General features: G+C 69.3%; 32 protein-coding genes and 2 tRNA genes (1 of these 34 cut by a window edge). 13 read left to right on the plus strand and 21 right to left on the minus strand.

The window, feature by feature from the left end; genetic code table 11:
* Positions 1-48: the final stretch of a hypothetical protein gene (locus ACIQFU_RS34095; protein WP_402556841.1), read on the plus strand. It extends 228 nt beyond the left edge of the window; only the last 48 of its 276 coding nucleotides appear in the window; the start codon falls outside the window, past its left edge; its stop codon occupies positions 46-48.
* A 373-nt stretch (positions 49-421) separates the two neighbouring features.
* Positions 422-4,615, plus strand: coding sequence for a hypothetical protein (locus ACIQFU_RS34100; RefSeq protein ID WP_402556842.1), 4,194 nt, complete (start codon positions 422-424; stop codon positions 4,613-4,615).
* 188 nt (positions 4,616-4,803) lie between these two features.
* Here ACIQFU_RS34100 and ACIQFU_RS34105 read toward each other — a convergent pair.
* The 10 genes from ACIQFU_RS34105 to dnaA all read right to left on the minus strand — a co-directional run bounded on the left by ACIQFU_RS34105 (position 4,804) and on the right by dnaA (position 17,899).
* Positions 4,804-4,878: transfer RNA gene (locus ACIQFU_RS34105), tRNA-Trp, on the minus strand.
* Positions 4,879-4,979: 101 nt separating this feature from the next.
* Positions 4,980-5,056 (minus strand) — tRNA-Ile (locus ACIQFU_RS34110).
* 111 nt (positions 5,057-5,167) lie between these two features.
* Positions 5,168-5,893: a DUF3566 domain-containing protein gene (locus tag ACIQFU_RS34115; RefSeq protein ID WP_402556844.1), complete on the minus strand. Its 726-nt coding sequence runs from the start codon at positions 5,891-5,893 to the stop codon at positions 5,168-5,170.
* An 18-nt stretch (positions 5,894-5,911) separates the two neighbouring features.
* On the minus strand, positions 5,912-8,506 hold the full coding sequence (gene gyrA, locus ACIQFU_RS34120; protein ID WP_402556845.1) for a DNA gyrase subunit A: 2,595 nt from the start codon (positions 8,504-8,506) through the stop codon (positions 5,912-5,914).
* A 42-nt stretch (positions 8,507-8,548) separates the two neighbouring features.
* Entirely contained in the window at positions 8,549-10,609 is a 2,061-nt protein-coding gene (gene gyrB / locus ACIQFU_RS34125; RefSeq protein WP_402556846.1) for a DNA topoisomerase (ATP-hydrolyzing) subunit B, read from the minus strand.
* A gap of 434 nt (positions 10,610-11,043) precedes the next feature.
* Positions 11,044-11,622, minus strand: coding sequence for a DUF721 domain-containing protein (locus tag ACIQFU_RS34130; RefSeq protein WP_402556848.1), 579 nt, complete (start codon positions 11,620-11,622; stop codon positions 11,044-11,046).
* Positions 11,619-12,740: a DNA replication/repair protein RecF gene (recF, locus tag ACIQFU_RS34135; protein WP_402556850.1), complete on the minus strand. Its 1,122-nt coding sequence runs from the start codon at positions 12,738-12,740 to the stop codon at positions 11,619-11,621. The genes ACIQFU_RS34130 and recF overlap by 4 nt, the downstream gene beginning before the upstream one ends.
* A 36-nt stretch (positions 12,741-12,776) precedes the next feature.
* A complete protein-coding gene (gene gnd / locus ACIQFU_RS34140) occupies positions 12,777-13,652 on the minus strand; it encodes a phosphogluconate dehydrogenase (NAD(+)-dependent, decarboxylating) (RefSeq protein ID WP_402556851.1) in 876 nt (291 codons plus the stop codon).
* Between the two features lie 201 nt (positions 13,653-13,853).
* Positions 13,854-14,984: a DNA polymerase III subunit beta gene (gene dnaN, locus ACIQFU_RS34145; protein ID WP_393672004.1), complete on the minus strand. Its 1,131-nt coding sequence runs from the start codon at positions 14,982-14,984 to the stop codon at positions 13,854-13,856.
* Between the two features lie 932 nt (positions 14,985-15,916).
* Entirely contained in the window at positions 15,917-17,899 is a 1,983-nt protein-coding gene (dnaA, locus tag ACIQFU_RS34150; RefSeq protein WP_402556853.1) for a chromosomal replication initiator protein DnaA, read from the minus strand.
* 377 nt (positions 17,900-18,276) lie between these two features.
* On the opposite strand from dnaA, the gene rpmH reads away from it, so the two are divergent.
* From rpmH to ACIQFU_RS34195, 9 genes are all read left to right on the plus strand, one after another.
* Positions 18,277-18,414 (plus strand): 50S ribosomal protein L34, encoded by a 138-nt coding sequence (rpmH, locus tag ACIQFU_RS34155; RefSeq protein ID WP_003975051.1) that lies wholly within the window; start codon positions 18,277-18,279, stop codon positions 18,412-18,414.
* Between the two features lie 21 nt (positions 18,415-18,435).
* A complete protein-coding gene (gene rnpA, locus ACIQFU_RS34160; protein WP_037922188.1) occupies positions 18,436-18,807 on the plus strand; it encodes a ribonuclease P protein component in 372 nt (123 codons plus the stop codon).
* A complete protein-coding gene (yidD, locus tag ACIQFU_RS34165; RefSeq protein WP_402556855.1) occupies positions 18,804-19,178 on the plus strand; it encodes a membrane protein insertion efficiency factor YidD in 375 nt (124 codons plus the stop codon). The genes rnpA and yidD overlap by 4 nt, the downstream gene beginning before the upstream one ends.
* A gap of 3 nt (positions 19,179-19,181) precedes the next feature.
* A complete protein-coding gene (gene yidC, locus ACIQFU_RS34170; protein WP_402556857.1) occupies positions 19,182-20,477 on the plus strand; it encodes a membrane protein insertase YidC in 1,296 nt (431 codons plus the stop codon).
* A gap of 15 nt (positions 20,478-20,492) precedes the next feature.
* Positions 20,493-21,005: a protein jag gene (locus ACIQFU_RS34175; RefSeq protein ID WP_402556858.1), complete on the plus strand. Its 513-nt coding sequence runs from the start codon at positions 20,493-20,495 to the stop codon at positions 21,003-21,005.
* Positions 21,006-21,132: 127 nt separating this feature from the next.
* Positions 21,133-21,852, plus strand: a complete 720-nt coding sequence (rsmG, locus tag ACIQFU_RS34180; protein ID WP_402556860.1) for a 16S rRNA (guanine(527)-N(7))-methyltransferase RsmG — start codon at positions 21,133-21,135, stop codon at positions 21,850-21,852.
* A 316-nt stretch (positions 21,853-22,168) separates the two neighbouring features.
* Positions 22,169-23,242: a ParA family protein gene (locus tag ACIQFU_RS34185; protein WP_373905146.1), complete on the plus strand. Its 1,074-nt coding sequence runs from the start codon at positions 22,169-22,171 to the stop codon at positions 23,240-23,242.
* Positions 23,239-24,342 (plus strand): ParB/RepB/Spo0J family partition protein, encoded by a 1,104-nt coding sequence (locus ACIQFU_RS34190; protein WP_402556862.1) that lies wholly within the window; start codon positions 23,239-23,241, stop codon positions 24,340-24,342. Before ACIQFU_RS34185 ends, ACIQFU_RS34190 begins: the two co-directional genes overlap by 4 nt.
* 327 nt (positions 24,343-24,669) lie before the next feature.
* Positions 24,670-25,287, plus strand: a complete 618-nt coding sequence (locus ACIQFU_RS34195; RefSeq protein WP_402556863.1) for a GNAT family N-acetyltransferase — start codon at positions 24,670-24,672, stop codon at positions 25,285-25,287.
* An 89-nt stretch (positions 25,288-25,376) separates the two neighbouring features.
* Here ACIQFU_RS34195 and trxA read toward each other — a convergent pair whose 3' ends face one another.
* From trxA to ACIQFU_RS34230, 7 genes are all read right to left on the minus strand, one after another.
* Positions 25,377-25,709 (minus strand): thioredoxin, encoded by a 333-nt coding sequence (trxA, locus tag ACIQFU_RS34200; protein ID WP_328561523.1) that lies wholly within the window; start codon positions 25,707-25,709, stop codon positions 25,377-25,379.
* Between the two features lie 39 nt (positions 25,710-25,748).
* On the minus strand, positions 25,749-26,717 hold the full coding sequence (gene trxB / locus ACIQFU_RS34205) for a thioredoxin-disulfide reductase (RefSeq protein ID WP_402556864.1): 969 nt from the start codon (positions 26,715-26,717) through the stop codon (positions 25,749-25,751).
* A gap of 159 nt (positions 26,718-26,876) precedes the next feature.
* A complete protein-coding gene (locus ACIQFU_RS34210; protein WP_402556884.1) occupies positions 26,877-27,725 on the minus strand; it encodes an anti-sigma factor family protein in 849 nt (282 codons plus the stop codon).
* Positions 27,726-27,742: 17 nt separating this feature from the next.
* Positions 27,743-28,468: an RNA polymerase sigma factor SigM gene (gene sigM / locus ACIQFU_RS34215; protein WP_402556866.1), complete on the minus strand. Its 726-nt coding sequence runs from the start codon at positions 28,466-28,468 to the stop codon at positions 27,743-27,745.
* Between the two features lie 30 nt (positions 28,469-28,498).
* Positions 28,499-30,217 carry a protein kinase family protein gene (locus ACIQFU_RS34220; RefSeq protein ID WP_402556868.1) on the minus strand — a complete coding sequence of 573 codons (1,719 nt, stop codon included), beginning with the start codon at positions 30,215-30,217 and terminating at the stop codon, positions 28,499-28,501.
* Positions 30,218-30,356: 139 nt separating this feature from the next.
* A complete protein-coding gene (murJ, locus tag ACIQFU_RS34225; RefSeq protein WP_402556870.1) occupies positions 30,357-32,768 on the minus strand; it encodes a murein biosynthesis integral membrane protein MurJ in 2,412 nt (803 codons plus the stop codon).
* 44 nt (positions 32,769-32,812) lie between these two features.
* Positions 32,813-35,230: a DUF6049 family protein gene (locus tag ACIQFU_RS34230; protein WP_402556872.1), complete on the minus strand. Its 2,418-nt coding sequence runs from the start codon at positions 35,228-35,230 to the stop codon at positions 32,813-32,815.
* A 225-nt stretch (positions 35,231-35,455) separates the two neighbouring features.
* Here ACIQFU_RS34230 and ACIQFU_RS34235 point away from each other — a divergent pair, with 225 nt between their 5' ends.
* Positions 35,456-36,901, plus strand: a complete 1,446-nt coding sequence (locus tag ACIQFU_RS34235; RefSeq protein ID WP_402556873.1) for a CCA tRNA nucleotidyltransferase — start codon at positions 35,456-35,458, stop codon at positions 36,899-36,901.
* 72 nt (positions 36,902-36,973) lie between these two features.
* On the opposite strand, the gene ACIQFU_RS34240 is transcribed toward ACIQFU_RS34235, so the two are convergent.
* From ACIQFU_RS34240 to ACIQFU_RS34255, 4 genes are all read right to left on the minus strand, one after another.
* Positions 36,974-37,510 (minus strand): hypothetical protein, encoded by a 537-nt coding sequence (locus tag ACIQFU_RS34240; protein ID WP_402556874.1) that lies wholly within the window; start codon positions 37,508-37,510, stop codon positions 36,974-36,976.
* A gap of 121 nt (positions 37,511-37,631) precedes the next feature.
* Entirely contained in the window at positions 37,632-38,894 is a 1,263-nt protein-coding gene (locus tag ACIQFU_RS34245; protein ID WP_402556875.1) for an MFS transporter, read from the minus strand.
* Positions 38,895-38,973: 79 nt separating this feature from the next.
* The gene (locus ACIQFU_RS34250) at positions 38,974-40,056 is read right to left on the minus strand and encodes an inositol-3-phosphate synthase (protein WP_393227327.1); all 1,083 of its coding nucleotides are present in this window, start codon (positions 40,054-40,056) and stop codon (positions 38,974-38,976) included.
* Between the two features lie 44 nt (positions 40,057-40,100).
* Complete coding sequence (locus tag ACIQFU_RS34255) at positions 40,101-40,778, minus strand: PadR family transcriptional regulator (RefSeq protein ID WP_402556877.1); 678 nt, start codon at positions 40,776-40,778, stop codon at positions 40,101-40,103.
* Positions 40,779-41,442: 664 nt separating this feature from the next.
* Here ACIQFU_RS34255 and ACIQFU_RS34260 point away from each other — a divergent pair.
* Positions 41,443-43,830: a transglycosylase domain-containing protein gene (locus tag ACIQFU_RS34260; protein WP_402556879.1), complete on the plus strand. Its 2,388-nt coding sequence runs from the start codon at positions 41,443-41,445 to the stop codon at positions 43,828-43,830.
* Positions 43,831-43,921 lie beyond the last annotated feature (91 nt).

Genomic DNA, 43,921 nt, shown 5'->3' on the forward strand with positions numbered 1-43,921 from the left:
GTCCCGGCCGCCCGCCGTACCGGCCGTCGGCCCGCCGCCCGGGACTGACCGGCGGCGGGTGCAGCTGCCCGTGCGCACACGTGCGCGTCGGCATGGTTTGGCTCCGGTCCCTCCCCTCGTGGGGACCGGTGCCAAGCCATGCCGGCGCCGTTTTCGCGTGCGGTGGCGGAACCGGGACGGGTCGGGGAGGGCCGGGTCACCGAAAGCTGACCGAGAACATGCGGCCCCATGGGGTGGCTCTCCGAGTGCTGAGCCGCTGACCTGTCCGGGTGCCGCGGGACCGCCTCGCCACTGCGACGCGATCCTGCCACCCGGGGTCGCCGCCGGGGAGGTTCCGGAGCCATGACCCCCCTGTAGCCGCAGGTCAGCCGTATAGAGTGAGTTTTCCGGTCCGGACGTCCAGGTGCGGGGGAAGTAAGGAGTGGAGACCTTGAGTTTCGACTCAGGGGCACGCACGGCCTTCGCAGAACGCCTCGCACTGCTGTACAGGGAGGCCGGCAACCCTCCCCTCAAACGCGTGTCCGAGGCCGTCGTCCGGCTCCAGCGGGTCGACGAACGAGGGCGGCCCGTACGGGTCTCCGCCCAGCGGATCAGCGACTGGCGGCGGGCCAAGAACGTGCCCGCCCAGTTCCCCGCCCTCGCGGCCGTCCTGCACGTCCTCATACCCCAGGCCCGGCGCGCACGGCCGGTACCGGTATCCGCCGGTCTGTACGACCTGGTCCAGTGGCAGCGCCTGTGGGAGCGGGCGTTGGCCGACCCGACAGGTGAACGTCCCGCACCGCCCGCGGCCGAGGAGCAACCCCCCGCGGAGGCTCCGGACGCGCCCGGCGGGGTCTGCCCCTACCGGGGACTGGCCGCCTACCGCCGGCAGGACGCCGGCTGGTTCTTCGGGCGGGACCGGAGCACGCGGGCCCTCGTGGCCCAGCTGGACGCCACGCGGGATGCGGGCGGCCTGGTGATGCTCGTGGGCGCCTCGGGTGCGGGGAAGTCCTCCCTGCTGAACGCCGGCCTGGTTCCCGCGCTGCGCGCCGGCGCGCCGGACGCCGGAGACGGCCCGCCCCGGCGGGTGCTCCAGCTCGTACCGGGGGCCGACCCGCTCGGGGAACTGACCCGGCTGGTACCGCAGCTCGCGCCCGTCGTCGGTGCCGTGCGGGAAGCGGCGGCGCCCGGGCCGGGGGCCGCGGAGCCGGGCGCCTCCGAAGCCGGGGACGAGGGCCGGAACACCGTGGGCCCGCGGGCCGACGACGCCGTACGGGCGGCCTTCGGGGCGTGGGCGGCGACCCCCGATGACGCGAACGCACCGGACGGCTCGAAGAACCCGGACGGCTCGAAAAGCCCGGACGGGCGCCGGGACGGCGGCCCGGAGGTCCGTGGCGGCCCGGAGGACGGCCGCAGCGGCCGAGCAGCCCCCGCGTCCCCGCCCGCCGCACGCCCGGTCGTCATCGTGGACCAGTTCGAGGAACTCTTCACGCTCTGCGCCGACGAGGCGGACCGGCGCGCGTTCGTCCGGCTGCTCCAGGCGGCCTGCGTCCCCGGCGCCGACGGGGATCCGCCGCCGGTGCAGGTGGCCCTGGGCGTACGCGCCGACTTCTACGACCGGTGCCTGCGCTACCCGGAGCTGGCCGACGCGCTGCAGCACCGGCACATGGTGCTCGGGCCGCTGACGACCGCGGAGCTGCGCGAGGCGGTGACCGCCCCCGCCAGGGCCGTCGGCATGGAGCTCGAACCGGGACTCGCCGAGCTGATCATCCGCGAGGTGAGCACCGACGGCCCGCAGGGAGCACACGACGCGGGCGTGCTGCCGCTCCTCTCGCACGCCCTGCTCGCCACCTGGCAGCGGCGCAAGGCGGGCCGCCTGACCCTGGCCGGATACCGCGCGGCCGGCGGCATCCAGGGCGCGGTCGCCGCGACCGCCGAGCGGGCCTGGTCCGGTCTGGACCCGGCGGCGCGCACGGCCGCGCGGCTGCTGCTGCTGAGGCTGGTCCGGCTGAGCGAGGACACCCAGGCCACCCGCAGACGCAGTACCCGACGCCGGCTGGCCGAGGAGTCGGGCGACCCCGGCAAGACCGAGGAGTCCCTCGAAGCGCTGGTGCGGGCCCGGCTGGTGACGCTCGACGCGGAGACCGTGGAGATCACCCACGAGGCGCTGCTGCACGCCTGGCCCCGGCTGCGCGACTGGATCGACGAGGACCGCGCCGGGAACCTGCTGCGCCAGCGGCTGGAGGAGGACGGCCTGGCCTGGGAGGAGTCGGACCGCGATCCCGCACTGCTCTACCGGGGTTCCCGGCTGGCGCAGGCCGGCGGCTGGGCCAAGTCGGCCGGCGACACCTTGCTGACCCGCAGCGCGGTGGAGTTCCTGGCCGCCGCGGTCAGGCTGCGCAGGCGCACCGTCATGATCAGCCGTGCCGCGGTGTCGGTGGTGGTCGTCCTGGCCCTGGTGGCCGCAGGCGCCGCGGTGCTCGCCTGGCAGCAGCGCAACGACGCCGTGTTCGAGCAGGTGGTCGCCGAGGCGGACCGCGTCCAGGACACCGACCCGTCGCTGTCCGCCCAGCTCGACCTGGCGGCGCACCGCCTGCGGCCGGACGACGAGGACGTCAGGAACCGGCTGATCTCGATCGTGAACGCGCCCCTGGCCACCCCGCTCCTCGGACACACCGGCGCCGTCTACCTCACCTCCTTCTCCCCCGACGGACGCATCCTGGCGACGGCCAGCTACGACCGCACCGTCCGGCTCTGGGACGTCTCGGACCCCGCCCGCCCCAAACAGCTCGGCAAGCCCCTGACCGGGCACACCAGCTGGGTGAGCACCGCGGTCTTCAGCCCCGACGGCCGCACTCTCGCCAGCGCCTCGGACGACGGCACGATCCGGCTGTGGGACGTACGGGACCCCAGCCGTCCGCGCCCGCTCGGCGCCCCGCTGGCCGGCCACGGCGGCACCGTCTACCTGCTCGCCTTCAGCCCGGACGGCCACACCCTGGCCTCCGCCCACGACGACCACGCCGTGCGCCTGTGGAACGTGGCCGACCCTCGCGCCCCCGAGGAGCTCGGCGCCCTGACCGGCCCCACCGCGGCGGTGCGCTCGGTGGCCTTCAGCCCCGACGGACACACCCTCGCGGCCGGTGGCGACGACGACGAGGTCCGGCTCTGGGACGTCACCGACCCCGCCCGCGCCGAGCCCGTGGGGAAGCCGCTCGCCGGCCACGGCGGCCTGGTGCACTCCGTGGCCTTCAGCCCCGACGGCCACACCCTCGCCAGCGGCAGCGCGGACGACACCGTACGCCTCTGGGACGTCACCGACCCCGCCCGGGCCAAGCCCTCCGGCGCACCGCTCACCGGCCACAGCGGCCCCGTCTGGGCGGTGGCCTTCAGCCCCGACGGCGCCATGCTCGCCGCGAGCAGCGCGGACAGTACGGCGAGCCTGTGGAACGTCAGCGACCCGGACTACCCCTCGCAGGTCGGCGTGCCCCTCGCCGGGGGCAGCGGTGAGATGTACGCCCTCGGCTTCAGCCCCGACGGCCACACCCTCGCCACCGGCAACGGCGACAGCAAGGTCCGCCTGTGGTCGCTGCCGACGTCGGACATGATCGGCCGCATCGGAGCCTTCCGGCCGGACGGACACGTCCTGGCCACGGCCGCCCGCGACGGCAGGGTCCGGCTGTGGAACGTCACCGACCCCGCCCGGCCCGTGTCGCTGAGCGCCCCCTTCAGACCGGGGGAGGGCGACATCCGGTCGCTGGTCTTCTCCCCGGACGGCGACACGCTCGCGGTGCTCTCCGGAGGCCGCGCGCTGCAGCTGTGGAACGTCAAGGACCCGGCCCGCCCCAAGGCCCACGGGCCGCCGGTGGCGCTGCGCACCCGCTACGCGGGCCCTGACACCCTGGCCTTCAGCCCCGACGGCCACACCCTCGCCACGGCCCACGACGACCGCACCGTCCAGGTGTGGGACACCGCGGACCCGTCCCGACCCCGCCGGCTGGGCAAGCCGCTCGCCGGACACTCGGGGTACGTCAACACCCTGGCGTTCAGCCCGGACGGCCGCACCCTCGCCAGCGGCGGCGCGGACGACGCCGTACGCCTGTGGGACGTCACCGACCCCGCGCACGCCACCCGTGTCGGCGCGCCCCTCACCGGGCACCTCGGGCCCGTCAACGTCCTCGCCTACAGCCCCGACGGCCACACCCTCGCCAGCGGCAGCGACGACGGCACGGTCCGGCTGTGGGACGTCACCGGGCCGGGCGGGGCGTCCCGGGCCGAGGCCACGCTCGCCGGGCACACCGACTCCGTGGTGTCGCTGACGTTCAGTCAGGACGGCGCCACCCTGGCCAGCGGTGCCAACGACAACACGGTCCGGCTCTGGAGCGTCGCCGACCCCGCCCGGGCCACTTCCATCGGCCAGGCGATGAGCCCCAACGCCAAGAGCGGCAACTTCCTGTCCTTCAGCCCCGTGCACCACATGCTCGGGGTCTCCAGCGGCACGGACACCGTCCGGCTGTGGAGCCTGGGGGTGGACGACGCCATCGACCGCATCTGCTCCGCCACCCGGGGTGTGATGACCGAGGAGAAGTGGCACGAGTACCTGCCGCGCCTGGACTACGAGCCGCCGTGCGACCACTGATCAATCCCGGCGGGCGAGTGATACCTGTCACATCACCGCCACCCGACCGACCAGTCGGCACCCACCGGCCACCCCGCCTTGTTAGCCTTGGCCACAGCCCGACCGCTGGCGCATCCCCCGTCGCCAGCGGTCGGGTCTTTTGCCGCCCGTGCGGCCGCGCCGCCACCGGCGCGGTGAACACTTGGGGGGCGGGACGACCGGATTCGAACCGGCGTCCTCGCGGTTCTGGAGACCGCTCGCGTCGACCACTGCGCTACGTCCCGCCCTTGGCCGCGATCGTAGCGGCCGACGACGCACCGGCAACAGCACAAGGGAAGCGAACACCAAGAGACCCCCAGCCGCTACCGACTGGGGGTCTTCTCGCTGGTGGGGCTAACAGGATTTGAACCTGTGGCCTCATCCTTATCAGGGATGCGCTCTAACCAACTGAGCTATAGCCCCGCCGCGCTCTGCGGTGTATGTCCCGCGTGCTGACTCCTGAAGATTAGCGCACGAGGCGGGCAGTCCCAAAATCGGTTGTCGCGCGGCCGGAGGGCGCGGACGGCTCGCGGATCACTCGTCCTCGGCGAGCGTCAGCTCCACGCCGCCGACGAAGCCGGCGGACAGGTTGTAGATGAACGCGCCGAGGGTGGCCAGGGCCGTCGCAAGGACGACGTCGATGACCGCGATGATCGTCGTGAACATCAGCACGTTGGGCAGCGACAGGAAGGACTGCAGGTCGAAGCCGTTGGACTCGTTGGAGCCCGTGGCCTCGGCGATCGTGCCGCCGACCGTGGAGAAGACACCCATGGCGTCCATGACCATCCACAGCACGGCGGACGCGACGACGGTGCAGATGCCGAGCGCGATGGAGAGCAGGAAGCTGACCTTCATCACCGACCACGGGTCGGCCTTCGACACGCGCAGGCGTGCCTTGCGGACCCGGGGCGTGGTGCGCGCGCCGGTGCGCGGGCGGCGCACGGCGGAGGCGTTGCCGCCCTGGGTCTGGTACGCCTGCGGCGGGTGGTAGGTCCCGCCGGGCTGCTGTGGCTGCCGTTCCCCCGGCAGCGGCGAGGCCGCCTGCTGAGTCCGCTGGCCTCGGGTGTCCGTCACAGTTCCCCCCTGGGATCCATGCGTTGAGGACGAGCTCCCCGAGTGCGAGTCGGTCGCTCCGTCGTCGATCTTGCGCAGTTGAGTCGTGTGCGAATCCGTCGCACGCGCGGCGGAGCCACGGCCGCCGCCGCCCGTTTCCGTACCCGTGGGGGTACCGGCCGATCCGGCGCCCGTGGCTCCGCTCACGATGACTCTCTCCTCGTGCTACTCGGCCGGGGGCGCCTCGCCCTCGTCCGTGCCGGTGGTCGCGGCACCCTCGGCGGTCTCGTCGACGGCCACATCGCCGTCGACCTCCTCCGCCTCGCGTCCCGCCTCGGCGTTGCGTGCGATGCCGACGACGGCATCGCGCTTGCCCAGATTGATCAGTTGAACGCCCATGGTGTCACGGCCGGTCTCCCTGACCCCGTTGACTCGCGTGCGAATCACACCGCCCGAGAGTGTGATGGCGAGGATCTCGTCGCTTTCCTCGACCACCAGCGCGCCCACGAGCGATCCACGGTCCTCGACGATCTTGGCGGCCTTGATGCCGAGGCCGCCGCGACCCTGGACGCGGTACTCGTCGACGGAGGTGCGCTTCGCGTAACCGCCGTCGGTGGCAGTGAACACGAACGTACCGGCTCGAACAACATTCATCGAGAGCAGCTCGTCCCCTTCGCGGAAACTCATGCCCTTGACACCCGAGGTGGCACGCCCCATCGGACGCAGCGTGTCGTCCGACGCGGTGAACCTGATCGACTGCGCCTTCTTGCTGATCAGCAGCAGATCGTCCTCGGCCGAGACGAGTTCGGCTCCGATCAGTTCGTCGTCGCTGCCGTCCGCCTGCTCCCGCAGGTTGATGGCGATGACACCACCCGAACGCGGCGAGTCGTAGTCCTTGAGCGGCGTCTTCTTCACCAGGCCGGCCTTGGTGGCCAGGACCAGGTACGGCACCGCCTCGTAGTCGCGGATCGCGCGGATCTGGGCGATCGTCTCGTCCGGCTGGAAGGCCAGCAGGTTCGCCACGTGCTGGCCGCGCGCGTCCCGGCCGGCGTCCGGCAGCTCGTAGGCCTTGGCCCGGTAGACCCGGCCCTTGTTGGTGAAGAACAGCAGCCAGTGGTGCGTGGTGGACACGAAGAAGTGGTTGACGATGTCGTCTTCCTTGAGCTTCGTGCCGCGCACGCCCTTGCCGCCGCGCTTCTGCGCCCGGTAGTCGTCGGTCTTGGTGCGCTTGATGTAACCGCCACGCGTGACCGTGACGACGATGTCCTCCTCGGCGATCAGGTCCTCGATGGACATGTCGCCCTCGTACGGGATCAGCTTCGTCTTGCGGTCGTCGCCGTACTTCTCGACGAGCGCGGTCAGCTCCTCGCTGACGATCCCGCGCTGACGGACCGGGGAGGCGAGGATCTCGTTGTACTCGTTGATCTTCATCTGGAGCTCGTCGTGCTCCCGGACGATCTTCTGGCGCTCCAGGGCCGCCAGGCGGCGCAGCTGCATCTCCAGGATCGCGTTGGCCTGGATCTCGTCGATCTCCAGGAGGTCCATCAGGCCCCCGCGCGCGATCTCGACGGTGTCGCTGCGCCGGATGAGCGCGATGACCTCGTCGATGGCGTCCAGGGCCTTGAGCAGGCCGCGCAGGATGTGCGCCCGCTCCTCCGCCTTGCGCAGCCTGAAGCGCGTACGGCGGACGATGACCTCGATCTGGTGGTTCACCCAGTGGCGGATGAACGCGTCCAGGGACAGGGTGCGCGGCACGCCGTCGACCAGGGCCAGCATGTTGGCGCCAAAGTTGGTCTGGAGGTCGGTGTGCTTGTACAGGTTGTTCAGGACGACCTTGGCGACCGCGTCCCGCTTGAGGACGATCACCAGGCGCTGGCCGGTGCGGGACGACGTCTCGTCGCGGACGTCGGCGATGCCGCCGACCTTGCCGTCCTTCACCAGGTCGGCGATCTTCTGCGCGAGGTTGTCCGGGTTGACCTGGTACGGCAGCTCCGTGACCACCAGGCACTGGCGGTTCTGGATCTCCTCGACCTCGACGACCGCGCGCATGGTGATCGAGCCGCGTCCGGTGCGGTACGCCTCCTCGATGCCCTTGCGGCCCACCACCAGGGCGCCGGTGGGGAAGTCGGGGCCCTTGATGCGCTCGATCAGCGCGTCCAGCAGCTCCTCGTGCGAGGCCTCGTAGTTCTCCAGGTACCACTGGGCGCCGGCCGCGACCTCGCGCAGGTTGTGCGGCGGGATGTTGGTCGCCATGCCGACCGCGATGCCCGCCGAGCCGTTGATCAGCAGGTTCGGGAAGCGGGCCGGCAGGACGGTCGGTTCCTGGGAGCGGCCGTCGTAGTTGTCCGTGAAGTCGACGGTCTCCTCGTCGATGTCGCGGACCATCTCCATCGACAGCGGCGCCATCTTGCACTCGGTGTACCGCATGGCCGCCGCCGGGTCGTTGCCCGGCGAGCCGAAGTTGCCGTTGGAGTCGACGAGCGGCATCCGCATCGACCAGGGCTGCGCGAGGCGGACCAGGGCGTCGTAGATGGAGGAGTCGCCGTGGGGGTGGTAGTTGCCCATGACGTCGCCGACGACGCGGGCGCACTTGTAGAAGCCGCGCTCGGGGCGGTAGCCGCCGTCGTACATGGCGTAGAGCACGCGCCGGTGGACGGGCTTGAGGCCGTCGCGGACGTCGGGCAGCGCGCGCGACACGATGACGGACATCGCGTAGTCGAGGTAGGAGCGCTGCATCTCCGTCTCGAGCCCGACGGGCTCGACACGCATCGCCAGGGCGTCACCCTCGGGCGTGGTCACAGGGGTGTTCTCGTCGGTCATTGCTGGTGAAGGTCCTTCCTGGTGCGGTCAGCTGAGACCGACTCAGATGTCGAGGAAGCGGACGTCCTTGGCGTTGCGCTGGATGAACGCGCGCCGGGCCTCGACGTCCTCGCCCATCAGCACCGAGAACAGGTCGTCGGCCTGCGCGGCGTCGTCGAGCGTGACCTGGCCGAGCACGCGGTGCTCCTGGTCCATGGTCGTGATGCGCAGTTCCTCGGCGTTCATCTCGCCGAGGCCCTTGAAGCGCTGCACGGAGTCCTCGCGGATGCGCTTGCCGGCGTTGCGGCCCATCTCGATCAGCGCGTCGCGCTCGCGGTCGGAGTACGCGTACTCGAAGTCGTCCCGGCCCCACTTGATCTTGTACAGCGGGGGGCGGGACAGGTACACGTGCCCGGACTCGACCAGCGGCCGCATGAAGCGGAACAGGAAGGTCAGCAGCAGGGTGTTGATGTGCTGGCCGTCGACGTCGGCGTCCGCCATCAGAATGATCTTGTGATAGCGGAGCTTCTCGATGTCGAAGTCCTCGTGCACCCCGGTGCCGAACGCGGAGATCATCGCCTGGATCTCCTGGTTCTGCAGGATCCGGTCGATGCGCGCCTTCTCGACGTTGAGGATCTTGCCGCGGATCGGGAGGATCGCCTGGTACTGCGGGTTCCGGCCGGACTTGGCCGAGCCGCCGGCGGAGTCGCCCTCGACGATGAAGATCTCGCACTTGGTCGGGTCGTTGGACTGGCAGTCGGACAGCTTGCCCGGCAGCGACGCCGACTCCAGCAGACCCTTGCGGCGCGTCAGGTCACGCGCCTTGCGAGCCGCCACGCGCGCGTGGGCCGCCTGGATGCCCTTGCGGATGATGTCCGCGGCCTCGTTGGGATTGCGGTCGAGCCAGTCCGTCAGGTGCTCGTAGACGACCTTCTGCACGAAGGTCTTCACCTCGGTGTTGCCCAGCTTCGTCTTGGTCTGGCCCTCGAACTGCGGCTCCGCCAGCTTGACCGAGATGATCGCCGTCAGACCCTCGCGGATGTCGTCACCCGTGAGGTTGTCGTCCTTCTCGCGGAGCAGCTTCTTGTCGCGCGCGTACTTGTTGATCAGCGAGGTGAGCGCCGCGCGGAAGCCCTCCTCGTGCGTGCCGCCCTCGTGCGTGTGGATGATGTTGGCGAAGGAGTACACGCCCTCGGTGTAGCCGCCGTTCCACTGCATGGCGACCTCGAGGGACAGGCTCTTGTCCTTGTCCTCGGCCTCAAGGTCGATCACGGTGGGATGCACCAGCTCTCCCTTGCGGGAGTTGAGGTACGTGACGAAGTCGACGATGCCGCCCTCGTAGTGGTACGAGACGCTCTTGTCCTCGTGCTTCTCGTCCTCGCCCGCCTCGTCCGCGCCGGCGGTGGCCTTCGCCGACTCGCGCTCGTCGGTGAGGTTGATCTTCAGGCCCTTGTTGAGGAAGGCCATCTCCTGGAAGCGCCGGGAGAGCGTCTCGAAGGAGTAGTCGGTGGAGTCGAAGATGTCGCCGTCGGCCCAGAAGGTGACCGACGTGCCGGTCTCCTCGGTGGCCTCGTGCCGGGCGAGCGACGCCGTGGGGACGCCCAGCTTGTACTCCTGCGTCCAGCGGTAGCCGTCGGTCTTGACCTCCACCGCGACCCGCGTGGAAAGGGCGTTGACGACGGAGACACCCACGCCGTGCAGACCACCGGAGACCGCGTAGCCGCCGCCGCCGAACTTGCCGCCCGCGTGCAGCACGGTCAGCACGACCTCGACGGCGGGCTTCCCCTCGGACGGGACGATGCCCACCGGGATGCCGCGGCCGTTGTCGACGACCCGGACACCGCCGTCGGCGAGGATCGTGACGTCGATCGTGTCCGCGTGACCGGCGAGCGCCTCGTCGACGGAGTTGTCCACGACCTCCTGCACCAGGTGGTGCAGGCCGCGTTCACCGGTCGAGCCGATGTACATGCCGGGTCGCTTGCGGACCGCGTCCAGACCCTCGAGGACGGTGATGGCACTGGCGTCGTACGAGGTGTGGGCCTCGCCGTGCGCGATGCTCACCGCGTCGTTCACGCCGGTGTCGGTGGACGGGTTGTTCTCGTTGGGGTTGCCGGAATCGGCCACGAAGCGCCCTTTCTGGCACAGCACGAGCCGGGCTCGTCGGCAGGTTGCCGGAGCGGCTGCGGCATGTTGCGTTGGTAAGCCTTGATCAGCGTTGCTCAGCTAGTCCCGGACGGTCCCCAGGTTCGGGGCGGGATTCTCTCTCATTCTACCGGTACCACTGACACTGATGGGGGTTTGCCGGTACCTGAGTCCGCATGTGCCGCCCTGAACGAGCCTTGTCCGACTCCCGATATGCGGATGGGGGCCTCAGGAGGCTCACAACGGCACTCAGCGCTTCGAGGCGTCAACCCTTGGCTACTTGGGAGTCAGATCGTGGTGGGCGGGCCCGCGCGGTGGTACGACACGGGGGGCGCCGGCGCTTCAGAGGGCCCACCGGCACCGATTTTTGTGAGGTACATCACGCAGCCCTGACGAGGTGCCAGATCGCCTGTTCGTCACCCGTAGGTGTCTCCGGGACCCTGGCTGCCGGGCGCCCGCAACGGCCCGTAGCGCCGGCCCGGACCACCCGGACCGCCGGGCCCCAGCACCTTGATCATCCGCACCGACCCGTGGCCCAGGTCCTCGTTGATCCGGGCCACCAGCGTCGGCGCGAGCAGCCGCAGGTTCGTCGCCCAGGCCGTCGAGTCGCAGCGCACCACCAGCACCCGCTCGTCCTCGTCGTACCGCTCCGGCACACAGTGCTTCGCGACGTCCTCACCGACGATCTGCGGCCAGCGGCCCATCACCCCGCCCACGGCCGCGGGTGTCTCCCAGCCGCGCTCGGTGATCAGCCGGTTGATCGCGGAACCCAGCGCCATGGGGTCACGGCCGTCGGCCCTCGCCCCGGAGCGCAGACCGCCACGACGCGCCTGCTTCTTCTGCTGGGCCGCGTCACCACGCGCGCGTGCCGCCTCCCGCGCGGCCCTGAGCGCCACGCGCGCGAGGTCGACGCCGGACGGCTCCGGGCCGCCGCTCCCGAGGTCCTTCTCGTGGTCCTTCCTGCGGCCCCCGGGGGCCGGCCCGTCGGCGCTCATACGCGCTCCACCGTGCCCTGCGCCACCGTGAACCTCGCCCCCGCCAGCACGTCCGGTACGTCGTCGTCGACCGCGGCCGTCACCAGGACCTGCTCCCCGGGCGCCACCAGCTCGGCCAGCCGCTCCCGGCGCCGCGCGTCCAGCTCGGCGAAGACGTCGTCCAGGACCAGCACCGGCTCGTTGCCCTCGGCCCGCAGCAGGTCGAACGACGCCAGCCTGAGCGCCAGCGCGTACGACCACGACTCGCCGTGGGAGGCGTAGCCCTTGGCGGACAGCGAGCCGAGCTTGAGCAGCAGGTCGTCCCGGTGCGGACCGACCAGCGTGACGCCCCGCTCGATCTCCTGCTTGCGCGCCTCGGCGAGCGCGGCCGTCAGCTGCTCGTACAGGTCCTCACGGGTGTGCGCCTCGCCGGGCGCCGACGGCTTGTACTCCAGGGCAAGGGGGCCGCCGCCCGGGGCCAGCTGCTCGTAGGCCTTGTCGGCCAGCGGCTGCACCGCCGCGATCAGGTCCAGGCGCTGCGCGAGCAGTTCCGCGCCCGCGCGCGCGAGGTGCTGGTCCCAGACGTCGAGCGTGGAGAGGTCCATCGTGCGGCCGCCGTGCCGGCGGGCGAGCGCGGCCGACTTCAGCAGGGTGTTGCGCTGCTTGAGGACCCGGTCGTAGTCCGAGCGCACGCCGGCCATCCGCGGGGAGCGTGCGGTGATCAGCTCGTCCAGGAAACGGCGCCGCTCGCCGGGATCGCCCTTCACCAGCGCCAGGTCCTCGGGGGCGAACAGGACGGTGCGCACGATGCCCACTACGTCACGCGGTCTGACCTGCGAGGACCTGTTGATACGGGCCCGGTTGGCCTTGCCCGGGTTCAGCTCCAGCTCGATCAGCTGCTGCCGCTCGCCCTGCCGGACCTGGGCGCGGATCACGGCCCGCTCGGCGCCCATGCGCACCAGGGGGGCGTCGGAGGAGACCCGGTGGCTGCCGAGGGTGGCCAGGTAGCCGACCGCCTCGACGAGGTTCGTCTTGCCCTGCCCGTTGGGTCCCACGAAGGCGGTGACGCCCGGGTCCAGGGGCACCTCGACCCGGGCGTACGAACGGAAGTCGGCCAGCGACAGATGCGTGACGTGCATGGTCGTGCGCCGACCTCCCCAACCTTCGGGTGTTGCTTACTTCTTCTCGACCGCGTGGCCGCCGAACTGGTTGCGCAGCGCCGCGATCATCTTCATCTGCGGCGAATCGTCCTGCCGGGACGCGAACCGCGCGAAGAGGGAGGCCGTGATCGCGGGCAGCGGCACCGCGTTGTCGATCGCCGCCTCCACAGTCCAGCGTCCCTCACCGGAGTCCTGTGCATAACCCCGGAGCCCGTCCAGGTGCTCGTCGTCGTCGAGCGCGTTGACGGCCAGGTCGAGGAGCCAGGAGCGGATCACCGTGCCCTCCTGCCAGGAGCGGAAGACCTCGCGGACGTTCTCCACGGAGTCGACCTTCTCCAGCAGCTCCCAGCCCTCGGCGTAGGCCTGCATCATCGCGTACTCGATGCCGTTGTGAACCATCTTCGCGAAGTGGCCGGCGCCCACCTTGCCGGCGTGCACGGCCCCGAAGTCGCCCTCCGGCTTGAGCGCGTCGAAGACCGGCTGCACCTTGGCGACGTTCTCCGCGTCGCCGCCGTACATCAGTGCGTAGCCGTTCTCCAGGCCCCACACGCCGCCGGAGACGCCGCAGTCGACGAAGCCTATGCCCTTGGCCGCCAGCTCCTCGGCGTGCCTCTCGTCGTCCGTCCAGCGGGAGTTGCCGCCGTCCACGACGACGTCGCCGGGTTCCAGCAACTCGCCGAGCCGGTCGACGGTGGCCTGGGTGGCCTCGCCGGCCGGGACCATCACCCACACCACGCGCGGTGCGCCGAGCTTGCCCACAAGCTCTTCCAGGCTGTGGACGTCGGCGAGGTCCGGGTTGCGGTCGTATCCGACGACGGTGTGGCCCGCGCGGCGGATCCGCTCGCGCATGTTGCCGCCCATCTTGCCGAGGCCGACGAGACCGAGCTCCATCAGTTGCGTTCCTTAGGTGTGCGAGGTGGCAAGGCGGCACCTCCGTACCCTCCGGATGCGTGCCGCGGCACTTTCGTACCCGCGTCGAGCCTAAACCCGGACGCCCGTGCACAGCTGTGGGCATACGCGCTCAGACGTATGCCCCCACCTGCGGGTTCGTCCCCACCCTGTGGACAGCCACCGACGGTGCGGCGGCCTGGCTCAGCCGCTCAGCCGCACCGGCATGATCAGGTACTTGTAGGCCTCGTCCGCCTCGGCGTCCACCGCGGGCTTGCCGCTGAGCAGTGCCGGCTTCGTGGACGTCGTGAAGGACAGCTGGGCGACCGGGGAGTCGATGGCACTCAGGCCGTCCAGCAGGAAGGTCGGGTTGAAGGCGATCGAGATGTCGTCGCCCTCCAGCTGGGCGTCGACCCTTTCCACAGCCTGTGCGTCGTCGCTGGAACCGGCCTCCAGGATGAGCACGCCCTGCTCGAAGCTGAGCCGCACCGGGGTGTTGCGCTCGGCGACGAGGGCCACACGCTTGACGGCCTCCACGAAGGGGGCGGTCTCGATCACCGCGATGCTGTTGAACTCCGTCGGGAACAGCGTCTTGTACTTCGGGAGGTCGCCCTCCAGCAGACGCGTCGTCGTCCGGCGGCCCGCGCCCTCGAAACCGATCAGGCCCTCGCCCGCGCCCGAGCCCGACAGCGCCAGGATCACCTGGTCACCGCTGGTCAGCGCCTTGGCGGTGTCCTGGAGCGTCTTGGCGGGCACCAGGGCGACCGCGGAGATGTCCGGGTTCTCCGGCTTCCACAGGAACTCGCGGACCGCGAAGCGGTAGCGGTCGGTGGAGGCCAGGGTCACCGAGTCGCCCTCGATCTCGATGCGCACACCGGTCAGGACGGGCAGCGTGTCGTCGCGGCCCGCGGCGATCGCCACCTGCTGCACGGCCGAGGCGAAGACCTCGCCGGGGACCGTGCCCGTCGCCTCCGGCATCTGCGGCAGCGCCGGGTACTCCTCCACCGGCAGGGTGTGGAGGGTGAACCGCGAGGAGCCGCAGACCACCGTCGCCCGTACACCGTCTGTGGAAATCTCCACCGGCCGGTTGGGCAGGGCGCGGGAGATGTCCGCGAGCAGGCGCCCGGAGACGAGGACCGTGCCCTCTTCCTCGATCTCCGCCTCCACGGACACCCGCGCCGAGACCTCGTAGTCGAAGCCGGACAGGCTCAGCTGTCCCTCCTCGGCCTTCAGCAGCAGGCCCGCGAGGACCGGCGCCGGCGGACGGGCCGGGAGGCTGCGAGCCGCCCAGGCCACTGCCTCCGCGAGTACGTCGCGTTCCACCCGGATCTTCACTGTTGCCGCCTCCTGCTGTTGCCGGCGCTGCTCGCCCTGCTTCGCCTTCGTCGTCTGACCGGTGTCGTCCGCCGCTGTGAGGGGCAGAACACCGGGGACCAGTCTGACGCACCCCACTGACAGTAGGTGCCGTTCGGGGTCAAGTCGTGACGAGGGGCGGTCGGGCTCGAGAGAGCGAGTTGTGCACAGGACCCGCTTCGAAACGAATTCCGCACTCTCTCTAGTCGTCAGTAGTAGTAGGGCCTGTGGATACCGTGGATAACCTCGTTTGCCCAGGTCAGAGCGGCTTTTTTGTCCACTGGCCCTGTGGGCGGAGCCGGTGGAAAACCGGGCCCGTCTGTGGAGAACAGAAAGTTCTGCACACAGCGTGCACAGGGAGGGGCGAGTTCTCCCCAGAGCCGTCCCCAGGTTTACCCACGTTTCCCACAGCCCAACCAGGCAGCCTGGTGTGACGCCTTTCACTCGACGCGGTGACGGGGCGCGTCACGTTGCCGAACAGTGGACAGGCATGTGGAGAAGCTGGGGATTGCTGGGGACAACCCCCTCCAGCCTGTGGGTTGCCCGTGGACAACTCAATGCACAGCCTGTGGATCATTTTTTCGTCCACAGCCTGTGGAGATCGTTCGTCCACGAATCCACAGGCAGCTGACCTGCCCTGATGATCCCTCACCAGCCTGGCCTGTGGACAGGATCGGGACAACTTCCCAGTCCCCAAGGTGTGGAAGGAAAAAAGTGCCCGAATCTGTGGAGGACGGCCGTAACCCCGCACATATTCGAACAGCGGACAGGACGGCCGTGCGACCGCTGCGGGTGGAGGAGCGCCGACGGGACCGGCGGAGGGGGGCAGGACTGCAGGGGGCGCTTGCCTCATGGGCACGAAAAAGGCGCCCCCGGGGAGTCCAGGGGCGCCGTGCGGCCGGTTCCGGCGGCCGTCAGCCGTTCTTGATGCGGTTGGTCAGCTCGGTCACCTGGTTGTAGATCGAGCGCCGCTCGGCCATCAGATTGCGGATCTTGCGGTCGGCGTGCATCACCGTGGTGTGGTCCCGGCCGCCGAACAGCGCCCCGATCTTCGGCAGTGAGAGATCCGTCAGCTCCCGGCACAGGTACATGGCGATCTGCCGGGCCGTCACCAGCGCGCGCCCGCGCGAGGTGCCGCACAGGTCCTCGACGGTGAGACCGAAGTAGTCGGCGGTCGCGCCCATGATGGCCGTCGAGGTGATCTCGGGGGCCGAGTCCTCGCCGCCCGGGATCAGGTCCTTGAGGACGATCTCGGTGAGTCCAAGATCCACCGGCTGCCGGTTGAGCGACGCGAACGCGGTCACCCGGATCAGGGCGCCCTCTAGCTCGCGGATGTTGCGCGAGATGCGGGAGGCGATGAACTCCAGTACCTCCGGTGGGGCGTTGAGCTGCTCCTGCACCGCCTTCTTGCGCAGGATCGCGATGCGGGTCTCCAGCTCCGGCGGCTGGACGTCGGTGATCAGCCCCCACTCGAAGCGGTTGCGGAGCCGGTCCTCCAGCGTCACCAGCTGCTTGGGCGGCCGGTCGCTGGAGAGCACGATCTGCTTGTTCGCGTTGTGCAGGGTGTTGAAGGTGTGGAAGAACTCCTCCTGCGTCGACTCCTTGTCCGCGAGGAACTGGATGTCGTCGACGAGCAGGATGTCCATCTCGCGGTAGCGCTTGCGGAAGCTGTCGCCCTTGCCGTCGCGGATGGAGTTGATGAACTCGTTGGTGAACTCCTCCGAGCTGACGTAGCGCACCCGGGTGCCCGGGTAGAGGCTGCGCGCGTAGTGCCCGATGGCGTGCAGGAGGTGGGTCTTGCCGAGTCCCGACTCCCCGTAGATGAAGAGGGGGTTGTAGGCCTTGGCGGGTGCCTCGGCGACGGCCACTGCCGCCGCGTGGGCGAAGCGGTTGGAGGCGCCGATGACGAAGGTGTCGAAGAGGTACTTCGGGTTCAGGCGCGCGGTCGGCTCGCCCGGACCGGTCGCCGGCGCGGGCTGTGCGGCCAGCGGGCCGGGCGCCCCGGTGGCGGGTCCGGGGCCGACGGGACCGCCGCGGTGGACGTGTCCGGAACCGGCCGGGGGCTCGGGCAGGTCCCGGCGGGGACCGCGCTGGTCGTAGTCACTCCGCTGCTGGTCGTAGTCGCCGCGCGGGCCGTCGTACTCGCCCCGGGACTGCTCGTAGTCCCCGCGGGGCTTGTCGTAGTCGCTCCGGGGCGGCTCGTACTCATCGCGCGGGGAGTCGTACGGCGGGCGTTCCGGCGGCTTCGGCCGGTAGTCCCGCGGGTACGGGTTGTGGGACTCGTGGGGGTACGGCGGCGGCTCCTGGCCGTAGGGCTCCTGGGACGGGGACGCGTAGGGGTCCCGTTCCGGGAAGCCGAGGCGCTGCTGCTGCCAGCCGTAGTCGTCCTGCTGTGCGGGGCGGGGCCAGGAGCCGGGCTCGGGGCGCTGGTACTCCTGCGGGTAGGCGGGCCGGGCGGTGGGCAGCTGGTCGCCGCGGTTGCGGCCGTACCCCTCGTACTCGTCGCGGTACTCCTCGCGGCCGCCCTGGCCGGGGGCGGGGAGCTCGGGCTCCTCGTACCGGGGCTGGGGGCGGGAGGGCGGCGCTTGGGGTGCCTGCGGAGCCGGGCCGGCCGGTTCGCCCGCGGTGTCGTCCACGGTGATCGCGATGCGGATCGGGCGGCCGCACTCGCGGCTCAGGGTCTCGCTGACGATCGGGGCGAGACGGCCTTCCAGTACGCCCTTCGCAAATTCGTTCGGTACGGCGAGCAGGGCGGTGTCCGCGACCAGCGCGAGCGGCTGGCAGCGGCGGATCCAGTGCTCGTCCTTCGACTCGACGCCCTGCCCGCGGCCCTCTCCGAGGAGTTGCTCCAATACGCGTGGCCACACTGCGGCAAGATCGGCAGGTACGTCAGCCACAGGGCACGCTCTCTCACGAGTCCCTCGAAGGTGTGATTCGGGGACGGGTCGGGATGAAACTCGGTTGGGGCAGGGATAAGGGAACGAATCGGAGTCCAGTCACGGTAGTCAGCGCGGCGGGTAGGGTTCAAGTTGTTGTCCCCAGCCTGTGGACAAGTGTCTCCCGGTCACCGCTGGTTTGACCGAATGGCGCAGTCGCACGTACCGTAACCAGGTCGAGTTGTCGATGGCTGCTGCCGCCTGCCTCCGATGGGCACAGGTCACGTACAAGGTGATCGAAAAGCGGTGCACTCGGGCGTAACGCGAGCTACTCGTGGGCGCACGGTGACAGCCAGGACGGCACCCCGCCAACACCCGAATCTTTCTGGAGCCCCCGAGTGAGCAAGCGCACCTTCCAGCCGAACAACCGTCGCCGCGCGAAGACCCACGGCTTCCGGCTGCGTATGCGTACCCGTGCCGGCCGCGCGATTCTCGCGACCCGCCGCAGCAAGGGTCGCGCCCGTCTGTCCGCCTGATCCCGGTCAGGTCATGACGTCGTGCTGCCCACCGAGAACCGGCTGAGGCGGCGCGAGGACTTCGCGACCGCGGTACGACGGGGCCGCCGGGCCGGCCGCCCGGCCCTCGTTGTTCACCTTCGAAGCGGTGCCACGGACCCGCACGCGCCTGGGGAGAGCGCTCCCCGGACACGTGCGGGTTTCGTCGTGAGCAAAGCCGTGGGTGGCGCGGTCGTGCGCAACAAGGTGAAGCGCAGGCTTCGCCATCTGATGCGCGACCGGATCGACCTGTTGCCCCCCGGTAGCCTGGTAGTCGTACGAGCGCTGCCCGGTGCGGGTGACGCCGACCATGCACAGCTGGCCCGAGACCTGGACGCCGCCCTGGCGCGGCTACTGGGAGGGGGCGCGCGATGAAGTACCCGCTGCTGGCTCTGATCAAGCTCTACCAGTGGACGATCAGTCCGCTGCTCGGACCGGTGTGCAAGTACTACCCGTCGTGTTCCCACTACGGCTACACGGCCATCGACCGGCACGGAGCCGTCAAGGGCACGGCGCTCACCGCCTGGCGCATCCTGCGGTGCAATCCGTGGTCGCTGGGCGGCGTGGACCATGTTCCGCCGCGCAAGCGTCCGCGGTGGCACGAAATGCTGCGTGCCGCCTGGCGGGCACGCAAGGGCGGGACCTCCGCCGCCGAACCGGCCACCGAAGGACGGCCTGCTCACCCGAGCCAGTCCGATCCTCCGAGCCCGGCCGCAGAGACCTCGCCCCATGCCCAAGGAGCATGATTAGTGGACACGATTGCCAGCCTCTTCAGCTTTATCACCTGGCCCGTCTCCTGGGTCATCGTCCAGTTCCACACGGTGTACGGGGCGATCTTCGGACCTGACACCGGATGGGCCTGGGGCCTGTCCATCGTGTCCCTGGTGATCCTCATCCGTATCTGCCTGATCCCGCTGTTCGTGAAGCAGATCAAGGCGACGCGCGGGATGCAGACGCTCCAGCCGGAGATGAAGAAGATCCAGGAGCGCTACAAGAACGACAAGCAGCGTCAGTCCGAAGAGATGATGAAGCTGTACAAGGAGACGGGTACCAACCCGCTCTCCTCGTGCCTTCCCATCCTGGCGCAGTCTCCGTTCTTCTTTGCCCTGTACCACGTGCTCAACGGCATCGCCTCCGGCGACACCATCGGCGCGGTCAACCAGAGCCTGCTGGAGAGCGCGCAGAAGGCGCACATCTTCGGTGCCCCGCTGGCCTCCAAGTTCTTCAGCAGCGAGAGCGACGTCTCCGCGCTCGACGCCTCGCTGACCAACGTCCGGATCGTCACCGCGATCATGATCGTGATGATGTCGGCCTCGCAGTTCTTCACCCAGCGCCAGCTGATGACGAAGAACGTCGACACCACGGTGAAGACGCCGTTCATGCAGCAGCAGAAGATGCTGATGTACGTCTTCCCCGTCATGTTCGCCGTCTTCGGCGTCAACTTCCCCGTCGGTGTCCTCGTCTACTGGCTGACCACCAACGTGTGGACCATGGGCCAGCAGATGTACGTCATCCGCAACAACCCGACGCCGGGCTCCAAGGCGCAGGCGTCCTACCTGGAGCGGCTGCACAAGAGCGTCACCGAGCACGGCAAGACCCGTAGCCGAGGCGAGAAGGCCATCGTGAAGGCCATTGTCGCCAAGGGCCGGGACCGCAACGAGGCCGAGCGGAAGTTCATCAACGGTCTGAACAAGGCGGGTCTGGCGGCTCAGGCCGACGGCAACGTGGTGAAGAGCGAGGCCGATGTGGCCGCCCAGAGCGCGGACGGCTCGACCGTGACGACCACGGGCCAGCCCAAGCGCCAGCAGCCCAAGCGGCAGAGCAAGTCCCAGCGCCAGGCCAAGCCCGCCGGTGAGGCCGAGCCGAAGACGTCGCTGACCAAGCCGGACGAGCCGCAGGACGGCAAACCGGCCGGCAAGCAGGACACCAAGTCCGCCGCCGGTGCCAAGAAGCCGGCTCAGAAGTCCGGCGGCGGTGGCCGCAGCAAGGCCCAGTCCGGACAGCGCAAGGGCCCGCAGCGGCCCAAGTCCCCGTCGAAGAAGTAAGAAGGAGTCCATCCCGTGACGGAAGGCACCACCTCCGCCGCTGCCGAGGGCGCGGACACCCTGACCCGCCTTGAGCAGGAGGGCGAGATCGCCGCGGACTACCTGGAGGGTCTGCTCGACATCGCCGACCTCGACGGCGACATCGACATGGACGTCGAGGCCGACCGTGCCTCCGTCTCGATCATCAGCGACAGCAAGAGCCGGGACCTGGAGAAGCTGGTCGGCCGGGACGGCGAGGTGCTGGAGGCTCTGCAGGAGCTGACGCGCCTGGCCGTGCACCGGGAGACCGGTGACCGCAGCCGGCTGATGCTCGACATCGCGGAGTACCGGGCGGGCAAGCGCGCCGAGCTGTCCGAGCTGGGCGCCAAGGCCGCAGCCGAGGTCAGGAGCAGCGGCGAGTCCGTGCGGCTCGAGCCGATGACGCCCTTCGAGCGCAAGGTCGTGCATGACGCGGTCAAGGCCGCAGGACTGCGCAGTGAGTCCGAGGGCGAGGAGCCGGAGCGCTTCGTCGTCGTGCTCCCTGCCTGATCGGTTCCCTCTCGTTCTCCGGCCCCGTCTGTTGCGCAGGCGGGGCCGAATTTTGTCAGCCTGATAGTTCTGGTGGTTCTGGCACCTGCGCCTCGTGCGACGGTGCCGTACGGAAGGACGGTCCCCCGTGTCGGAGGCAGCGGAGCTCCCCCCTGTACCCGAGCAGGCACGTGACGTGTTCGGTGATCGCTACGCGGACGCGGTCCGTTACGCGGAACTGCTCGCCGAGGCGGGGGTGAAGCGCGGTCTGATCGGTCCGCGTGAAGTGCCCCGGCTCTGGGAGCGTCACCTGCTGAACTGCGCGGTGCTCTCCGAGGTCGTACCCGAGGGCGTGACGGTGTGCGACGTCGGCTCCGGCGCCGGCCTGCCGGGCATCCCGTTGGCGTTGGTACGGGAGGACCTGAAGATCACTCTCCTGGAGCCGCTGCTGCGGCGCACGAACTTCCTCACCGAGGTCGTGGAACTGCTGGGCCTGGACCATGTCACTGTCGTACGAGGCCGGGCCGAGGAGGTCATGGGCAAGCTGCCGCCGGTGCATGTGGTGACTGCCCGTGCCGTCGCTCCGCTGGACCGGCTCGCCACCTGGGGCATCCCGCTGCTGCGTCCGTACGGCGAGATGCTCGCCCTCAAGGGCGACACGGCTGAGGAGGAGCTGAAGGCGGCGACCGCGGCGCTGAGCAAACTCGGGGCCGAGGTGACGTCCATCCTGCACGTCGGCGAGGGCGTCGTGGAACCCATGTCCACCGTGGTACGGGTCGAGGTCGGCGAGAGCCCCGGCGGGGTGCGTTTCGCGGCCAAGCGGGCCAAGGCCGCCCGGACCGGACGGACAAGGCGGCGTCGCGGATAGCGTCCGCGTCGGTGGCTGCTGGGTGACGTGGCGGCGCGGGCCTGCTCCGGGCTTACTCTGACGGTCTGCCGTACTCCACACAAGCTGCCCTGCTCACGCGCGCCGGAGTGTCGCGGCAGTTCGGCATCGGCCGCGCTGCATCGTGTTTCACGTGAAACGTCGCTCACTGCTGCACGGCATTATCAGTCGCGGCCGCGCCGCGGCCGATCCACGCGACCGAAAGCCTCTCGGGTCGCTCGGAGAGGGCACGGAGTTGTCCACAGAGGTGGATTTCTCCACAGAAGACCAGGCCTCACTGGTTCATGACCCCGAAGGCATGGGAGGCTCTGTTCATTGCGAGCCTGAAGTCGAGGAGAGTGAATCCTTGCGGTCCGACGCCAATATCGCGGGACCGATGACCGATCCGGTCCCCGGTCCCCGTACCGAGTCGATGGGGGCGGATGTTTCACGTGAAACACCGCCTCCGATGGACGACACTCCGATCGGTCGTGCTGCCCAACTGGCGGTGGAGGCTCTGGGCCGCGCCGGCGAGGGGCTGCCACGGCCCGAGCAGACCCGGGTCATGGTCGTAGCAAACCAGAAGGGCGGTGTGGGCAAGACGACGACGACCGTCAACCTTGCCGCGTCACTCGCCCTGCACGGTGCGAGAGTACTGGTCGTCGACCTCGACCCACAGGGCAACGCGTCCACCGCGCTGGGTATCGACCATCACGCCGATGTGCCCTCCATCTACGACGTGCTGGTCGAGAGCCGTCCGCTCTCGGAAGTGGTCCAGCCGGTCCCCGATGTCGAGGGCCTGTTCTGTGCGCCAGCGACCATCGATCTCGCCGGTGCGGAGATCGAACTGGTCTCTCTGGTGGCCCGCGAGAGCCGGCTCCAGCGGGCCATCACGGCGTATGAGCAGCCGCTGGACTACATCCTCATCGACTGCCCGCCCTCTCTCGGCCTGCTGACGGTCAATGCGCTCGTCGCGGGCCAGGAGGTGCTGATCCCCATTCAATGCGAGTACTACGCGTTGGAAGGGCTGGGACAGCTGCTGCGCAACGTCGACCTGGTACGGGGGCACCTCAACCCCACGCTGCATGTGTCGACGATCCTCCTCACCATGTACGACGGCCGGACGCGGCTTGCGTCCCAGGTCGCGGACGAGGTGCGCAGCCACTTCGGTGAGGAGGTGCTACGGACGAGCATTCCCCGCTCGGTCCGTATCTCCGAGGCCCCGAGCTATGGGCAGACGGTACTGACCTACGATCCAGGATCAAGTGGAGCCCTCTCCTACCTGGAGGCGGCCCGTGAGATCGCGCTGAAGGGCGTGGGCGTCAACTATGACGCGACCCACGCTCATGTCGGCGCTCAGAATGATCCGAACATGGTGGAGGGGATCCAGTGAGTGAGCGACGGAGGGGGCTGGGCCGTGGTCTGGGCGCACTGATCCCCAACGCCCCGACCGAGAAGTCGGTCGCCTCGGCAGCGTTGGGTACCGCGGCTTCCGCGTCCCCGGGGGCGGCGATGCCTCTGCTGCCGAACGAACGTGGAGTGGCCGCGGCGAAGGTGGCCACGCTGCCGCACGTTTCACGTGAAACGGAGGAGCCGACGGCACCTCACGGTGTGGAAGGGCTCCGTCCTCCCATGGGGGCGCACTTCGCCGAGGTGCCTCTCGACGCCATCACGCCGAACCCGAAGCAGCCGCGCAAGGACTTCGACGACGACGCGCTGGCCGAGCTTGTCACCTCCATCAAAGAGGTCGGCCTGCTCCAGCCGGTCGTTGTGCGGCCGACGGAGCCCGGGCGCTATGAGCTCATCATGGGTGAGCGCCGCTTCCGGGCCTGCCGAGAGCTGGAACTGGATGCCATCCCGGCGATCGTGCGGGCGACGGAGGACGAGAAGCTCCTCCTGGACGCACTCCTGGAGAACCTGCACCGCGCCCAGCTGAACCCGCTGGAGGAGGCGTTCGCCTACGACCAGCTGCTGAAGGACTTCAACTGCACGCACGACCAGTTGGCGGACCGCATCGGTCGTTCCCGTCCGCAGGTCTCCAACACGCTGCGTCTGCTGAAGCTCTCCCCGAAGGTGCAGAACCGGGTGGCCGCAGGTGTGCTTTCCGCAGGACACGCGCGAGCCCTGCTGTCCGTCGACGACCCGGAGGAGCAGGACCGGCTGGCTCACCGCATCGTGGCCGAAGGGCTCTCGGTGCGTTCGGTCGAGGAGATCGTGACCCTGATGGGTTCCCGGCCGCAGAAGCCGCAGCGGGCCAAGGGTCCGCGAGCCGGCTCCCTGGTCTCTCCGGCGCTTTCGGACCTGGCGACACGGCTCTCGGACCGCTTCGAGACGCGGGTGAAGGTCGACCTGGGACAGAAGAAGGGCAAGATCACTGTGGAGTTCGCCTCCATGGACGATCTGGAGCGGATCCTCGGCAGCCTGGCCCCTGGCGAGGGCCCCGTACTGCAGAAGGGCCTTCTGGAGGACCAGGACGACGACGTCGAATCCTGATGCCGGGGTAGTGGAGCACCCGATGGTGCTTCGACAGCCTCAGGGCGGGCCGTGTCCGGTGCATACCGGAACACGGTCCGCCCTTTGCTTTGCGTCGGTGTCGAGGCCACCGCATCGTGGATACGATGCGACAGGGATGGCGTTGTCACCTGGCAGTACCTCTGAGAGGAAGGCAGGGGCCATGCGAACGATGAGCCGCACCGAACTGGTGAGCGCGGGCTTGGGGCTGGGCGCGGTCGGTGGGTTCGTTGGGAGCCTGCTCAGGGAACGGAGCGCTCTGACAGCCGCCCGCGACGCGGCAGGCGAAGGAAGCGAGGAACAGCCTTCATGGGGCGCCGGCTCGTACCGCTCACGCTCGACAACCTTCAGGACCTTCCCCAACGCTGTCGCTCGTGCGTCTTCTGGGAACTGGACCCCGTCAGTGGCGAGGCCGCGGTAAAGGCGGGCAGACCCGCTCTGGAGAAGGAGTCCTGGATCTCAGCGGTCCTACTGGACTGGGGGTCGTGCGGCCGGGTGGTCTACGTCGACGACGTGTCGGTGGGCTTCGTTCTCTACGCGCCGCCGGCCTATGTACCGCGCTCGGCGGCCTTCCCCACCAGCCCGGTCTCCTCGGACGCAGTCCAGCTGATGACCGCGTTCGTGATGCCGGGGTATCAGGGTCAGGGACTGGGCCGAGTGATGGTCCAGACGGTCGCCAAAGATCTTCTGCGGCGGGGCTTCAAGGCGATCGAAGCGTTCGGGGACGCCCGCTGGAAGGAGCCTGCCTGCGTCCTGCCGGCGGAGCATCTGCTGGCGGTGGGCTTCAAGACGGTCCGGCCACACCCCCGGCATCCGCGCCTGCGACTGGACCTCCGGTCCACGCTCTCCTGGAAGGAAGACGTGGAGATGGCACTCGATCGCCTGCTGGGAGCCGTCCAGAAGGAACCGGCGCTGCGTCCGCTGTGACGGTGCACAGGAGGCCGCTGTACGCCGAATGGGCCGACCCGTTCGGGTCGGCCCATTCGTGTTTCACGTGAAACGTCAGTCGGCGATCATCAGTCGGCGATGAAGTCCTCGAGGTCGCGGACGATCGCGGCCTTCGGCTTGGCACCGACGATGGTCTTGGCGACCTCGCCCCCCTGGTAGACGTTCAGGGTCGGGATGGACATGACGCCGTACTTGGCAGCGGTACCCGGGTTCTCGTCGATGTTCAGCTTGACGATCTCGATCTTGTCGCCGTACTCGGCGGCGATGGCCTCGAGGGACGGCGCGATCTGGCGGCAGGGACCGCACCAGGCGGCCCAGAAGTCCACCAGGACGGGCTTGTCGTTCTTGAGGACGTCCTGCTCGAAGGAGGCGTCGGTCACATGCTTCAGGGTGCCGGCCACGGCGGGCTCCTTAACTGGGTGGTGCGGGGGATGGGGTGGTCAGACGGCGGTCTTCTCGGGCTCCGCCTTGTCCTCGTCACTGAGGGCGGCAAGGAACCGCTCGGCGTCGAGAGCGGCGGAGCAGCCGGTGCCCGCGGCGGTGATCGCCTGGCGGTAGGTGTGGTCGACTACGTCACCGGCGCCGAAGACGCCCGTCAGGTTGGTGTGGGTCGAAGGCGCTTCGACCTTCAGGTAGCCCTCCGGGTCCAGGTCGAGCTGGCCCTTGAAGAGCTCGGTGCGCGGATCGTGGCCGATCGCGATGAACAGACCGGTCACCGGCAGATCCGAGAGTTCGCCGGTCTTCACGTTGCGCAGCTTCAGGCCCGCGAGCTTCTGGTCACCCTGGACCTCGGCGACCTCGCTGTCCCAGACGAACGTGATCTTGGGGTCGGCGAAGGCACGCTCCTGCATCGCCTTGGAGGCGCGCAGGGTGTCGCGACGGTGGACGATGGTCACGGACTTCGCGAAGCGGGAGAGGAACGTGGCCTCCTCCATCGCGGTGTCACCGCCGCCGATCACGGCGATGTCCTGGTCCTTGAAGAAGAAGCCGTCACAGGTGGCGCACCAGGAGACACCGCGGCCGGACAGGGCGTCCTCGTTCGGCAGTCCGAGCTTGCGGTGCTGAGAGCCGGTGGTGACGATGACGGCCTTGGCCCGGTGGACGGTTCCCGCGGTGTCGGTGACGGTCTTGATCTCACCGCTGAGGTCGACGGCCACGACGTCGTCCGGGATCAGCTCGGCACCGAAGCGCTCCGCCTGGGCCCGCATGTTGTCCATGAGCTCGGGGCCCATGATGCCGTCCTGGAAGCCGGGGAAGTTCTCCACCTCGGTGGTGTTCATCAGGGCTCCGCCCGCAGTGACGGCACCCTCGAACACCAGCGGCTTCAGCGACGCTCGCGCGGTGTAGAGCGCCGCCGTGTAGCCGGCGGGCCCGGAGCCGATGATGATCACGTTTCGGACGTCGCTCACGGCTTCATTCCTCGTCTCTGGACTGCGTCTTCAGGGCCGGGTGGAGCTGCACTCGGAACTCTCACCCCACCTAACGGATCCTACGGGGCGCGCATTCCCGCTGTGTCCGCGCACACGGCGACAGCGCCGGACTGCGTGGCGGAGGGGAAAGCCCGATCGCTACGGACGCGCGTAGGAGTCCTTCAGAAGGATCTTGGCCTTGCCCACCGCGGGCTGATCCACACACGCCGACTCGACGATGTAGGCGGTGACGCGGGTGTCGTTGGTGGCATCGGGCAGGACCACCAGCAGTGCTTCCTTGCCCTTGTAGACGCCCGGCTCCGTGGCGATCGCCGCGTCGTCGCGGCCGATGCCCTGACGAACGCAGTCGGGAACGGTCGGCTGCTTGAAGACGTGGTTCTCGGCGGTCTCGCCACCGTTCTCGGACTCCATGCCGAAGCTGCGAGGTGTGCGGGACCCGTTCTCGGCGCCCCCCTCCGCGACGAGATCGGTGACCTTGTCCTTGAGGTGACCCTCGGAGAAGGTGTCCGCGAGCGCTGTCTGCTGCCCGTGGGCGGTCTCCTCGGACGAGCTTCCCCCGTTGAGGGATGACACGACGACCGCCCCGAGTCCGATGGCGGCAGCGGCGGCCACGGCGCCGAGGGCAGCGATCCGTCGCCGTCCGACTCGGCGGCGGTCCTTGCGGCCGGGGCCGGTCGAAGAGGGGCGGGCGTGCCCAGCGGGTCGGTCGATCGGTGTCGATGTTTCACGTGAAACACGCGTGCCATCGGCGTCACCCGGCAGTGGCTCGGCTGCCAGGGCGGCGTCGATGCGTGCGGCCACGTCGTCCGGCATGGGCGCCGGGGCCGGCAGGGTGCCGAGCAGTCCCCGGATCTCCTCCAGTGACGCGTAGACGTCCGCGCAGAGCTCACAGCTCTCCAGGTGCTGCCGCACGTCGGTGGTCCGCGCGGTCGGGAGGATGCCTTCGGCGAGGTCGGAGATCTCCGCGACGTCCGGGTGTCCGGTCATGTCTGTCGTCGACGACGTCACGCTCGTCCACCTCCGCCCTTCACTGCGGCTGAATCGCTTGGCCCTGCCTCCGACGGTCCCGCACGCTGCGGACCCGCTGCGGGTGGGACGGATGCCCCCTGCGTCCGGTTCCGCTCCACATCCGGTTTCGCCTTCTCCTCGCTGCCGTCGGGCCGGAGGTGGGTGAGCAGCGGCAGGAGCCTGGCTCTGCCCCGGGCGCACCGGCTCTTGATCGTCCCGTTCGGTACGTCGAGGACACGGGCGGCCTCCGCGACGGGGTAGCCCTGCATGTCCACCAGGACGAGAGCGGCCCGCTGATCGGCCGGAAGAGTGTTCAGGGCCTCCAGCAGCTGGCGGTGCAGATCGTTGCGCTCGGCGGGTGCGGCAGCCGACTCGTGGGGCTCCAGAAGCTGATCCAGGCGCTCGGTGTCGTCGACGGGCGCGGTCTTCCGTGACGCGGCCTTGCGGGCCCGGTCCAGACAGGCGTTCACCGTGATCCGGTGCAGCCAGGTGGTGACGGCGGCCTGACCTCGGAAGGTGTGGGCGGCCCGGTAGGCGGAGACAAGCGCGTCCTGGACGGCGTCGGCGGCCTCCTCGCGATCTCCCAGCGTCCGCAGGGCCACCGCCCAGAGACGGTCGCGGTGACGGCGCACGAGCTCACCGAAGGCCTCGGGGTCGCCCTGGACGTGGTGGGCGAGGAGGTCCTGATCGCTGATGCCGCCGTACGCGGTGTCATCTGCCATCGGCCTCCTCCCCCTTTCCTCGAAGGGCCCTCAGCCCTTGAAGGTCACGTCGGTGATCGCCTGCTTGTAACCGGCGCCGCTGTAGCCGTCGGACGGAGCGTTCGGCACGTCGGTCATCCACAGGAGGACGTACCGCGTCTTGACGGGCTTGGACGCCTTGGCCGTGAGCGAGGTTCCGGTCGTGGTCGCGCTCGCGATTTCCTTCATGCCGTCGACTCCGGTCGAGGGCGACAGGGAGTCGGTGGCGTAGAAGTGCACGGTCGTGTGATCACCGGTGTACCGGAGTCCTATCGACGCCGTCGAGACATCCTGCGCCGAACCGAGGTCGTAGACGATGCCGACTCCGGGCTTGTACGGCGCGAGCTGCGGGCCTTCGTTGTACTTCTTCGTGCGCCAGAAGGTGGAGGCGTCGCCGTCGTAGGTCTGGGCCACGTCCTGCGGCGCCTGGGCACTGCCACTGGCGACGTACTCCTGGGCAGCCTGCACAGTGATCGGCTTGGACGGCTTGGTCCCCTCGTCGTTCTTGTCGTTGCCGTCCGTCGTCTGGGTCTGGTTCTGGTTGTCGGCCTTGCCGCCCCGTTCCATGAGGGCGTCCGCGAGCTGCCAGCTGCCGAGGCCGAGTGCGGCGATCAGCAGGGCCGAGACGCTCCACTTCAGCGCCTTGCCGGTACGGCTCTGCAGCGGGGGCGGTGGCGTCGGCACGGGCTGGGTGGCACCGGGGTGCGGCGCCGGACGGCCGTACGCGCCCTGCTGGTAGGCCGTGCGCTGGTACTGGGGCGGGGCGGTGTAGGCCGGCTCCGGCGGGCGGATGCGCGGCATCTCGCCGATCGCCTTCACCAGTTCCTCCGGCGTGGTGCAGGGGGACTCATGGCGGGAGGCGGTGGCGCCGTCGTTGGCGAGCGCCCGCATCGCCAGCTCGGACAGGCCGCGGTGGACACCGGCCCGCACCTGGTCCGGCGGGATCAGTCCGATGTCCTTGGGCAGTCCCGCCAGACCGTGGGCGTCGCTCTCGTACGGCCAGCGCTGGGTGAGCGTGGCGTACAGAAGGGCCCCGACGGCCTCGGTGTCGGTGCGTTGCGGAGTGTCGGAACTGATGCCGCGCAGCGCGGCGTTGACGGCGAGTCCGCGAATCCGCCACTGGCCCGTCGACGTACGCAGCACCGCGTTGGGGCTCAGGCGCAGATGCGCGAGGCCCTCACGGTGGGCTGCAGCCATGGCCGACGCGACCTGACTGACCATCTGGTAGGCGTCGTAGACCTCCAGCGGTCCGGAGGCGAGGAGCGCGGTCAGCTCGGTGGCATCGGGGAGCCACTCGTGTACGACGTAGACGAGGTCGTTGTCCTCGACGGCGTCCAGTACCTGGACGAAGCGGGGGTCGCCGAGCAGGGCGGAGGAGCGTGCCGCGGCCAGCACGGACCGGGCCCGCGCGTGGTCGGCCGGGAGGAGGTGGACTCCGACGGCGCGGCGCAGCTTCTCGTCGACGGCCCGCCAGCTGCTGAAGCCGTCCAGACGGGTGACGCATTCCTCGAGGCGGTAGCGTCTGGCGAGCTTGTGCCCGCTGTGCAGTTCGGGAGGCGAGGCCTTGCCGGATTCCTCGCTCGTGGGGGTCCCCTGTGCCTCGTCGCTGTCCGTGTCCCGCTCCCGGTTGTTGGCCACCCCGTCGGCCGTGGACTGGTCCGCCTGTGCGGTCAGCGGCTCATCACCGCTGTTGTCTGCCACGTCGACGGCAGCTGTGCTCCGTTCCGCCACCGTCGTTCCTGCCTCCCCAATCCGTGCGCGTCGGCCGACTCCCGATCCGCGCGTCCGACGCCGAACCCAATTGTGCCCACAGTCCGCCGCTATGCACGACACACAGCGGCGGACGATGGTTGTGCGCCTACCCCGGGTCTCAGCGTCCCAGGCGTCCGCGCACCATGCCGACCAGAGAGTTGACTTCCTCGATGCGCATGCGGCGGGCGGCGACGAAGAAGACGCCGAACAGCAGCAGCCCGCCGGCCAGCAGCGCGGCGAACGACCCCACGGTGCCCTGGCCGAGCGCACGGCTGATCGCGTAGCAGGCGGCACCACCGATCAGGGCGGCCGGTACGGACGCGATGCACAGCCGCGCGTACGTGCGCAGTACCCGGGCGCCGTCCAGGTCCCCGCCCAGCCGCTTGCGCAGCCTGCGCCAGGCGACGCCCACGCCGATCACATAGGCCAGGCCGTAGGAGGCGGCCATGCCGACGACGGCCCAGCGGGAGGGCAGCAGCAGGTAACACAGTCCCGCGGCGGCGGCGTTGACCACGGCCACGATGACGGTGTTGTAGAAGGGCGTCCGGGTGTCCTCGTAGGCGTAGAAGGCGCGCAGGACGACGTACTGCACGGAGTACGGGATGAGACCGAGGCCGAAGGCCATCAGCATGTAGCCCATGTTGGTGGCTTCACTGGTGCCCGAGGAGCCGAACATGAGCGTGCACATCGGGATGCCCAGCGCGACGAAACCGAAGGACACGGGCACGATGGCGACGGCCGTGGTGCGCAGGCCCTGGGAGATGTCGTCTCGGACCGCTCCCCCGTCCTCCTCGGATGCCGAACGGGAGATGCGGGGCAGCAGGGCGGCCATGAGGGAGACGGTGATGATGGCCTGCGGCAGCCCCCAGATCAGCTGCGCGTTGGCGTAGGCGGCGAAACCCGTGCCGTCCACGGGGGACGCCTTGCCCGCCGCGGTGGAGAGCTGGATGACGATCATGGCGCCCGCCTGGTTGGCCAGCACGAAGAGGACCGTCCACTTGGCGAGGGTGATGGCCTTGCCGAGCCCGTGGCCCTTCCAGTCGAACCGCAGACGAAGCCGGAAGCCGGTCTCCCGCAGGTACGGGATCATGGCCAAGGACTGCACGATGAGGCCCAGCAGTACACCGATGCCGAGCAGACGCTCGCCTTCCGGTGGGATGCTCGTGACCTTCATGCCCGAGCTCTCGGCAGTGCCGTAGACCCAGATGAACAGGCCCAGGGTCACGATGATGACGATGTTGTTCAGGACCGGGGTCCACATCATCGCGCCGAACCTGCCACGGGCGTTGAGCACCTGCCCCATCACCACGTGCAGACCCATGAAGAAGATGGACGGCAGGAAGTAGCGGACGAAGGTGATGCCGACCTCGTTCGCGGCCGGGTCACTGGCCACCGGGTTGGACAGGAGCCGGATCAGCAGGGGCGCGGCCAGGACCGTGAGCACTGTCAGCGTGCCCAGCGCCACCATGACGAGGGTCAGCAGGCGGTTGGCGTACGCCTCGCCACCGTCCTCGTCGTCCTTCATGGCGCGCACGAGCTGCGGTACGAAGACCGAGTTGAGGCCGCCGCCGACGGTGAGGATGTAGATCATCGTGGGCAGCTGGTAGGCGACCTGGAAGGTGTCGCCGAGCAGGCCGACACCCAGCGCTGAAACGATCAGGGCCGACCGGACGAACCCGGTCAGCCGCGACACCATCGTGCCCGCCGCCATCACAGCGCTCGACTTCAGCAGGCCGCCCGCACGCCCGCCCTTCTTGGGCGTGGCGGCCGGCGTCGCCGCGGGGGCGGGCTCGGGCTCCTGGAGGGGTGCCTCGGCCGCCTCGGGGGTGGGGGCTACCGCGTACTGGCCGGGTGCGGGCGCCGCGTGCTGCCCGGGTGTCGGGGCGGGGCCGCCGTACTGGCCGTGCGTCGGCACGTTCCCGTACGGGCCGGCCCCCTGGTGCCCTCCGTACTGCCCCGGAGCGGGTGGCGTGCCGTACTGTCCCGGCTCCGCCGTCCCGCCGCCGTACGGCCCCGGCGCGGGGGCGGGAACGGGCGCCTGGTCGTCGTACGAGGGGTGGCCGCCGCCCTGCTCCTGGTCGCGGAAGAGGTGTGCGAAGGCGTCCGGCTCGTGACGCTGGTCACCGGACTGGCCGACCAGGTCGTCCACGCCCACGAACTGGGTGGTCCGAGGGTCGTCGCCGTACGGCAGGTACTGCGTCGGACCCTCAGGTTCGGGAGCCGGGGTCTGGGCCCACAGGCGGGGGTCCGGGGCGTGGGACGACTGGGCGGGCTGGGAGTACAGCGGCTGCTGCGGCGGGTAAGTGCCCGGTGGCGGAGGCGGGTGCGCGGCGCGGTCGTAGAGCGCCTCGGACACCGGGTCCTGGGCGGAGAGGTCCTGCGCCCGGTAGGGGTCCTGGTCGTAGGCGTCCTGGAGGTACATGTCCGCGGGCGGCTGCTGCGGTGTCCGGCCGGGGTCCGGCGGCGGGCCCTGGGGGTGACCCGAGCCGTCCGCGGCCCGACCGCGGTCACCGTCGTACGGCGCGTTCATGGTTACCCCACCTCATCGTCCCGGGCCGACCGGCCACGACATCCTCAACGGTCCACTCTCTCACCCGTGCCGGACGGGTCGGCGCTTTCCGCTGCGGTGTCCGGTGTCGGGTCACTCGGCTGCTCCGGGTCGCCTGCCCGGGCCGGTGCCTCGGACTTCTGTGTGAGACGTGCCTCGGGGTCCTCCGGGTTCTCCGGGGCGTCCTCGGAGTTCTTCTCCGACGCCTCCGGGTCCCCGGGCTCGGTCTCCTCGGTCTCGTCGGCCTTCTCGGCGGCGCGGGCCGCGGCGCGCTTGCGCTGCGTGTACATCCGGAAGCCGGCGAGGACGAGCAGCAGGACACCGCCGCCGATGACGAGCATCACGGTGGCCGTGATCTCGGTGACCTTCACGTCGAAGGTGACGGGCTCGCCGTACGGCCGTCCGTCCGTCGTGTACAGCTGGGCGATCACCGTCGCCCGGCCGTTGGCGTTGGCCGACGTGGTGAACTTCACCGACTGGCTGTGGCCGCCGGAGACCGAGATCGGCTGCTCCTTGTACCGGGCGCCGCCGATCTCGAGACGCGTCGGGTTCGTGGAGGTGAGCCGCAGCACCAGGGGGCCGACGTCCTGTACCAGGTTGTTCTGCACCGTCACCGGGATCGTGGCGCTGCGGCCGGAGAGCTTCGTCTCCGACTTGTCGATCAGTCTGACCCGGCCGGACAGACCGTCGAGGTACTCCTTCACTCCGGCGCGGAACGACTCCGCCTCGGCGGGCCGACCGCGCCAAGACACGGACATCTCCCGGTTCAGGGCGCGCCCGAAGGGGGTCACCACCCGGGACGGGTCCGAGAGCACGACCTTGAAGCTGTCCAGGGAGTCCTGCGTCCGCGCGCTCTCCACGAAGGCCGCCCGGGGCAGCTCCTTCTTGCGCAGCGCCGAAGGGTAGGAGGAGGTTCCCGGGACCTTCGTGGTGGCGTCCGGGTCCGGCTTGGCCGTGGAGGCCGCAGTCAGCTTCTGGGCCTGGGACCAGGTGCTGCTCTGGAGGGCCCGCAGCGCCTCGGCCATCGCTCGGGCCTGGCTGCCGGAGGGCGTGCGCTGGGGGGCGATGACGACGCTGCGCTGCTTGCCGGTCTGGAGACCCAGGCCGAGGCTCTGGGCGAGGAAGCGCTGCACGGCGAGCGTGGAGGCGGAGGCCGTCGTCAGGTCGCCCTCGAAGGCCGTGGACAGCCGGGCGTCCGCCACGACCGCGGTGGTGCCGCCGCCGATGGGCCGGGCGGCCGAGGGCGTGTAGGGCAGGCCGTTGGTCTCCTGGAGGCTGTCGCTGCGCGCGATCACCTTGTCGGCGCCCGCGGAGGTGGCGACCTTCACGATCGACCGGTCGACGGCACCGTCCACGGGCCACGCGAAATCGGTGTTCGGCCTCACGTGGAGGATCGGCTCGACAGTGTTGCCGACGACGTCCGTCGCCTCCTTGAGCTGGCTCAGTGAGCCGGTGACGTCCGTGCCGTTGTGGGCCAGGGACGCCAGGTCGGGGTCGGCGAAGGGGAGGGCGACGACCTCTTCACCGGCCACCGCGTCCTGCAGGTCTGCCAGCCACTGCTTGGCGATCGTCTGGTGGGTGCCGGCGACGGTCTTGTCCCCGTCCCGGATGCGGTAGCTGCCCGTCATCGCGTCCACGGAGGCCAGCAGGTCCGGGTCGACCACCCAAGTGACGTCGAGGTCCTTGCCCAGGGTCACCATCTGGTTCAGGCGGCCGCCCGGGGAGATCTCCTTCGCCAGGTCGTCGTTGAGGAAGACCGGTGTCTGTTCCTCGTTCGGCCCCGTCTCGGCGGCCATGTGCGTCGTCGAGACGAGTGGCCACAGCGCCGTGGTCTTCGTCCTGGCGTCGGCCCCGTCGGGCTGCCACGGCAGGAAGGTCCGCTGAATGCCGAGGATCTGCTGCCACGGCTGTGCGGAGGTCTCACCGGACAGTGAGACGGCGAATTCGTAGACGCCGTCGCCGCCGAGGTTCAGGTCGTCGACCGGGACGGAGATGTTGAAGTGCTCGGCGACGCCGGGGGTGAGCTTGGAGAACTTCTCGGTGTACTTGTTGTCGATCTCCGGGGAGATGGAGCCTCGAAGATCGTCGCTGTCCTTGGCGATCGAGTCGACGGACGAGCGGGTGTCGACCTCCGGGCCCACGCGCAGTCCCACATGGGCGTCGGTGACGGTCTGCTTGCCCTTGTTGGTCACGGTGCCCGACACGGTCACCGTGTCCCCGTCCGTGGGCGCGGAGGGGGTGAGCGAATCGACGGCGACCGACACGGATCCCGAGTCGGAGTCGGCCAGGGCGGCGGTTGCTTCCTGCGCCTGGGCCGGGCCGGCGGCGGGCAGCTGGACGAGACCGGCCAGCAGCGGCGCCCCGGCGATCAGTGCCGTGGTGCGCCGGAGCCACCGGCGGGCAGGTGAGGCACTGGTCCCCTGGAAGTCTGCCGCCTCGGCCACGCGCTCGCCCGTCCCTCGTCGTGATCAGTGGTCGTCGGAATGTGCGTCCACGCATGGTAACGATGTGCGCCGAGGGGAAGTGCCGCGGAGTACGCCACAAGATCCGCTGCCGGGCCGGGGTTCACCGTATGTGCGCCTATAGAGGGAGCAGTGCGGATGTGGGGGATTCGATGCGCGCTCCATGGCGGCGACCGTCTCCGCCCGGGCCACGTACCCTGTTCTGTTGTGCCGAACGCCAACGAAGTCACCCCCAGTGTCCTGAGCCAGGAGCAGCAGCACGCGGTGAACGAGCCGCTGCGGATCGCCCCTGTCGCCGACGATCTCGCCCGCCGTTTCCAGGAGGCCGGGTTCTCGCTCGCCCTGGTCGGCGGCTCGGTCCGGGACGCCTTGCTCGGGCGGCTCGGCAACGACCTGGACTTCACGACCGACGCCCGTCCTCAGGACGTACTGAAGATCATGCGTCCCTGGGCGGACGCGGTCTGGGAGGTCGGGATCGCCTTCGGCACGGTCGGGGGGCAGAAGGACGGCTGGCAGATCGAGGTGACCACCTACCGGTCGGAGGCGTACGACCGGACTTCACGCAAGCCCGAGGTGTCCTACGGCGACTCCATCGAGGAGGACCTCGTCCGGCGTGACTTCACGGTGAACGCGATGGCCGTCGCGCTTCCGGCGAAGGTGTTCATCGACCCGCACGGCGGACTCGACGACCTCGCGGCCGGCCTGCTGCGTACACCCGGTACCCCCGAGGACTCCTTCTCGGACGACCCGCTCCGGATGATGCGGGCCGCGCGCTTTGCCGCGCAGCTCGACTTCGAGGTGGCCCCGGAGGTCGTGAAGGCCATGCAGGACATGGCTGGGCGCATCGACATCGTCTCGGCCGAGCGGGTCAGGGACGAGCTGAACAAGCTCATCCTCTCCGCGCACCCGCGGAAGGGGCTGACCCTGCTGGTGGAGACCGGCCTCGCCGAGCGGGTCCTGCCCGAACTGCCGGCCCTGCGGCTGGAGCGTGACGAGCACCACCGGCACAAGGACGTCTACGACCACACGCTCATCGTCCTGGAGCAGGCGATGGCCCTGGAGAGCGAGGGTCCGGACCTGACCCTCCGCCTGGCCGCCGTGCTGCACGACATCGGCAAGCCGCGCACCCGTCGCTTCGAGAAGGACGGCAGGGTCTCGTTCCACCACCACGAAGTGGTCGGCGCCAAGATGACGAAGAAGCGCATGGTCGCGCTCAAGTACTCCAATGACCTGGTGAAGGATGTCTCCCGCCTGGTCGAGCTGCATCTGCGCTTCCACGGTTACGGCACGGGCGAGTGGACGGACTCCGCGGTCCGCCGCTACGTCCGGGACGCCGGGCCGCTGCTCGACCGTCTGCACAAGCTGACACGGTCGGACTGCACGACGCGCAACAAGCGCAAGGCGTCGGCCCTCTCGCGTGCCTACGACGGCCTGGAGGAACGGATCGCGCAGCTTCAGGAGCAGGAGGAGCTGGACGCGATCCGCCCGGATCTGGACGGCAACCAGATCATGGAGATCCTCGGCATCCGACCCGGCCCGGCCGTCGGGCAGGCCTACAAGCACCTGCTGGAGCTTCGCCTGGAGAACGGTCCGATGGAGCAGGACGCGGCGGCGGCGGCCCTGAAGGACTGGTGGGCCGATCAGGAGTCGTGACCCGGGGGTGACGGACAGGCGAAGGGGCGATGTTTCACGTGAAACATCGCCCCTCGCCTGTGAGGTTGTGCCTTACTTGTCCTTCAGGCAGAGCAGGAAGTCGCTGCCGCTGCCGCTCTCGGTGTACGAGTACTGGAAGTCCTTGGCCTCTTCCGAGCACTTGTTTTCGGCGGTGAGGGCGGAGTAGGAGCCCTTGATCTTGGCCAGCACCACGTACTGGGCCTTCGCGTCACCGCAGTCGACGACCTCGAGGTCCGGGTCGGTGTCGCTGCTGCTGCCCCGATGCATGCAGTCACCGACCGCAGCCGTGTCGGCGTCGTCCCGGCTGGCGATGTATCCGCCGACCGCGACACCCACGACGACCACCGCGATGACGATGTTCTTGATCGTCTTGAAGCTCAGCTTGCGACGGGCCGGCTGCGGCGGCACCGGGGCGTACGGCGCACCCTGCTGCGGAAAACCGGGCTGACCCGGCTGGCCCGGCTGGCCGGCCTGCTGCGGGAAGCCCTGCTGCCCCTGGGCGTAGGGGTTCTGCCCCTGAGGCTGCTGCGGAGCCTGCGGCTGGTTCTGTGCGAACGGGTTGCCCTGAGGCGGCGGCTGGGTGGTCACTGGGGGTCCCCCTGGAATAGGTGCGTGTCGCGAACATGCCGCGAGATAAGACGCACGTAAGCTACCGGGTCCCACTGACAACTCTGTAGTCCAGTGAGGCTCTGTGTCACTGATGTGACACTTACCGGCTCTCAAACCGGGCCATAGCCGCCGCAACCACTCCGTAGACCACGGAGACCGTCACGATCAGCGGCACCGAGCGGCCGTCCGGCGGCAGCATGAGCGCGGCCACCCCGGCCGCGCCGACGAAGGCCACGTTGAACAGCACGTCGTAGACGGAGAAGATCCGGCCACGGAAGGTGTCGTCGACCGAGAACTGCACGACCGTGTCGGTCGCGATCTTCGCCCCCTGTGTGATCAGGCCCAGCACGAACGCGGCGGCCAGCAGTGGCGCCGTGGCGAACGGCAGGCCCAGCGCCGGCACCAGAACGGTGGCGACCGCGGCGCAGACGACCATCCAGCGACCGGGGCCCAGTCGTCCCGCAGCCCAGGGGGTGACCACCGCGGCCGCGAAGAAGCCCGCTCCGGACACCCCGAGCGCCAGCCCCAGCAGGGCAAGCCCTTCATCGGTGCCCGAGGTCAGGGAGTACCGGCACAGCATCAGCAGCATGACCAGCAGGGCGCCGTAGCAGAACCTCATCAGCGTCATGCCCGCCAGCGCCCAGGCGGCCTCCCGGCGGGCCGGCGCGGCGAGATGACGTACGCCGGCCATCAGGTCGCGGGCGGTGCCGGTGAGAGCCGAGGTCAGCCTCGGCGGCACGCGTGCCGGGTCCGGACCCAGCAGCTCCACGGCGATCCGCAGCGACGCCAGCGCGCCGCACAGGTAGAGACCGGCACCGAGCAGCACCACGGCGGCGTCGGAGTCCGAGATCACGAGGCGCACGACGAACGCGAGGCCGCCGCCCGCCGTCGCGGCCAGGGTGCCGGCCGTCGGGGAGAGCGAGTTGGCGATCACCAGACGCTCGGCGTCGACCACCCGGGGCAGTGCGGCGGACAGACCCGCGAGCACGAAACGGTTGACGGCCGTGACGCAGAGGGCCGAGACGTAGAAGAGCCACTCGGGTACCGAGGCGATCATCAGCACCGCCGTCACCGAGGCCAGCACGGCGCGCAGCAGATTGCCGTACAGGAAGACCTGGCGGCGGCGCCAGCGGTCCAGCAGGACACCGGCGAAGGGGCCCACCAGGGAGTAGGGGAGCAGCAGGACCGCCATCGCGGAGGCGATCGCGGCGGCCGAGGTCTGTTTCTCCGGGGAGAAGACGACATAAGTGGCAAGCGCGACCTGGTAGACGCCGTCGGCGCCCTGGGAGAGCAGGCGAACGGCGAGCAGGTGCCGAAACCCCTTCAGACGCAGCAGGATGCGCAGGTCACGGACGACGGCCATGGGGCACAGCCTCACATACGGGAAAGGTCCCCGGGTCATGCGACCCGGGGACCCTCGGCAGACCGGGGTCAGCGGCTTCTCAGCGCTCGACCTCGCCCGCGATGAACTTCTCGACGTTGGCACGGGCCTCGTCGTCGAAGTACTGGACCGGCGGGGACTTCATGAAGTAGCTCGACGCCGACAGGATCGGGCCGCCGATGCCGCGGTCCTTGGCGATCTTCGCGGCGCGCAGGGCGTCGATGATGACACCGGCCGAGTTCGGGGAGTCCCAGACCTCGAGCTTGTACTCCAGGTTCAGCGGGACGTCACCGAAGGCGCGGCCCTCGAGGCGGACGTAGGCCCACTTGCGGTCGTCCAGCCAGGCCACGTAGTCGGACGGGCCGATGTGGACGTTGTCCGCACCCAGGTCGCGGTCGGGGATCTGCGAGGTGACGGCCTGCGTCTTGGAGATCTTCTTGGACTCCAGGCGCTCGCGCTCGAGCATGTTCTTGAAGTCCATGTTGCCGCCGACGTTCAGCTGCATCGTGCGGTCCAGGACGACGCCCCGGTCCTCGAACAGCTTCGCCATGACGCGGTGCGTGATGGTGGCGCCGACCTGCGACTTGATGTCGTCGCCGACGATCGGGACGCCCGCCTCGGTGAACTTGTCCGCCCACTCCTTGGTGCCGGCGATGAAGACCGGGAGGGCGTTGACGAAGGCGACCTTGGCGTCGATGGCGCACTGGGCGTAGTACTTCGCCGCGGCCTCGGAACCGACGGGCAGGTAGCAGACGAGAACGTCGACCTGCTTGTCCTTGAGGACCTGGACGATGTCGACCGGCGCCTCGGCGGACTCCTCGATGGTCTGGCGGTAGTACTTGCCGAGACCGTCGTGGGTGTGGCCGCGCTGGACCTGGACGCCGCTGTTCGGCACGTCGCAGATCTTGATGGTGTTGTTCTCTGAGGCGCCGATGGCGTCCGCGAGGTCCAGGCCGACCTTCTTGGCGTCCACGTCGAAGGCGGCGACGAACTCGATGTCACGGACGTGGTAGTCGCCGAACTGGACGTGCATCAGGCCGGGGACCTTGGCCGCCGGGTCGGCGTCCTTGTAGTACTCGACGCCCTGCACCAGCGATGCGGCGCAGTTGCCCACACCGACGATGGCTACGCGAACCGAACCCATTCCGGTTGCTCCCTGTGTGTACGAGTGAGGCCCTGACTGGGCGCTCACGTGGCGGTGTCGCCGGGCGCATCCGGCCGGGGGTCGTCCCCCGGCCGGGGCAGGACGCCCGTCGCTCCAGATGTCGTGTCCTGTTGAGCGGTCCCCTCGGCGGCGGAACCCCTGAGGTCCCGCCCCGCCCGCTCGCTCTCGATGAGCTCGTTCAGCCAGCGCACTTCGCGCTCCACGGACTCCATTCCGTGGCGCTGCAGCTCAAGCGTGTAGTCGTCGAGTCGCTCCCGGGTGCGGGCCAGGGAGGCCCGCATCTTCTCCAGACGCTCCTCCAGCCGGCTGCGCCGTCCCTCGAGCACGCGCATGCGTACGTCTCGCGACGTCTGGCCGAAGAACGCGAAGCGAGCGGCGAAGGTCTCGTCCTCGTACGCGTCCGGGCCCGTCTGGGAGAGGAGCTCCTCGAAATGTTCCTTACCGTCGGCCGTCAACCGGTAGACGATCTTGGCGCGGCGTCCCGTGAGGGAAGCGGCGGCCTCGCCGACGTTCCCCGGTTCCTCGATCAACCAGCCGTTGGCGACCAGCGTCTTGAGGCAGGGATAGAGCGTCCCGTAGCTGAACGCCCGGAACACACCCAGTGACGTGTTGAGCCGTTTACGCAGCTCATAGCCGTGCATCGGGGACTCGCGGAGCAGGCCGAGTACGGCGAACTCGAGGATGCCGGATCTCCGGCTCATCGTCGCCTCCTCTCGCCCTTATGCCGCGCTGATGTATCGACTCGATACATCAGCACGATAGAACGAGCTTCCGCGTGCGACAAGAGGAGAACTGGTGAACGGGATCACATCAGGGTTTCATCGCGAGCAAGTTGCCTGATTTGAGGTGAACTTCGGGCCGCGGGGGTTTTGACGGTGCGTAGTGTGTGCGCCATGCGAACCACCGGGAACCGAGTGACGTCTGGGGGCGTCCCTGTCCCCGGTGCAGTACGGGTGAATGCGGAAGGGGCCGCATCCGTACTTCGGGGGGACCGGAAACCAGCCGCCTTTACCAGGCGCGCAAAGGTGCGCCTGCCCGAGGAGTAGTCGTTCGATGAGCGAGCACCGTCGCAAACCGCCGCAGCCGCAGGGAGGCGGACGTGCCGCGGCCCGACGTGGCCAGTCCGGCTCGTCCTCCGGCCGCCGTGCGGCACCGCGAGGCGCCACAGGGTCTCCGTCCGGCTCGTACGGTCCGGATGACGAGCAGCCGGCGTACGGGAGTCGCGCCGAAGCCCGGCGCGCGGCACAGCGGAACGGGGGTGGCCGTCGCAGAGCGGCCGAGCCCGGCCGCGGCGGCCGGCGCGGGGCGCCCGGCGGACCGGCAGGGCCGGGCCGGGGACGCGCCGCCGCGCCCGGCAAGAAGCGGATGATCGACTACCCGCGCCACGACAAGGACGGGTGGCACCGCTGGGTGCCCTCCTGGAGGCTCGTCTCCGGGCTGTGCATCGCGTTCTTCGGCTGCCTGGTCGGCGCCGCCGGTCTCGCGTACGCCATGGTGAGCGTCCCCGTCGTCGACGATTCCGCCACGGCGCAGAACAACGTCTACTACTGGGCGGACAACACCCAGATGGTGGCCACGGGTGGAGACCGCAACCGGCAGAACGTCGATCTCTCCCAGATCCCCAAGGCCATGCGCAACGCCGTCATCTCGCAGGAGAACAAGACGTTCTACTCCGACAGCGGCATCGACCCCAAGGGCATCGCCCGCGCCGTGTTCAACATGGCCAAGGGCGGTGATACCCAGGGTGGCTCCACCATCACCCAGCAGTACGTGAAGAACGCGATGCTGAACGACCAGTCGCAGACGGTCTCCCGCAAGGTCAAGGAGATCTTCGTCTCGATCAAGGTCGGTACCGACGTCTCCAAGGACGACATCCTCGAGGGCTACCTGAACTCGGCCTACTACGGCCGCGGCGCCTATGGCATCCAGGCGGCGGCTCGGGCGTACTTCAACGTCGACGCCGTCGACCTCAACCCGGGGCAGTGTGCCTTCCTGTCGGCGATGCTCAAGGGCGCCACGTACTACGACCCGGCGGGCTCGGTCTCCATCGACCCGTCGGCCACTCCGGATGCCAACAAGAAGCGCGCCCACCGCCAGATGCAGGACACCCTCGACAAGATGGTCGAGTACGGGCATCTGAACCAGGCGGACCGGGCCAAGTACACCGAACTGCCCACCACGCAGAACCCGCAGTCGAACGCGAAACTGGGCGGCCAGATCGGCTACCTCGTCAGGCTCGCCAAGTCCTCCGTGCTCAAGAGCGGCAAGGTGACGGAGCAGCAGCTGGAGAAGGGCGGCTACTCGATCTACACGACCTTCGACAAGAAGAAGGTCGACGAGATGGAGAAGGCGGTCCAGAAGGTCTACAAGGAGAAGATCGACCCCAAGAAGCGCCCCGAGACGGACACCGACGTCCAGTTCGGCGGGGCGTCGATCGACACCCAGACCGGGGCCATCAAGGCCATCTACGGCGGTGAGGACGCCACCAAGCACTTCACCAACAACGCCGACGTGACCGGTGCCCAGGTCGGTTCGACGTTCAAGCCGTTCGTGCTCGCGGCGGCGATGAAGTGGGGTGTGCGTGATCCGGACCTCGGCCCGGTCCAGGCCCAGGACGAGCGCACCGTCGTCTCTCCGAAGAGCCTCTACAGCGGCAAGAACAAACTCAAGATCAACAACTATGACGGGTCGATCTGGGAGAACGAGGACGGCGAGCAGTGGCGGCAGGAGAACGACGGTCAGGACGACGTCGGTGACCCGCCGGACTACAAGATCGACCTCCGTGAGGCGATGCGGGAGTCGGTGAACTCCGCCTATGTGCAGCTCGGCATGGACGTCGGCCTGGACCAGGTGAAGGAGGCCGCCGTCGACGCGGGGCTTCTGGAGGACAGTCTGACGGGCTCCGACTTCCCGTCCTTCTCCCTCGGCATCTCGGACCCCAGCGCCATCCGCATGGCGGGCGCGTACGCCACCTTCGCGGACAGCGGCAAGCAGCGCGAGCCGTACTCCGTCACGAAGGTGACGAGCAAGAACGGCACGCTCTACACGCACAAGGTCGAGGAGAAGCAGGCCTTCACCGCGAAGGTCGCGGACAACGTCACGGACGTCCTGAAGACCGTCGTCGAGAAGGGAACGGGCACCAAGGCCCAGCTGCCAGGCCGAGATGTCGCGGGCAAGACCGGTACCACGGACGGCAACAAGTCCGCCTGGTTCGTCGGCTACACCCCGCAGCTGTCGACCGCGATCAGCATGTACCGCTACCCGGACGACGAGTCCATCAAGGACCGCACGTTCCTGGAGATGTACGGAACGGGCGGCGAGAAGAAGATCCACGGTGCCTCCTTCCCGTCCACGATCTGGCAGGACTACATGTCGGATGCCGTCAAGGGCATGAAGGTGGTGAAGTTCCCGGAGCCGGAGTCCATCGGCGAGGTGGTCAACGACACCCCGTCGCCGACCCCGACACCCTCCCCTTCCCCCTCCGCGTCCGAGACCGAGGAAGCCAGCCCGTCGCCGACTCCGTCGCCCAGCAACACGCAGAACAGCCCCTCACCTCCCGCGCCGACCAATACGTGCGGTGTCTTCGAGTGGAACTGTGACGACGGAGAGAACGCCGGCAACGGCAACGGTGGCAGTGGCCCGGGCGGCTCCGAGGGCAGCGAATCACCTTCGCCGACGTCCAGCGAGACGGGAGAAGAGGGCGACAGCAACGGAAACAGCCGCGGAAACACCATCTGGGGCGCGAACGGCTAGGCAGTTTCGTTTGGATCACCGGGCGGACCAGAGGAAGATGCCCGCGATGTGGAGTCCGGCCAGATAGATGGTGGCGGTCTTCTCGTAGCGG

This window comes from Streptomyces sp. NPDC093065 (genome assembly GCF_044754585.1).
GTDB lineage: Bacteria > Actinomycetota > Actinomycetes > Streptomycetales > Streptomycetaceae > Streptomyces.

What these genes read in the sequence shown, in the direction of transcription:
- recF (WP_402556850.1), bottom strand. Translation starts at nt 12,740, where the DNA reads ATGCACGTCACGCATCTGTCGCTGGCCGACTTCCGTTCGTACGCCCGG.
- ACIQFU_RS34250 (WP_393227327.1), bottom strand. Translation starts at nt 40,056, where the DNA reads ATGGGTTCGGTTCGCGTAGCCATCGTCGGTGTGGGCAACTGCGCCGCA.
- murJ (WP_402556870.1), bottom strand. Translation starts at nt 32,768, where the DNA reads ATGAACGCGCCGTACGACGGTGACCGCGGTCGGGCCGCGGACGGCTCG.
- ACIQFU_RS34255 (WP_402556877.1), bottom strand. Translation starts at nt 40,778, where the DNA reads ATGAGCCGGAGATCCGGCATCCTCGAGTTCGCCGTACTCGGCCTGCTC.
- ACIQFU_RS34245 (WP_402556875.1), bottom strand. Translation starts at nt 38,894, where the DNA reads ATGGCCGTCGTCCGTGACCTGCGCATCCTGCTGCGTCTGAAGGGGTTT.
- gyrA (WP_402556845.1), bottom strand. Translation starts at nt 8,506, where the DNA reads ATGACCGACGAGAACACCCCTGTGACCACGCCCGAGGGTGACGCCCTG.
- gnd (WP_402556851.1), bottom strand. Translation starts at nt 13,652, where the DNA reads ATGGAGCTCGGTCTCGTCGGCCTCGGCAAGATGGGCGGCAACATGCGC.
- sigM (WP_402556866.1), bottom strand. Translation starts at nt 28,468, where the DNA reads ATGGCAGATGACACCGCGTACGGCGGCATCAGCGATCAGGACCTCCTC.
- ACIQFU_RS34260 (WP_402556879.1), top strand. Translation starts at nt 41,443, where the DNA reads ATGATCGACTACCCGCGCCACGACAAGGACGGGTGGCACCGCTGGGTG.
- ACIQFU_RS34130 (WP_402556848.1), bottom strand. Translation starts at nt 11,622, where the DNA reads ATGAGCGCCGACGGGCCGGCCCCCGGGGGCCGCAGGAAGGACCACGAG.
- yidD (WP_402556855.1), top strand. Translation starts at nt 18,804, where the DNA reads ATGAAGTACCCGCTGCTGGCTCTGATCAAGCTCTACCAGTGGACGATC.
- ACIQFU_RS34185 (WP_373905146.1), top strand. Translation starts at nt 22,169, where the DNA reads ATGGGAGGCTCTGTTCATTGCGAGCCTGAAGTCGAGGAGAGTGAATCC.
- ACIQFU_RS34195 (WP_402556863.1), top strand. Translation starts at nt 24,670, where the DNA reads ATGGGGCGCCGGCTCGTACCGCTCACGCTCGACAACCTTCAGGACCTT.
- ACIQFU_RS34210 (WP_402556884.1), bottom strand. Translation starts at nt 27,725, where the DNA reads ATGACCGGACACCCGGACGTCGCGGAGATCTCCGACCTCGCCGAAGGC.